37 protein-coding genes and 1 pseudogene are annotated in these 42,734 nt (G+C 73.9%); 24 read left to right on the top strand and 14 right to left on the bottom strand.

The window, feature by feature from the left end; all coding sequences use genetic code 11:
- Nucleotides 1-92: 92 nt before the first annotated feature.
- Both ACFWXO_RS00190 and ACFWXO_RS00185 read right to left on the bottom strand, forming a co-directional pair.
- Complete coding sequence (locus ACFWXO_RS00190; RefSeq protein WP_375890767.1) at nucleotides 93-401, bottom strand: AzlD domain-containing protein; 309 nt, start codon at nucleotides 399-401, stop codon at nucleotides 93-95.
- On the bottom strand, nucleotides 401-1,165 hold the full coding sequence (locus tag ACFWXO_RS00185; RefSeq protein WP_380520906.1) for an AzlC family ABC transporter permease: 765 nt from the start codon (nucleotides 1,163-1,165) through the stop codon (nucleotides 401-403). The genes ACFWXO_RS00190 and ACFWXO_RS00185 overlap by 1 nt, the downstream gene beginning before the upstream one ends.
- Before the next feature lie 197 nt (nucleotides 1,166-1,362).
- Between ACFWXO_RS00185 and ACFWXO_RS00180 the strand changes: the two genes are divergently transcribed.
- Complete coding sequence (locus ACFWXO_RS00180) at nucleotides 1,363-1,953, top strand: helix-turn-helix domain-containing protein (protein ID WP_375890687.1); 591 nt, start codon at nucleotides 1,363-1,365, stop codon at nucleotides 1,951-1,953.
- 100 nt (nucleotides 1,954-2,053) lie between these two features.
- Here ACFWXO_RS00180 and ACFWXO_RS00175 read toward each other — a convergent pair whose 3' ends face one another.
- Nucleotides 2,054-3,922: a cholesterol oxidase substrate-binding domain-containing protein gene (locus ACFWXO_RS00175; RefSeq protein ID WP_380520903.1), complete on the bottom strand. Its 1,869-nt coding sequence runs from the start codon at nucleotides 3,920-3,922 to the stop codon at nucleotides 2,054-2,056.
- A gap of 295 nt (nucleotides 3,923-4,217) precedes the next feature.
- Here ACFWXO_RS00175 and ACFWXO_RS00170 point away from each other — a divergent pair, with 295 nt between their 5' ends.
- Together ACFWXO_RS00170 and ACFWXO_RS00165 are read left to right on the top strand one after the other, a co-directional pair.
- A complete protein-coding gene (locus tag ACFWXO_RS00170) occupies nucleotides 4,218-5,015 on the top strand; it encodes a carbon-nitrogen hydrolase family protein (protein ID WP_380520901.1) in 798 nt (265 codons plus the stop codon).
- Between the two features lie 53 nt (nucleotides 5,016-5,068).
- Nucleotides 5,069-6,475: a class II fumarate hydratase gene (locus ACFWXO_RS00165; protein WP_375890692.1), complete on the top strand. Its 1,407-nt coding sequence runs from the start codon at nucleotides 5,069-5,071 to the stop codon at nucleotides 6,473-6,475.
- Nucleotides 6,476-6,563: 88 nt separating this feature from the next.
- On the opposite strand, the gene ACFWXO_RS00160 is transcribed toward ACFWXO_RS00165, so the two are convergent.
- Complete coding sequence (locus tag ACFWXO_RS00160; protein ID WP_380395887.1) at nucleotides 6,564-7,034, bottom strand: SPW repeat protein; 471 nt, start codon at nucleotides 7,032-7,034, stop codon at nucleotides 6,564-6,566.
- 188 nt (nucleotides 7,035-7,222) lie between these two features.
- Between ACFWXO_RS00160 and ACFWXO_RS00155 the strand changes: the two genes are divergently transcribed.
- Complete coding sequence (locus tag ACFWXO_RS00155; protein WP_380395886.1) at nucleotides 7,223-7,789, top strand: PadR family transcriptional regulator; 567 nt, start codon at nucleotides 7,223-7,225, stop codon at nucleotides 7,787-7,789.
- 143 nt (nucleotides 7,790-7,932) lie between these two features.
- On the top strand, nucleotides 7,933-9,633 hold the full coding sequence (locus ACFWXO_RS00150) for an acyl-CoA dehydrogenase family protein (RefSeq protein ID WP_380520896.1): 1,701 nt from the start codon (nucleotides 7,933-7,935) through the stop codon (nucleotides 9,631-9,633).
- A gap of 198 nt (nucleotides 9,634-9,831) precedes the next feature.
- On the opposite strand, the gene ACFWXO_RS00145 is transcribed toward ACFWXO_RS00150, so the two are convergent.
- On the bottom strand, nucleotides 9,832-10,527 hold the full coding sequence (locus ACFWXO_RS00145) for a response regulator (protein ID WP_375890700.1): 696 nt from the start codon (nucleotides 10,525-10,527) through the stop codon (nucleotides 9,832-9,834).
- A gap of 229 nt (nucleotides 10,528-10,756) precedes the next feature.
- Here ACFWXO_RS00145 and ACFWXO_RS00140 point away from each other — a divergent pair, with 229 nt between their 5' ends.
- A complete protein-coding gene (locus ACFWXO_RS00140) occupies nucleotides 10,757-12,856 on the top strand; it encodes an ATP-binding protein (RefSeq protein WP_380520893.1) in 2,100 nt (699 codons plus the stop codon).
- 178 nt (nucleotides 12,857-13,034) lie between these two features.
- A complete protein-coding gene (locus ACFWXO_RS00135) occupies nucleotides 13,035-13,259 on the top strand; it encodes a hypothetical protein (RefSeq protein ID WP_380520891.1) in 225 nt (74 codons plus the stop codon).
- Nucleotides 13,260-13,285: 26 nt separating this feature from the next.
- Here ACFWXO_RS00135 and ACFWXO_RS00130 read toward each other — a convergent pair whose 3' ends face one another.
- From ACFWXO_RS00130 to ACFWXO_RS00120, 3 genes are read right to left on the bottom strand one after another with little or no spacing between them, the layout of a single operon-like run.
- Nucleotides 13,286-13,969 (bottom strand): hypothetical protein, encoded by a 684-nt coding sequence (locus ACFWXO_RS00130; protein ID WP_380520889.1) that lies wholly within the window; start codon nucleotides 13,967-13,969, stop codon nucleotides 13,286-13,288.
- A 26-nt stretch (nucleotides 13,970-13,995) separates the two neighbouring features.
- Complete coding sequence (locus ACFWXO_RS00125; protein ID WP_380520887.1) at nucleotides 13,996-14,406, bottom strand: hypothetical protein; 411 nt, start codon at nucleotides 14,404-14,406, stop codon at nucleotides 13,996-13,998.
- Nucleotides 14,403-14,843 (bottom strand): hypothetical protein, encoded by a 441-nt coding sequence (locus tag ACFWXO_RS00120; RefSeq protein ID WP_380520885.1) that lies wholly within the window; start codon nucleotides 14,841-14,843, stop codon nucleotides 14,403-14,405. Before ACFWXO_RS00120 ends, ACFWXO_RS00125 begins: the two co-directional genes overlap by 4 nt.
- 348 nt (nucleotides 14,844-15,191) lie before the next feature.
- On the opposite strand from ACFWXO_RS00120, the gene ACFWXO_RS00115 reads away from it, so the two are divergent.
- The 5 genes from ACFWXO_RS00115 to fahA all read left to right on the top strand — a co-directional run bounded on the left by ACFWXO_RS00115 (nucleotide 15,192) and on the right by fahA (nucleotide 21,440).
- Nucleotides 15,192-16,604, top strand: coding sequence for a phosphoribosyltransferase family protein (locus ACFWXO_RS00115; RefSeq protein ID WP_380520883.1), 1,413 nt, complete (start codon nucleotides 15,192-15,194; stop codon nucleotides 16,602-16,604).
- A 269-nt stretch (nucleotides 16,605-16,873) separates the two neighbouring features.
- A complete protein-coding gene (gene hppD, locus ACFWXO_RS00110; protein WP_375890714.1) occupies nucleotides 16,874-18,088 on the top strand; it encodes a 4-hydroxyphenylpyruvate dioxygenase in 1,215 nt (404 codons plus the stop codon).
- A gap of 66 nt (nucleotides 18,089-18,154) precedes the next feature.
- Entirely contained in the window at nucleotides 18,155-19,357 is a 1,203-nt protein-coding gene (locus tag ACFWXO_RS00105) for a homogentisate 1,2-dioxygenase (protein ID WP_380520880.1), read from the top strand.
- The gene (locus ACFWXO_RS00100; RefSeq protein WP_380520878.1) at nucleotides 19,354-20,223 is read left to right on the top strand and encodes a hypothetical protein; all 870 of its coding nucleotides are present in this window, start codon (nucleotides 19,354-19,356) and stop codon (nucleotides 20,221-20,223) included. Before ACFWXO_RS00105 ends, ACFWXO_RS00100 begins: the two co-directional genes overlap by 4 nt.
- Nucleotides 20,220-21,440 (top strand): fumarylacetoacetase, encoded by a 1,221-nt coding sequence (gene fahA / locus ACFWXO_RS00095; RefSeq protein ID WP_380520876.1) that lies wholly within the window; start codon nucleotides 20,220-20,222, stop codon nucleotides 21,438-21,440. Before ACFWXO_RS00100 ends, fahA begins: the two co-directional genes overlap by 4 nt.
- Before the next feature lie 167 nt (nucleotides 21,441-21,607).
- Here the strand turns inward: fahA and ACFWXO_RS00090 are convergent, their stop codons facing one another.
- Complete coding sequence (locus ACFWXO_RS00090; RefSeq protein ID WP_380520874.1) at nucleotides 21,608-22,381, bottom strand: SDR family oxidoreductase; 774 nt, start codon at nucleotides 22,379-22,381, stop codon at nucleotides 21,608-21,610.
- A 95-nt stretch (nucleotides 22,382-22,476) separates the two neighbouring features.
- Between ACFWXO_RS00090 and ACFWXO_RS00085 the strand changes: the two genes are divergently transcribed.
- From ACFWXO_RS00085 to ACFWXO_RS00065, 5 genes and pseudogenes are all read left to right on the top strand, one after another.
- Entirely contained in the window at nucleotides 22,477-23,121 is a 645-nt protein-coding gene (locus ACFWXO_RS00085; RefSeq protein ID WP_380520872.1) for a TetR/AcrR family transcriptional regulator, read from the top strand.
- A gap of 189 nt (nucleotides 23,122-23,310) precedes the next feature.
- On the top strand, nucleotides 23,311-24,444 hold the full coding sequence (locus ACFWXO_RS00080) for an enoyl-CoA hydratase/isomerase family protein (RefSeq protein WP_380520870.1): 1,134 nt from the start codon (nucleotides 23,311-23,313) through the stop codon (nucleotides 24,442-24,444).
- Nucleotides 24,445-24,547: 103 nt separating this feature from the next.
- Nucleotides 24,548-25,225: a GntR family transcriptional regulator gene (locus ACFWXO_RS00075; protein WP_380520867.1), complete on the top strand. Its 678-nt coding sequence runs from the start codon at nucleotides 24,548-24,550 to the stop codon at nucleotides 25,223-25,225.
- Between the two features lie 207 nt (nucleotides 25,226-25,432).
- Nucleotides 25,433-27,863, top strand: a pseudogene (locus ACFWXO_RS00070) (pyruvate dehydrogenase (acetyl-transferring), homodimeric type).
- A 142-nt stretch (nucleotides 27,864-28,005) separates the two neighbouring features.
- The gene (locus ACFWXO_RS00065) at nucleotides 28,006-28,797 is read left to right on the top strand and encodes an enoyl-CoA hydratase (protein WP_380520865.1); all 792 of its coding nucleotides are present in this window, start codon (nucleotides 28,006-28,008) and stop codon (nucleotides 28,795-28,797) included.
- A 149-nt stretch (nucleotides 28,798-28,946) separates the two neighbouring features.
- Here the strand turns inward: ACFWXO_RS00065 and ACFWXO_RS00060 are convergent, their stop codons facing one another.
- A complete protein-coding gene (locus ACFWXO_RS00060; RefSeq protein WP_380520862.1) occupies nucleotides 28,947-30,827 on the bottom strand; it encodes an NAD-binding protein in 1,881 nt (626 codons plus the stop codon).
- A gap of 72 nt (nucleotides 30,828-30,899) precedes the next feature.
- Here ACFWXO_RS00060 and ACFWXO_RS00055 point away from each other — a divergent pair, with 72 nt between their 5' ends.
- Nucleotides 30,900-31,580, top strand: coding sequence for an HdeD family acid-resistance protein (locus tag ACFWXO_RS00055; protein ID WP_380520860.1), 681 nt, complete (start codon nucleotides 30,900-30,902; stop codon nucleotides 31,578-31,580).
- Nucleotides 31,581-31,609: 29 nt separating this feature from the next.
- Here the strand turns inward: ACFWXO_RS00055 and ACFWXO_RS00050 are convergent, their stop codons facing one another.
- A complete protein-coding gene (locus ACFWXO_RS00050) occupies nucleotides 31,610-32,248 on the bottom strand; it encodes a DUF6461 domain-containing protein (RefSeq protein WP_380520858.1) in 639 nt (212 codons plus the stop codon).
- A 97-nt stretch (nucleotides 32,249-32,345) separates the two neighbouring features.
- Nucleotides 32,346-33,884 (bottom strand): CoA transferase, encoded by a 1,539-nt coding sequence (locus tag ACFWXO_RS00045; RefSeq protein ID WP_380520856.1) that lies wholly within the window; start codon nucleotides 33,882-33,884, stop codon nucleotides 32,346-32,348.
- 227 nt (nucleotides 33,885-34,111) lie between these two features.
- Between ACFWXO_RS00045 and ACFWXO_RS00040 the strand changes: the two genes are divergently transcribed.
- On the top strand, nucleotides 34,112-34,807 hold the full coding sequence (locus ACFWXO_RS00040; RefSeq protein ID WP_380520854.1) for an N-acyl homoserine lactonase family protein: 696 nt from the start codon (nucleotides 34,112-34,114) through the stop codon (nucleotides 34,805-34,807).
- A 62-nt stretch (nucleotides 34,808-34,869) separates the two neighbouring features.
- On the opposite strand, the gene ACFWXO_RS00035 is transcribed toward ACFWXO_RS00040, so the two are convergent.
- Nucleotides 34,870-36,129, bottom strand: a complete 1,260-nt coding sequence (locus ACFWXO_RS00035; RefSeq protein WP_380520852.1) for a cytochrome P450 — start codon at nucleotides 36,127-36,129, stop codon at nucleotides 34,870-34,872.
- A gap of 258 nt (nucleotides 36,130-36,387) precedes the next feature.
- On the opposite strand from ACFWXO_RS00035, the gene ACFWXO_RS00030 reads away from it, so the two are divergent.
- Nucleotides 36,388-37,308, top strand: a complete 921-nt coding sequence (locus tag ACFWXO_RS00030; protein ID WP_380520850.1) for a hypothetical protein — start codon at nucleotides 36,388-36,390, stop codon at nucleotides 37,306-37,308.
- A gap of 337 nt (nucleotides 37,309-37,645) precedes the next feature.
- Here the strand turns inward: ACFWXO_RS00030 and ACFWXO_RS00025 are convergent, their stop codons facing one another.
- Nucleotides 37,646-37,912, bottom strand: coding sequence for a zf-HC2 domain-containing protein (locus ACFWXO_RS00025; RefSeq protein WP_380520848.1), 267 nt, complete (start codon nucleotides 37,910-37,912; stop codon nucleotides 37,646-37,648).
- Between the two features lie 100 nt (nucleotides 37,913-38,012).
- On the opposite strand from ACFWXO_RS00025, the gene ACFWXO_RS00020 reads away from it, so the two are divergent.
- The 4 genes from ACFWXO_RS00020 (at nucleotide 38,013) to ACFWXO_RS00005 (ending at nucleotide 42,676) form a co-directional block, all read left to right on the top strand.
- Nucleotides 38,013-38,576, top strand: a complete 564-nt coding sequence (locus ACFWXO_RS00020) for a sigma-70 family RNA polymerase sigma factor (RefSeq protein WP_380520846.1) — start codon at nucleotides 38,013-38,015, stop codon at nucleotides 38,574-38,576.
- 347 nt (nucleotides 38,577-38,923) lie between these two features.
- Nucleotides 38,924-40,243 (top strand): MFS transporter, encoded by a 1,320-nt coding sequence (locus ACFWXO_RS00015; protein WP_380520844.1) that lies wholly within the window; start codon nucleotides 38,924-38,926, stop codon nucleotides 40,241-40,243.
- A 39-nt stretch (nucleotides 40,244-40,282) separates the two neighbouring features.
- Nucleotides 40,283-41,641 carry a cytochrome P450 gene (locus ACFWXO_RS00010; protein WP_380520842.1) on the top strand — a complete coding sequence of 453 codons (1,359 nt, stop codon included), beginning with the start codon at nucleotides 40,283-40,285 and terminating at the stop codon, nucleotides 41,639-41,641.
- A 63-nt stretch (nucleotides 41,642-41,704) separates the two neighbouring features.
- The gene (locus ACFWXO_RS00005) at nucleotides 41,705-42,676 is read left to right on the top strand and encodes an L-tyrosine/L-tryptophan isonitrile synthase family protein (RefSeq protein ID WP_380520840.1); all 972 of its coding nucleotides are present in this window, start codon (nucleotides 41,705-41,707) and stop codon (nucleotides 42,674-42,676) included.
- Nucleotides 42,677-42,734: the final 58 nt, after the last annotated feature.

Raw genomic sequence — 42,734 nt, 5'->3', positions numbered from 1 at the left:
CATTATATAGATTTTTTTTTCACTTATATATATATCTATCTTCACCTCTAACTCCCCCACCCCCCCAACACACCCCCCTCCGCCGTCCGCCGTCACCACACTCCGCACAGCCTCAGCAGCGCCGCCGTCGCCGCCCCGGCCACGACCACCACCGGGAAGGGTGCCCGGCGCCACGCGAGCACGCCCGCGACCAGCACCCCCGCCGGACGGGCCCACCCGGCGAAGCCGTGCCCCTGGGTCAGCGCGCCGGTCGCGACCAGTGCGACCAGCAGTACCGCCGCCGCGACCGCCAGCAGGTGCCGGACCCGCGCGGAGAGCGCGAGCCGGTGCCCGAGCAGTGGGCCGGCCACCCGGTAGGCGTACGTCCCGGCGGCCAGCAGCAGGATCGCGTACAGCGGCATCATCGGACCTCCTCCTTCACGGCCGCCGGGGCGACCGCCTGCTCTCCCGGTTCCCCCGGTTCCCCCAGCTCCCCCGGCTCCCCTGGTTCCGACCCCGCCCCGGGCCGCCCGGCGAACAGCAGCCCGACCAGGGCCAGGAGCACCGGCAGCCCGCCCGGCACGAAGGGCGTGGCCGCGACGGCCACCACCGCGCCCACCACCGCGGCCGTACGAGTCGCGCGGTCGGTGAGCGAGGGCAGCACCAGTGCGAGCAGCACGGCGGGGAAGGCCGCGTCCAGCCCGAGCGCGCCGGTGTCCCCGATCAGTCCGCCGGCGAGGCCGCCGAGCAGCACCGCCACGTTCCACACCACGAACAGCGAGACCCCGCAGACCCAGAACGCCGCCCGGCGGCGGCGCGGTTCGTGCTGCTGGAGCGCGAAGGCCGCACTCTCGTCGGTGAGCATCTGCGCCCCGAACAGCCTTTGCCACCAGGGGCCCTGGAGTACGTCGGCGACCGCGAACCCGAACGGGAGCAGCCGGGCGTTGAGCACCAGCCCGGTGGCGACGGCCGCGAGCACGCCGCCACCGGACAGCACCACGCCGACGGCCGCGAACTGCGAGCCGCCCGCGAAGACCAGGACGGAGAGGGCGGTCGGCACCCAGAGCGGCAGGCCGCCGGAGACGCTGATCGCGCCGAAGGAGGCGCCGACGAGTGCGTCGGCGAGGCAGACCAGGGCGATGTCGCGGAGGGTCGCATGTTCGAGTGTTCGGAGTAGCGAACGCATGTTCATCAGAATGAACCGGGAAGCCCATGTTCGTCAAGGCGAACGGGAGGACCGATATGACGAACGCCCTTGGGTCCCGCAACCCCATGCCCCATGGCCCCATGACCCCGACCCCCCGGGGGCCGGCGTGGCAGCATGAACGGCACCACCAGCGGGAAGCCGACCGAAGGAGCCTGGAGAAAGCGTGAGTGGCGAGCATGAGTGACCGGACCACCCGACCCGAGGGCGCCAACGGCTCCGGTGCGGAGCTGATCGGCCAGATCGCCGCGTCCATCCGGCGCGAACGCGAACGCAGCGGACTGTCGATGGCCGAGCTGGCCCGCCGCGCCGGCATCGCCAAGTCGACGCTCTCGCAGCTGGAGTCGGGCGCGGGCAACCCCAGCGTGGAGACGCTCTGGGCGCTGGGGGTCGCGCTGAACGTGCCGTTCAGCAGGCTGGTCGACCCGCCGCGCCCCACCGTCAAGGTGCTCCGGGCCGGCGAGGGCCCGGTGACCCACTCCGAGCAGGCCAACTACGCGGCCACGGTGCTCTCCTCCTGCCCGCCGAACGCCCGGCGCGACATCTACCGGATCGAGGCCCAGCCGGGCGACACCAGGGCTTCCGAGCCCCATATGCCCGGCACCGTCGAGCACGTGTTGATCGGCTCGGGCCGGGCCCTGGTCGGCCCGACCGAGACGCCGGTCGAACTCGGCCCTGGCGACTACATCAGCTATCCCGGGGACGCCCCCCACGTCTTCCGCGCACTGGCCCCGGACACCCTCGCGGTGATCGTGATGGAGCACATCTGACGGGTGACGGCCAACAGATGACAGCTGACAGATTTCGAAATCTGTCAGCTGTCATCTGTTGCCTGTTCTCTGTCAGCCGTTCGCCGTTCGCCGTTCGCCGTTACTTCAACAGCCCGTCCAGGAACGGGTTCCCGAACACCCGGTGCGGGTCGTACCGGTCGAGCGTGGCGACCGCCTCGTCCCAGCCGGGCCCGCCCCCGGCGCGCAGGCTGTCGGGAATGGCCCGGCCGATCACGTCCTGGTCGGACCAGGCGGCGTCCGCCGTGTACGCCCACCCCTTGGACCACTCGACCCTCGCCCCGGCCCGGGTGCCGTCGAAGGTGCGCAGCAGCCACTGCTCCAAGTCCCGGGCGAAGCGCTCCAGTCCGGGCGTGCCGGGGAAGGCGAGGACGTCGAGCCAGACCGCGGTGTCCCACTCCGGGCGGTCCGCCCGGGGGCGCAGCGCGGACAGCAGCGGCGGCCGGGCGCCGGGGACGCCGGAGTAGGACGGGTCGTCCAGGCCGGTGACCCGGATCTCCACCGCGCCGTTCACCGGGAACTCGCCCCTGGCCTGGTACTCGCCGAGCAACTGCCGGTAGTAGGCGGCGAATTCGCTGACCACCCACTGCAGGTCGGCGCGCTTGGTCAGGATCGCGTAGCCGTTGGCGGTGACCCGCAGCGTGGTGGGCCGGACGTACTGCAGCAGGGCGCGCGAGGGGCCCCAGAGGTCGGAGCGCAGGCCGCCGGCGAGCAGGTGGGTGATCAGGTCGCCGGTGAGCAGGTCACGCAGCAGTCCGCCGGAGAGCAGGACGTCGGTGAGGTCGCCGGTGAGCGCCACCTTGGCGATGAGGTACTGGAGTTGGCCGAACAGCGGGGCCGATCCCCAGGCGCCGGAGATGATTTGGCCGGCCAGTCGGGCGACCGGTTCCGGAATGCTGTCCGAGAAGGGGTAGTTGTAGGGCTGGTCGACGGCCCGGGAGGCGAGCGGCTTGCTCGGGGCGACGGTCCAGGTCTTGAGCCACGGGTAGTCGGTGTAGGCGAACCAGATCGCCTCGACCCGGCCGTCGCGCTCGACGAAGTCGGCGAGGGTGCGCGGGCCCCCGCCGCCGCCCAGCAGTCCGCCGAGCAGTCCGCCGCCGCCGGTGGGGGTGCCGGGGCGGGCGAACAGGTCGCTCGCCGGGATGTCCAGCCGGCTGACGCAGCGCAGCGGGCGGTCGGCTCCGACGCGCAGCACGACCTCGGTGAGGAAGGCGCGGCCGAGGTGCACCAGGAACGCGGCGCTGTCGGCCTCGGTGCGGTCGAAGGTGCGCAGCGCGTAGCGGCCGGTCGCCGGGTCGAGGACGACGGCGGTGAGCTTGACCACCTGGTTGCTGACCGAGCCGTAGCCGTGCCCGTCCGGCCGCAGTTCGCCGCCGGCGCCGGTGGCGGTGCCGTGGCCGCCGATGGCGAGCACTCCGCCGACGGTGAGGTCGCCCGGCGCCGGGCAGGCCGTCAGGCCGAGGCCCCGGTCGGACAGGTGGGTGAGCAGCGCGTCCATGCTCGCGCCGGTCTGCGCCCGCACGGTGGTGGGTGAGTCGGCGGTGATGGCCGTGAGGTACCGGTTGGTGTCCACGAGCAGGACGCGGGCGTCGGCCGGGGTGCCGTTGGCGACGGTGAGCGGGGCCCAGGTGTGCCGGTAGCCGGTGGCGCGCAGCCGCCAGCCGTTGGCGTGCGCCCAGTCGGCGAGGGCCGGGACCTCTTCGGGGGTGCGCGGTGCGCAGGTCCACAGCTGGTCGGTGCGGATCTCGCCGGACCAGTTCTGGAACACCCGCTGGTACAGCTCGGTGCCGGCGGGAAGGCCGGGCGGTACTGGCGTGGCCGCCTCGGCGCTGTCGGGGCCGATGGTGCCGCGCAGCAGCCAGGCGGCGCCGCCGAGCGCCGCGGAGGCGCCGAGCAGCTGCCGTCTGGTCAGGCCGCGGTGGGTGTCGTTGCCGTCGTGTTCTGTGGTCATCCGGTCCGCCCCCTGCGTCGGTTTCCCCGGGCCGGATCGCGGCGCTCCGGGGCGGTCGGAATCCGCCCGACCCGGTCAGGAGCGTACGAAGTGCCGTACGACCGTTTGAAGCGTTCCGGCCGGGATCTCACTCGTTCGAGTGATCATGGCGCGAACGGCCGAGGGCCGTCCACCTGGTGCGGTCGGCGGGGCGGGGCGGCGTGGTTTCGGCGGTCGCCGAACTGTTGCCCGGCCGTCCGAGGGACGCATAGGTTGATCTTGACCATCGACTCCCCCGCCCGCCGGAGGCTCCGCCGTGCCCTCGTCCGCGCCTGCGTCCGCGCCGCTCGCCGACGTCGGCACCGCGCCCGCCACCCCCGCCGCCGTCACGGTCACCGTCGCCCAGCCCGTCTGCGCCGCCCCCGGCCGTCCGGACACCCTGGCCGTCAACGCCGGACGGCACGCCGCGGCCGTCCGGGAGGCGGGGACCCGACTGGTGGTGTTCCCCGAGCTGTCCCTGACCGGCTACGACCTGACCGCCCCCGCCGTCGACCCGGCGGACGCCCGGCTCGCCCCGCTGGTCGAGGCCTGCGGCGCCACCGGCGCCCTGGCGCTGGTCGGCGCGCCGGTCGCGGAGGCCGACGGGCGCGAGTCCATCGCCACCCTGGCGGTCACCGGCGGGGGCGCCCGGGTCGTCTACCGCAAGATGCGGCTGCACGGGCCGGAGCTCGGCCGGTTCAGCCCCGGCGAGCGGCCCGTCGTGCTGGAGCTGGACGGCCTGCGGCTCGGCCTGGCGGTGTGCGCCGACGCCGCCGACCCGGCCCACGCCGAGGAGACCGCCGCCCTCGGCATCGACGCCTACGTCGCCTCCACCCTGTACGGTCCCGGCCCCGCGCAGGCCGAGCGGCTCGCCGGGCACCTGCGGGAGCGGACCGGCGCGCACGGGGTCTGGGGCGTACTGTCCACCAGTGCCGGGGCCAGCGGCGAGTTCGCGGAGACCTCGGGCCGCTCCGGCGTGTGGGCCCCGGACGGCACGGTCGTCGGGCAGCTCGGCGCCGAGCCGGGTGGGCTGCTGCGGGTGGAAATACCCGGGGCCCGCGAGCGGCTGTGGTGATCGGAAGTCCCGTGACCGGGCCGGACCGGCCCGTACAGGAGGTGCAGCGCGCGATGGGTGACGAGCGGGAGAGGCCGCAGGAGTACCGGGTCGAGCACGACTCGATGGGCGAGGTGCGGGTGCCGGCGGCCGCGAAGTGGCAGGCGCAGACGCAGCGGGCGGTGGAGAACTTCCCGGTGTCCGGCCAACGGCTGGAGCGCGCGCACATCGCCGCGCTGGCCCGGGTCAAGGCGGCCGCGGCGCGGGTGAACGCCCGCCTCGGGGTCCTGGACGAGGAGACGGCCGGGGCGATCGCGGCGGCCGCCGAGGAGGTCGCGGAGGGCCGCTGGGACGACGAGTTCCCGGTGGACGTGTTCCAGACCGGTTCGGGCACCTCGTCCAACATGAACGCCAACGAGGTGATCGCCACCCTGGCCGGCGAACGGCTGGGGCGGCCGGTCCACCCGAACGACCAGGTGAACGCCAGCCAGTCGTCCAACGACGTGTTCCCGTCCTCGATCCACATCGCCGCCACCGCCGCCGTCACCCACGACCTGATCCCGGCGCTGGAGCACCTGGCGGAGGCGCTGGAGCGCAAGTCGGTCGAGTTCGCGCAGGTGGTCAAGTCCGGCCGTACGCACCTGATGGACGCCACGCCCGTCACCCTCGGCCAGGAGTTCGGCGGCTACGCGGCCCAGGTGCGGCACGGGCGGGAGCGGCTGCTGGCGACCCTCCCCCGGGTCGCCGAACTGCCGCTCGGCGGAACGGCGGTGGGCACCGGCATCAACACCCCGCCCGGGTTCCCGGCGGCCGTCATCGAGGAGGTCGCCCGGGCCACCGGGCTGCCGCTGACCGAGGCCCGCGACCACTTCGAGGCGCAGGGCGCGCGGGACGCGCTGGTCGAGCTGAGCGGCCAACTGCGCACGGTGGCGGTGGGGTTCACGAAGATCGCGAACGACCTGCGGTGGATGGGCTCCGGTCCGCGCACCGGCCTGGGCGAGATCAACCTGCCGGACCTGCAGCCCGGTTCGTCCATCATGCCGGGCAAGGTGAACCCGGTGCTGCCCGAGGTGGTGCTGATGGTCGCCGCCCAGGTGGTGGGCAACGACGCGACGGTGACGCTGGCCGGCGCGAGCGGCAACTTCGAGCTGAACGTGATGCTCCCGGTGATCGCCCGCAACGTGCTGGAGTCGGTGCGGCTGCTGGCCAACAGCGCCCGGCTGCTGGCGGACCGGACGGTGGACGGCATCACCGCGAACGTCGAACGGGCCCGCGAGTACGCGGAGTCCTCGCCCTCGGTGGTGACGCCGCTGAACCGCTACATCGGGTACGAGGAGGCGGCGAAGGTCGCCAAGCAGGCGCTGGCCGAGCGGAAGACCATCCGCCAGGTGGTGCTGGAACGCGGGTACGTCGAGCGGGGCGCGCTCACCGAGGAGGAGCTGGACCGGGCGCTGGACGTGCTGCGGATGACGCACCCGTAGCCGGCCCGGCCCGGCCTCGTCGGCCGGTGCGCCGGGGCGCGGCGGGCACGAGTGCCCTCCGTGCCCCGGACGCGGGCTGCGGGGAAGGTCAGCCCTTGGCGCGGCCGGCCCGGCCGAGCCGCATCGCTGCTCCGTTCGACGTGATCGTGGCCATCGAGATCGCCGCGAGTCCGAGCAGGAACATCACGGCACCGACGATGACGCAGGTGACGATGTTCTTGCCGTGCGCGACGGACCCGGAGACGGCCCAGGGAGAGATGATCGTCCAGATACCGAGCGCGGCGGCGGCCCAGGCCCTCGCGTGGGTGCGCTCGTAGGCCGAGCCGTAGCCGGCCATCAGTGCCGTGTAGGCCAGCCCGACGATCAGGCAGGTCACGGTCAGGGTGCTGAACGCGGTGAAGCCGACGATCCACGGCGATGCCGCGAGGAACAGGCCGGCCAGAACGGCCAGGGCTTCGACGCCCTGGGCGCGGGGGGTCGAGGTGACCCGCTCGTAGTGTTCCCGGAGTTCGACGATGTCCGGGTGGTGCTCCATGCCTGTCGGCACATGGGTTGCCACCGATACCACCTCCTGTGGTTTCGGACCATGGGAAGGGGCAAGCCCCGTACCTATTCTGGCGCTTCTCCAAGGTTTTGCACCTGATAGTCCGGAATGACCGATAACCATCCGATCACGCCGGTGACCTGCGTCTCAACACTCCGAGGGCCCATTGCCTATGCAACTCGTTGCATAGCAGGATGCTGGGCATGGCACTGGAGCACGCGATCCTCGTCTCGCTGCTGGAGCAGCCCGGCTCCGGGTACGAACTGGCCCGGCGCTTCGACCGCTCCATCGGACGCTTCTGGACCGCCACCCACCAGCAGATCTACCGGGTGCTGCGGCGGATGGAGGCGGACGGCTGGGTCGCCGCCGAGGAGGTCGCGCAGGACGGCCGCCCGGACAAGAAGGTCTACTCGGCGGCCGGGCCCGGACGGGCCGCGCTGGCCGACTGGCTGCGCGAACCGGTCGAACCGGAGACCGTACGGCACGAGCTCGCGGTCAAGATCCGGGCCGCCGCCTTCGACGACCCGGCCGCGCTGATCTCCGAGGTCGAGCGGCACCGCGACAGCCACGCCGCCCTCCTCGCCCGCTACCTGCACGGCGAGCAGCGGGACTTCCCCGACCTCACCGCGCTGGACACCCGGCAGGAGCTCCAGCACGTCGTGCTGCGCGGCGGCATCGAGTTCGAGCGGATGACCCTCGCCTGGCTGGACGACGTGCTCGCCACCCTGCGCCGGCTCGCGGAGGACGGACGGGGAACAGATCACAGATGACAGATAACAGATGACAGAGTTTGAAATCTGAAATCTGTTCGCTGACATCTGTCTTCTGAACTCTGTTCGCCGCCGTCCGTCCACCCGCCCGCCGCACCCCGCCCCGCCGAGTCCTCACACCCTCGACCCCCTGGGAGCCCCCGATGCTCTTCAACCCGCGCACCTACGACCCCGCGCAGTTCGACGAGCCGACCCGCCGGCTGCTGCGCGCGACCGTCGACTGGTTCGAGTCCCGCGGCAAGAAGGCGCTCATCGACACCTACATCGACCGCGCCTGGTACGGCGACTTCCTCGAATTCGCCGCCCGGGAGGGCCTGTTCGCGGAGTTCCTGACCCCGTCCGCGGCCGACGCCGACAAGCGCTGGGACACCGCGCGGATCGCCGAGCTGAACGAGATCCTCGGCTTCTACGGCCTCGGCTACTGGTACACCTGGCAGGTCACCATCCTGGGCCTCGGCCCGGTCTGGCAGAGCGAGAACGAGGCCGTCCGGGCCCGCGCCGCCAAGCTCCTCGCCGAGGGCCACGTGATGGCCTTCGGCCTGTCCGAGCGCTCCCACGGCGCCGACATCTACTCCACCGACATGATCCTCACCCCGGACGGCGAGGGCGGCTTCACCGCGACCGGCCCCAAGTACTACATCGGCAACGGCAACGTGGCCGGCCTGGTCTCGGTGTTCGGCCGCCGCTCGGACGTCGAGGGCCCCGAGGGCTACGTCTTCTTCGCCGCCGACAGCCGCCACGACGCGTACCACCTGGTCAAGAACGTCGTGAACGCCCAGATGTACGTCAGCGAGTTCCGTCTGGAGGACTACCCGGTCCGGGCCGAGGACGTGCTGCACACCGGGCAGGCCGCCTTCGACGCCGCGCTGAACACCGTCAACGTCGGCAAGTTCAACCTCTGCACCGCCTCGGTCGGCATCTGCGAGCACGCGATGTACGAGGCCGTCACGCACGCCCACAACCGGGTGCTGTACGGCCGCAAGGTCACCGACTTCCCGCACGTGCGGCGGGAGTTGACCGACGCGTACGCCCGTCTGGTGGCGATGAAGCTGTTCAGCGCGCGGGCCGTCGACTACTTCCGCACGGCCTCCGCCGAGGACCGCCGCTACCTGCTCTTCAATCCGATGACCAAGATGAAGGTCACCACCGAGGGCGAGAAGGTCATCGACCTGATGTGGGACGTCATCGCGGCCAAGGGCTTCGAGGCGGACACCTACTTCGACAAGGCCGCCAAGGACATCCGCGGCCTGCCGAAGCTGGAGGGCACGGTCCACGTCAACCTGGCGCTGATCCTCAAGTTCATGGGCAACTACCTGTTCGCACCCGCCGAGTACCCGCCGGTGCCGACCCGGCTGGACGCCGCCGACGACGCCTTCCTGTTCCACCAGGGCCCGGCCCGCGGCCTCGGCGCGATCCGCTTCCACGACTGGCGCGCCGCCTACGACCGGCACGCCCAGCTGCCGAACGTCGCCCGTTTCCGCGAGCAGGCCGACGGCTTCTGCGAGTTGCTGCTCAAGCACGCGCCGAGCAAGGAGCAGCAGGCCGACCTGGACTTCCTGCTGGAGATCGGCCAGCTGTTCGCGCTGATCGTCTACGGCCAGCTGGTGCTGGAGCAGGCCGAGCTGACCGGCCTCGACGCCGATGTCCTGGACCAGGTGTTCGACGCGCTGGTCCGCGACTTCTCCGCGCACGCGACCGAGCTGCACGGCAAGGCCTCCGCCACCGAGGAGCAGGCCGCCTGGGCGCTGGCCAACGTGCGCCGCCCGGTGGCGGACGCCGAGCGCGCCGCGAAGGTGTGGGCGCGGGTCGAGGCGCTCTCGGGCGCGTACGAGATGCAGCCGTGACGCAATGGTGACGCAGTCGTAGGTCCGGTGGGACCAGGACGACTCCGGGGGGGGGGGGGGGGGGGGCCGCCGCCCCCCCCCCCCGCCCGGGGGCCCCCCCCGGGGGGGGGTGGGGCGGGGGCGCGCCGCCCCGCGGGGGGGGGCGCGGGCCCCCCCCCCCCCCCGCACGGCTGCGGCGCTCCCCCGTCGGGGGCGGTTTCAGCCGTCGCCGAGCCCCATGTCGCGGGCCCGGGCGACGGCCTCCGCGCGGGTCGCGACGTGCAGTTTCTCGAAGATGTGGGTGACGTGGTTGCGGACGGTCTTCTCCGCGACCACGAGCTCCCGGGCGATCCGCCGGTTGTCGTGGCCGCGCGCCACCAGGTCCAGCACCTCGGCCTCGCGGGCGGTGAGGTCGGGGAAGAGCTGCCCGGCCTCGCGCATCTTCGCCCCGGCCAGCAGCGCCGTGATCCGCCCGGCGACCTCGCCGCCGAACACCGCGCCGCCCGCGGCGACCGTCCGGACGGCGTGCAGCACCTCCTCGCGCCCCGCGCCCTTGACCAGGTAGCCGCGGGCGCCCGCCTGGAGCGCGGCGAGCAGGTTGCCGTCGTCGTCCGACATGGTCAGCATCAGCACCGGCGGGGACTGCTCCTGGCCGGAGAGCCGGCGGACGGCCTCAAGCCCGGAGCCGTCGGGCAGGGAGAGGTCCATGATCACCACGTTCGGGCTGTGTCGGGCGACCGCGTCCGGGACATCGGCGACCCGCTCGGCCTCGGCCACCACGGTGACGCCCTCGGCACTCTCCAGCGCCGCCTTGAGCCCCTCCCGAAAGAGGGGGTGATCGTCGACGATCAGTACCCGAACGGGTGCCGCCCCGCCCGCCGGGCCGGAGGGTGCGACCAGCTGGTGTTCATCCACCCGGCCGACACTAGCAGCGGCGATCACGTGACTCTCCGTGACATGCCCGGAGGTCGTCCGCACGGCGGGGGTGGCGCCCACCGCCGTCCCGCCCGGAATGCGTGACCGCTGCCTCAGGCGACCGGGACACCGGGCCGAGCAGACTGGGACCGGACACCCTGGGGACGAGGCGCCGGCGGACCACGACGCGGCCGGCGGAACACCCGCTGTCGAGAACCGAGGTGGTGCCATGATCACGGTCTCCTCTCCCCCGCGCCGCACCCGGGCCGAGCGGCAACTGACCGCCGCCGCGGTCGTCACCGCGCTCTGCTTCGTCTCGGCGACGGTGTGGATCTGCTACGTGCTCGTCCACCTCGGCGAACCGGGCGTCTCCCACCCCCGCGACGAACTCGCCATCCTGGTCTACGCCCTGCCGACCGCCGGGGCCGGCATGCTGCTCCACGCGCACCGCCCGGGCAGCCCGCTCGGCTGGGTGATGCTCGTCTACGCGCTCACCAACATCCTCCCCCGGGTGGCGGCCGCACCGCTCTGGGTCGAGGTCCGCGACCCGGGCATCGCCGGCGCCGTGCTGGCCTTCGACACGGTGCTCAGCGCGGTCAGGACGACGCTCATCTACGCGCTGCCGCTCTGGCTGCCGAGCGGACGGCTGACGACGCGGCGATGGTGGTGGTTCATCGGGGCCGTCGGCGTGTGGGTGAACGCCGAGGTGGCCCAGGGCCTCGCCGACCCGACGACCTACGGGCGGACCAATCCGCTGGCCGACAGCCCGCCGGCGCACCTCGCCGTGAGAGTGGTCGACGGACTGGGCGGCCACGACCTGCTGATCAGCGAGTGCGTGCTCGGGTTCGTCACGCTGGTCCTGCTGTCCCGGCTGCTGCGGCCGGCCGCCGTCCCGGGGCGCGACGCGGCCGAGACCCGTCGGCACCGGCTGCGGGTGGCGGGCATGCTCGGGGCGTACGTGCTCTGGGTCGCGCTGCAGGACTTCTACATGCGCAACCGGGCCGACCACTACTGGCTCAGCTACTGGCTGTTCACCGCGGCGGGGGCGGTCTGGGCCGTCGCGATCGGCTTCCTGGTGATCCGGGACCACGGCTGGCGGCTCGACCGGGCGGCCCGCAGCGTCCTGATCGGGCTGTTGCTGGGCACCGGCGTCACCGGACTGTTCGTGGTGGCCGCCGCCGCACTGTCCAACTCGCTGCTACCGGGGCGCGGTGGGCCCGCCCTGCTGCTGATCGCCCTGGTGTACGCGCTCGGCGCCACCCTGCCGAAGGCGGCGCGACGAGCCGTCGCCGTGGTGGACCGGCTGTACTACGGCGAACGCGCGCAGCCCTACCAGGTGCTGCGCACGCTCGCGGGGCGGGTGCGGCAGGTCGTCGACCCGGAGCAGCTGCCGGCGGCGCTGTGCGCGACGGTCGCCGAGGAACTCAAACTGCCCGGCGTCACCCTGGCCGTCACCACCCGGGCCGGACGGCGCACGCTGGCCACCGCCGGGCGGCTGAACGGCCGCAGCCAGGGCTTCGCGCTCGTCCACAACGGGCTGCCGATCGGCGAGTTGACCGTCGGGCTGCGGACGGGCGAGGAGCGGCTGGCGGCGACCGACGTCGACATCCTGCGCTCGCTCGCCGACCAGGCCTCGCCCGCCGTCGCCTCCCTGCAGCTCCAGGAGGACCTGCTGGCCAGCCGGGAGCAGATCATCGCCGCCCGGGAGGAGGAACGACGGTGGCTGCGGCGGGACATCCACGACGGGCTCGGACCGGCCCTGGCCGGCCTGCGACTGCGGGTGGACAACGCGGCCTCGACGGCGGAGGGCGGGCTCGCGGACCCGCTGCACACGGTCTCCGAGGGCCTGGGGATGGCGATCCAGGAGGTCCGCCGGATCACCGACCGGCTCGGGCCGGCGCCGCTGGGCGAACTCGGACTGGCCCGGGCGGTCCGGCAGCTGGCGGACAACTTCAGCGGGGCCGGGCTGACCGTGACGGTCGAGGTCTCGCCGGAGCCGCTGCCGGAGCTGGCGGCGGCGGTGGAGGTCGCGGCCTACCGCATCAGCGCGGAGGCGCTCAACAACGTGCTGCGGCACGCCCGGGCCCGGACCGTGCGGGTGGCGCTCCGGGTGGACGACGAGGCGCTGACGCTGACCGTGCAGGACGACGGGGTCGGGTACCGGGAGACCGAGACCGTCGACGAACCGCCCGGCGGCGGGGTCGGCCTGCGGTCGATGGCGGACCGGGCCGCGGAGATCGGCGGCCGCTGCACCGTCGGACCGCTGCCCCAGCAGCACGGCACGCAGGTACTGGCGGTGCTGCCGCGCTCGGCGGCGGCCAACCGGTAGCGGGCTCAGCACTAGCGGGCCCGGGGGTGGCGGTGCGAGCGGGCGGCGGGCAGCGGGCAGCCGGCAGCGGGCGAGAGCCGACGGATAACAGCTGACAGATGACAACGAACAGCTGACAGATGTTGAAATCTGTCAGCTGTTCGTTGTCATCTGTCAGTCGGAAGAGGGGGCGGCCGGGGTGAGCTACTGGCCGGGCCCGCATCCGAACGGGCAATCCTTCGGCGTGACCGTGCCGGACTTCGACCCGGAACGCCCGATCGACTCCGAGGCGGAGCCGGAACAGACCTTGCGCAGTGCCAGGGCTGCCGCGATCACGCCCGCCAGCACTCCAGCCGTACAGATCATCATGGTCGCAGTCGTCGAGGCAGTCGCGGTGTTCGTGGACATGAGGTGGTACTCCTGATTCTTCCGAGCGGCCGATCCGATCGATCAATCGCTCTGCCCACCACTGTGCGGACGGGCCTGCCCCGTTCGCATGGGTTCGAGGTCCTGTTCAGGTCCCAGAACCGCGCCGACCCGGCCACGCACGGCGGCCACCGGCTCACCCGCACCGGCCCGCAGGACGTACCGCTCACCGGCCCGGAGGTAGACCAAGTCACCTGGGAACAAGGGCACTTCACGGTCGCCGAGAGCGAGGCGGGCGTCGGCGCCGGAGAGCAGCACCAGGAACGTGTCCACCGCGGCCACGGCGTACGGCCCGTGCTGCCCGCCGGGGGCGAGCAGCACGGTGTCGACGGCGATCCGCCGGGCGGACCGGACGGGCCCGAGGGCTCGCGAACCGCCGCGCTGGACGGGGATGTCGGCTGCGGACAGGACCGGCCGGACGGTGAGCACGGCGGTCGGTGCGCCGCGCACGGCGGTGAGCCGGTGACTGCTGCCGGGCGGGTGGTGCAGCGCCTCGCCCGGGGACAGGATCCGGCCGCCCGCGGACAGCCGTCCGGCCAGCACCACGGTGACCGACTCGACCGGTTCGCAAGGAAGTTGCTCGACCAGGACGCCGGGCGGCAGGGTCTCGACGGTCAGCGCGGCACGGACGGCCGGACGGCGCCCGGGGTCGATCAGCCGCTGGAAGACGGGCGCGGTGCGCGGGACGGCAGCGGGGACGAGGATCACAAGTGGCTCCCGGAGAACGGTGAAGGTCAGGGCCGGTCGCGGCGTTCGGCGCGACGGTGGGCGAGGGAAGCCCGGGTGCCGGCGCGGTGGCGGGGCACGGCCAGGGTGAGGCAGAGCAGTTCCGCGCCGAGCGGGCCGGCCTCGATCCGCAGGGTGCGGCCCCTGCGGGCCAGCAGCAGGTCGCCGTCCGAGGCCAAATGGTCCGGCTGGTCGGCGAGTTGCCCGATGACGGCGGCGCCGCGCAGGACGTGCAGTACCGTCTCGGCGTCGGGCCGCCCGGGCAGGACGTGATGGGCGCCCGGGCTCAGCCGCAGGTGGTCGAAGGCCTCGCAGGCGCTGGCGAGCATGGCACGACGGGCCAGTGAGCGGATCCGGACCCGCTCCCCGTTCGGGCCGAGCAGGACCATGGCGGAGCCGGTGTCGGTGGTGACGATCACCTCTGGTCACCTTCTTCGGGTACTTCGGGTACTTCGGGTTCTTCGAGTCCTTCGGGTACTTCGGGGGAGGGTTCGGCGGCCGGCTCCGCGGACGGGGGGACGGCCAGGACGGCGTGGAAGTACTCCAGTCCGGCCGTTCCGGCGGTCAGGACGGTCCGCGCGCCGAGCGGGAGCACGACGGCGGTGCCCTCGACCAGCGGCAGGCCGGTGTCGGCGCGCTCGGGGTGGTCGGGGTGCACGACGTCCTCCGGCAAGGCGGCGAGGCCGGAGCCCGCGGTGACGTACAGCGCGTGCTCGACGCCCTCGGCGGTCACCTCGGCGCTCCGTCCCGGTTCGAGCCACTGCAGGCCGACGGCGCGCAGCGGTCCCGCGAGCAGGCCTCCGGGGTCGACGGCGCAGCCGCGGCGGCGCAGGTCGGTGATGACGGTGCCCGGCATCTCGGACGCTCCTTCGGTGCTCTGGGCGGGCTCTGCGGGCCGCCTCTGCGCACCACGTTCCGCCGCCCGCCGTCCCGGTCGCACGGGGGTGTCGTCCCGTCCCGTTCCCGGCCGCGCGGCCGGACCGTCCCGGGCCCGTACGCGCGAAGTCCCGGGCGGTGCCCGTCGCGGTCCCGGGCCCGTGGCCGCGCCGGTCCCACCCCGGTCCCGCCCCCTGTCCCACCGGGCCCCGCACGCCCCCCGTACGGCCCCCAGCAGGCGGCCGCCGGACAGCCCACCGAACCCCCCGCAGCGACGCCCGGGACCGGTGTACCGGACCGGCGTACGGTGGAACCCGGAGGCCGTGGAATGCACGTCACCGGAACCCCCTTCACCGACCGCGCAGAGGCCGGCCGCCGCCTGGCCGGCCGGCTCGGCCACCTCGCCGGCCCCGGCACCGTGGTGGTCGCCCTGCCCCGGGGCGGCGTACCGGTGGCGGCCGAGGTGGCGGCGGCGCTCGGTGCGCCGCTGGACATCTGCGTGATCCGCAAGCTGGGCGTGCCGTACCAGCCCGAGCTGGGCATGGGGGCGATCGGCGAGGACGGCGTCCGGGTGCTGAACGAGCAGGTCATCCGGCTCGCCGGGGTGGGTGACGGGCAGCTGGCGCAGGTGGAGCGGCGCGAGCGCGCCGAGTTGGAGCGCCGGGCGCTGCGCTACCGGGGCGACCGCCCGGCGGCGGACCTGCGCGGGCGCACGGTGGTCGTGGTGGACGACGGCGTCGCCACCGGCTCGACCGCCCGGGCCGCCTGCCGGATCGTCCGGGCGCGCGGGGCGGCGCGGGTGGTGCTGGCCGTCCCGGTGGCGCCGCGGGACTGGACGGATCGGCTGTCCGAGGTCGCCGACGAGCTGGTCTGCGTCGACACGCCGTCGCCGTTCTTCGCGATCGGCGAGTTCTACGCCGACTTCACGCAGACCGGCGACGAGGAGGTGCTGCGGCTGCTGGCCGAGGCCCGGCGCGGACCGCCCGACGGGGAGCCACCCAACGGCGAACCGCACGACCGCCAACCGCACGACGAGGAGCCGCCCGACGAGGAGCCACCCGACGGGAACGGCATCGACCGCGAGCTGCCGCTGGCCGTCGCCGGGGTCCGGCTGACCGGCCGGCTGACCGTGCCGGCCGGGGCCCGCGCGGCAGTGGTCTTCGCGCACGGCAGCGGCAGCGGCAGCGGCCGGCGCAGTCCGCGCAACCGGCACGTCGCCCGGCACCTGAACCGCCGCGGGCTGGGCACCCTGCTGTTCGACCTGCTCACCGAGGCCGAGGAGCCGGACCGGCGCAAGGTGTTCGACGTCGCCCTGCTCGGTTCGCGGCTGACCGCCGTGGCCGAGGAGCTGGGGCGCACCGAGGGGGCCCGCGGGCTGCCGCTGGGGCTGTTCGGCGCCAGCACCGGCGCGGCCGCCGCGCTGTACACGGCCGCCGAACTGGGCCCCGCGGTAGGTGCCGTGGTCTCCCGGGGCGGGCGGCCGGACCTCGCCGGGCCGGACGTGCTGGCCCGGGTGGACGCGCCGACGCTGCTCGTGGTCGGCGCGCTGGACACCGCCGTGCTGGACCTCAACCGGCGGGCCCTGGCCCGGCTGGGCGGCGTGGGCGAGCTGGTGGTGGTGCCGCGCGCGAGCCATCTGTTCGAGGAGCCCGGCACCCTCGACCAGGCCGCTGAGCTGGCCGGGGACTGGTTCCTGCGCCACCTCCCGCCCGCCGACGGGCCCGGCCCCGTGGACCGGTAGGTGCGGCTGCACAGAATTCGGGCGGCGACCGCCCGGAGGCAGCGCATTTTGCGCAGCCGAAGCCGGGATTTCCTGGCCAGCTTGTACACATTGAGCAGTGAAAAACCGACCTGTTGCCCAACCCCCACGACAGGAGCAAGCTCTCCGCAACCGCACCGCCCACCCGTCGCCGTGCGGCCGCGATCCACGCGATCCGACCCGGCGGGCCGCAAGGCCCCCGAACACCCCCGGAAGCCTCAACGCCGAGGCCCTGACTGGAGGAACGAGCGATGACCCCGCAGTCCCACGCCCTTGAGCTGACCCCCGAGGAGCGCGAGGCCGGCCTCGACGCCGACCAGCTGCGCCGCCTCGTCGGCCTCGTCGAGCACGACCAGGCCTCCGACCCGTTCCCGGTCACCGCCCAGGACGCGGTCGTCTTCGTGGTCGGCAACGCCACCCAGACGGCCCAGTTCTACCAGGTCGTGTTCGGCATGGAGCTGGTCGCCTACTCCGGCCCGGAGACCGGCCGCCGCGACCGCAAGGCCTACGTGCTGCGCTCCGGCTCCTGCCGCTTCGTGATCAAGGGCGGCGTCCAGCCGGACAGCGCGCTGCTGGACCACCACCGCCGGCACGGCGACGGCGTGGTCGACCTCGCCCTGGAGGTCCCGGACGTCGACAAGTGCATCGAGCACGCCCGGGCCAGCGGCGCCACCGTCCTGGAGGAGCCGAACGACGTCTCGGACGAGAACGGCACCGTGCGCCGCGCGGCCATCGCCACCTACGGCGAGACCCGCCACACCCTGATCGACCGCTCCCGCTACCAGGGCCCGTACCTGCCGGGCTACGTCGTGGCGAAGAGCAGCGTCACCCGCCCGGAGGGCACCCCCAAGCGCCTGTTCCAGGCCCTCGACCACGCCGTCGGCAACGTCGAGCTGGGCCGGATGGACGAGTGGGTCCAGTTCTACAACCGGGTCATGGGCTTCGTGAACATGGCCGAGTTCGTCGGCGACGACATCGCCACCGAGTACTCCGCCCTGATGTCCAAGGTCGTCGCCAGCGGCAACCACCGGGTGAAGTTCCCGCTCAACGAGCCGGCCATCGCCAAGAAGAAGTCCCAGATCGACGAGTACCTGGAGTTCTACACCGGCCCCGGCTGCCAGCACATGGCACTCGCCACCAACGACATCCTCACCACCGTCGACGTGCTGCGCTCGCGCGGCGTCGAGTTCCTCAACACCCCGGACGCCTACTACGACGACCCGGAGCTGCGGGAGCGCATCGGCAAGGTGCGGGTGCCGATCGAGGAGTTGAAGAAGCGCGGCATCCTGGTCGACCGCGACGAGGACGGCTACCTGCTGCAGATCTTCACCAAGCCGATCGGCGACCGTCCGACCGTCTTCTACGAGTTCATCGAGCGGCACGGTTCGCTGGGCTTCGGCAAGGGCAACTTCAAGGCGCTGTTCGAGTCCATCGAGCGCGAGCAGGACCGTCGCGGCAACCTGTGAGCGTCGGCCTACCCTGATTGACGGCGGCCCTGACGGACGTTCGAGGCGTCGAGGAGGAGCACGGAGATGGCGTACTACCGGCAGCTGGGCAGCATCCCGCCCAAGCGGCACACCCAGCACCGCACACCCGAAGGCGGGCTGTACTACGAGGAGTTGATGGGCGAGGAGGGCTTCTCCTCCGACTCCTCGCTGCTCTACCACCGGGGCATCCCCTCGGCGGTGGTCGACGCGGTGCCGTGGGAGCTGCCCGACCAGTCCACGGTGCCCAACCATCCCCTGCTCCCCCGCCACCTCAAGCTGCACGAGCTGTTCGCGGACCAGGAGTGGAAGTCCGCGGACGTCGTCGGAAGCCGCCGGCTCGTCCTCGGCAACGGCGACGTGCGGATCTCGTACGTCGCCGCCGGGGCCCCGAGCGAGCTGTACCGCAACGGGCTCGGCGACGAGTGCGTGTACGTGGAGTCCGGCGCGGGCACGGTCGAGACGGTCTTCGGCTCGATCGAGGTCGGCCAGGGCGACTACGTGATCATCCCGCGCGCCACCACCCACCGCTGGGTGCCGACCGGGGACGAACCGCTGCGCGCCTACTGCATCGAGGCCAACAGCCACATCACCCCGGTCAAGCGCTACCTCTCCAAGTACGGGCAGCTGCTGGAGCACGCGCCGTACTGCGAGCGGGACTTCCGCGGGCCGGTCGGGCCGCTGGTGGTCGACGCCGACGGCGACGTCGACGTGCTGGTCAAGCACCGCGGCCCGAACGGGGTCGCGGGCACCCGCTACACCGTGCCGCACCACCCCTTCGACGTGGTCGGCTGGGACGGCTGCCTGTACCCGTACGCCTTCAACATCCGGGACTTCGAGCCGATCACCGGGCGGATCCACCAGCCGCCGCCGGCCCACCAGGTGTTCGAGGGCAACAACTTCGTGATCTGCAACTTCGTTCCCCGCAAGGTGGACTACCACCCGCTGTCGATCCCGGTGCCCTACTACCACGCCAACGTGGACAGCGACGAGGTGATGTTCTACTGCGGCGGCGACTACGCGGCCCGCAAGGGCTCCGGCATCGCCCAGGGCTCGATCTCGCTGCACCCGGGCGGGCACACCCACGGGCCGCAGCCGGGCGCCTACGAACGCAGCATCGGCGCGGAGTTCTTCGACGAACTGGCCGTCATGGTGGACACCTTCCGCCCGCTGGAGCTCGGCGAGGGCGGGCGGGCGAGCGAGGACGCCAACTACGCCTGGACCTGGGCGGGTCGGGGGCCCGCGCGATGAGCGCCGACGGCTCGCCGGCACAGGCTTCGCCGGTCCCGGAGCTGTTCCGCGGCCTCTTCGACGACGCGGCGGTGTTCCCCCCGGGGAACCTGCCGGTCGTCGAGGCGGTGCCCGCGCACCGCGTCCACCGCACGGCCTGGTACGCCGACGCGGTCGGCCCGTTCCTGTGCGGGGCGGGCCGGTTGGGCGAACTGGCCGCGGCGGTGGCGGGCACCGGGCCGCTCAGGGTCGGGCTCGTGCTGCCGGGGGGCAGCGCCGAGCTCGGGCCGGCGCTCACCGCCGCCGCACCGTTCGAGCTCGCGGGCGTCGAACTCGCCACCCGGGACGTGCGGGAGGCCGTGGCCGAACTGGACCGGCTGCTGCCGCCGGACGTGCCGGCCGCCGTCGAGCTGCCGCGCGAACTCCTGCGCGGGGACGGCCTGGAGGAGACCCTGGACGCCCTGGTCGACAGCGCCTACCGGGCGAAGTTCCGCACCGGCGGGGTCGTCGCGGAGTCCTTCCCGGACGAGGACGAACTGGCCGCCTTCCTCACCGGCTGCGCGCAGCGCGGCCTGCCGTACAAGTGCACGGCCGGACTGCACAACGCCGTCCGGCACACCGACCCGGTGACCGGCTTCGAGCACCACGGCTTCCTCAACGTGCTGCTGGCCGCCCAGGAGACCGACCGCGCGGCAGCCGCCGCGGTCCTGGCCGAACGCGACGGCGAGGTACTGGCCAAGGCCGTCCACGCCCTCACCGGGCACCAGGTTACGGTGATCCGCAACTCGTTCACCGCGTTCGGCACCTGCAGCGTCGCCGAACCCCTGGACGACCTGGCCGCGCTCGGCCTGCTGTCGCCCAGTCCACTCCTCCAGGAGGACCGTTGAGCACCCCCCGCAGCTGGCTGGCCAGCGCCCAGGACTCGCCGTTCGGCGTGCACAACCTGCCGTACGGCGTCTTCACCGCGGCCGACCGGCCCGGGCGGCGCCGGATCGGCGTGCGCGTCGGGGACTTCGTGCTGGACGCCGGGGCCGCCGCCCGAGCGGCCGGGGCGCCGTCCGTCCTGCTGGACGCGGACTCGCTCAACCCGCTGATGGCGGGCGGTCGTTCGGTGTGGACGCAGGTGCGCGCCGACCTCACCACCTGGCTCACCGACGAGACGTTCCGGGAGGCGCTGTCGCCGGCGCTGCTGCCGGCCGACGAGGTCGAACTGCACCTGCCGTTCGAGGTCGCGGACTACGTCGACTTCTACGCCTCCGAGCACCACGCCACCAACCTGGGCCGGATCTTCCGCCCGGGCTCGGAGCCGCTCACGCCCAACTGGAAGCACCTGCCCATCGGTTACCACGGGCGAGCGGGCACGGTCGTGGTCTCCGGCACGCCGGTGGTGCGCCCGCACGGGCAGCGCAAGGCGCCCGCCGACACCGCGCCGAGCTTCGGGCCGACCCGGCGGCTGGACATCGAGGCCGAGGTCGGCTTCGTCGTCGGCACGCCGTCCGAGCTGGGCCGACCGGTCGTGCTGGACGACTTCCGCGAGCACGTCTTCGGCGTCTGCCTGCTCAACGACTGGTCGGCGCGCGACATCCAGGCCTGGGAGTACGTGCCGCTCGGCCCCTTCCTGGGCAAGTCCTTCGCGACCTCGATCTCGCCGTGGATCGTGCCGCTGGACGCCCTCCAGCACGCCCGGGTCACGCCGCCGGAGCGCGACGTCGAGCCGCCGGCGTACCTGGACGACCGCGGCGGCGAGCCGTGGGGCCTGGACCTGGCCATGGAGGTCCGGCTGAACGGGCACCTGGTGTCGCGGCCGCCGTTCGCCTCCATGTACTGGACGGCGCAGCAGCAGCTGACCCACATGACCGTCAACGGCGCCTCGCTGCGCACCGGCGACCTGTTCGCCTCGGGGACGGTCAGCGGGCCGGAGCGGGACACCCGCGGCGCGCTGATCGAGCTGACCTGGAACGGCGAGGAGCCGCTCAAGCTGCCGGACGGCACCACCCGGACCTTCCTGGAGGACGGCGACGAGGTCGTCATCACGGCGACGGCCCCGGGGCCGGACGGCGTGCCGGTCGGCTTCGGCGAGGTCTCTGGGCGGGTGCGGGGCTGACGGCTCGGCGGCTCGGCGGCTCGGCGGCTCGACGGCTCGACGGCTGACAGATGACAAGTAACAGATAACAGACGACGGACAACAGCTGACAGATTTCATCATCTGAAATCTGTCAGCTGTTCGTTGTTCGCCCGCCCCACCCCCGCCCCGCCTGTGCCCGCCCCCGCCTACAGCCCGGCGCCGCCCGTGGCGTCGACGACCCGCCCGGTGACCCAGCGCGCATCGTCCGAGGCCAGGAAGGCGACGATGTCCGCGATGTCCTCCGGCTGCCCGACCCGGCCGAGCGCGGTGAGCGAGGCCGCGTGCGCCTCCGCCTGCGGGTTGCCGCGCAGCCAACCCGCGTTGACGTCGGTGTCCACCACGCCGGGCGCGACCGAGTTCGCCGTGATCCCGCGCGGGCCCAGCTGCTTGGCCAGGTTGAGCGTGAAGGTGTCGAGCGCGCCCTTGGTCGCGCCGTAGGCGATGATCTCCGGCATCGCCAGCCGGGCGGCCCCGCTGGAGACGTTGATGATCCGGCCGCCGTCCCGCATCCGCTCCAGCCCGTGCCGCACCACGAAGAACGGCGCCCGGACGTTCACCGCGAACACCTCGTCGAAGCCCTCCTCGGTCAGTGTCGCGAGGTCCGAACTGCGTCCGATCCCGGCGTTGTTGACGATGATGTCGACCCCGCCGCCGGGCGCGTGCGCCCCGACCTCCGCGTCGAAGGCCGCCCAGAGCGCGGCCGCGTCCCCGTGCCGCCCCAGTTCGGCGCGCAGCGCGAAGGCCCGCCCGCCGTCGGCCCGGATCCCGTCGACCACCTCCCGTGCCGCCGCGTCGTCCCGGGCGTAGCCGACGGCGACGACGGCACCGTCCCGTCCGAGCCGGCGGGCGATCGCCCGGCCGATCCCCCTGCTGCCGCCGGTGACCAGCGCCACCTTGCCCTCGAGTCCGTACGCACCCATGACCGAGCCCTCCTGCTGCGTCCACATTTCTTGAGCGATCGCTCAAAAAGGAACCTAGCACACACTTCTTGAGCGACTGCTCTAAAATTCGATCCATGACCGAGGCAGCGACACCCGACAGCGCACCGGCGGCCGGCCCGGCCCCCCGCCCCCGACGCGGACGGCCACCCGCCTTCGACCGGGACGAGGCCCTGTCCGCCGCGACCCGGCTGTTCTGGGAACGCGGCTACGAGGCCACCTCCGTCACCGACCTGACCACCGCCATGGGCATCCGCCCCGGCAGCCTCTACGCCGCCTTCGGCGACAAGCGCTCGCTCTTCGAGGAGGTCGTCCGCCGGTACGGGCACTCCCCGGTCGGCGCGTTCGTCGGCGTCGCGCTGGCCGAGGAGACCGGCGCCCGGGCCGCCTTCGCCCGGATCCTGCGCGAGGCCGCCGCGATCTACCCGGACCCGTCCCACCCCGCCGGCTGCCTGGTGATCAGCGCCGCCACCAACGTCACCCCGCAGGACGCCGGAGTCCAGACCCTCCTGCGCGACCTGCGCAACCGGAACCGGCAGGTCTTCGAGGACCGGCTGCTCGCCGCCCGGCAGGACGGCGAACTGCCGCCCGGGACCGACCCGAAGGCGCTGGCCGGGTATCTCGCCACGGTCATCCAGGGGATGTCCCAGCAGGCCCGCGACGGCGCCACCGCCGAGGAGCTCGGCCGAGTCGCCGAACTCGCCCTGCGCGCCTGGCCGTAGCCACCACCTGCCGCGGCCGCCCGCCACGAGCGCCCGCTACGACCTCGGCCACAACCGTCACCCCGGCCGCCCCTGCTGCCCCACCCGGGGGGCCGCAGGCCCGGGCGGCCTCGTGATCACAACGGCCCCACCGCCCCGGTACGGTGGACCGCGGCAAGCCAGATCACCGAGGGGACGGGAGCGGTTCCGATGAGCGCAGGGGCGGCAGAGACGGCAGCGGTCCAGGAGGTCCAGGAGGTCCAGGCCGTCCTGGACGGCGACGGCGGCCTCGGGCGGATCGTGCTCAACCGTCCGCGGGCCCTCAACTCCCTGACCCACGGCATGATCACCGCCATCCGGGCGACGCTGGACGACTGGGCCGCCGACGACCGGGTGCGCGCCGTCGTCCTGACCGGCGCCGGCGAGCGCGGCCTGTGCGCGGGGGCGGACCTGCGCGCGATGCACGCCGACGTCACGGCCGGCGGGGCCGGCACCCGCGCCTTCTTCCGCGACGAGTACCGGGTGAACGCGCTGATCGCCCGCTACCCGAAGCCCTTCGTCGCGGTCATGGACGGCATCACCATGGGCGGCGGCATCGGCCTGTCCGCCCACGCCGCGGTGCGGATCGTCACCGAGCGCTCCGTGATCGCGATGCCCGAGACCCGGATCGGGCTCACCCCGGACGTCGGCGGCAGCCTCCTGCTCGCCCGTGCCCCGGGCGAGTTCGGCACCCACCTCGGGCTCACCTCGGCCTCGATCGGCCCCGCCGACGCGCTGCTGTGCGGTTTCGCGGACCACTTCGTCCCGTCCTCCCGCCTGCCCGAGCTGCTCGACGCCCTCGCCGGTGGCGCCGATCCGGCCGCGACCGTCGCCGCCCACGCCGAGCCCGCGCCGACCGCCGGAACCACCGGAGCCGGCGAAGCCACCGGGACCACTGGGACCACCGGCCCCGCCGGATTGGCCGCTCAGCAGGAGTGGATCGACGCCTGCTACGCGGCCGACACCGTTGAGGAGATCGTCCGGCGCCTGCTCGACTCCGGCGTGCCGGAGGCGAAGGAGGCCGCCGAACTGCTGCTCGGGAACTCCCCCACCGCCGTCAAGGTCACCCTGGCCGCACTGCGCCGCGCCCGTACGCTGCCCTCGCTGGAGGCCGCGCTCGACCAGGAGTACCGCATCTCCTGCGCCGCGCTCGACCGGCCGGACCTCGCCGAGGGCATCCGCGCCCAGGTGATCGACAAGGACCGCGATCCGCAGTGGTCGCCGCGCACGCTCGCCGAGGTGACGGAGGCCGAGGTCGCGAGCTTCCTCGCCCCGCGCGAGGGCGACGAGTTGGGCCTCGCCTGACCCGCCCGCCCCTCACCGGAACACCCACCCCGCCGGAAAGCCCACCCCGCCGGAACACCTTCCCCGCCGGAACTCCTGCTCCCCGGAACGCCTGGAGAACGCCATGACCCATCCGCTGCCGACGCGGGCGCCCACGCCGACGCCGGACGGGGGCGCCGACCCGCTGTCCCGGGTCCCGCTCGGCGAGCAGGTGCGCGGGCTGCTGCTGGAGGGCCTGCTCGGCGGTCGCTGGCAGCCCGGTGACCGGATCGTCGAACGGCGCCTGGCCGCCGAGTTGAACGTCAGCCAGGCGCCGGTGCGCGAGGCGCTGCGCTCGCTGCAGACCCTCGGGCTGCTCGACGCGGAGCCCAATCGGGGCGTCCGGGTGCGCGAGATCGGCCCGGCGGAACTGCGCGAGGTCTACCTGGTACGGGCGGCACTGGAACGCCCGGCCGCCGAGGCCGCGGTCGTCCGGCTGGCCGGTGACACCACCGCACTGGAGGGGCACGCCGAACGGATGGCGAGCGCCGCGGCGGCCGGTGACACCCTCGGGCAGGCCCGGCACGGGGTGGCCTTCCACCGCGAGATCGTCGCCGCCTCGGGCAACGGGACGCTGCTGCGGACCTGGGAGGGCCTGGGCGTGGAGGTCTGGACGGTGCTGTCGCTGCACCGGGTCCGGCCCGAGCTGCACGAGAACGCCGCCGACCACCTCCCGCTGATCGAGGCCTTCCGGCGGCAGGACCCGGAGGTCGGGCGGCTGCTCGCGGAGCACGTCCTGGAGTACGCCGACCGCTCCCACTGAGCACCGGCTTCGACGCCCCCGCTCGGCGTCTCCCCGCCCTCTCATTGTTCGCACAGGGATGATCGATCATCGAGCAGACTACTCGCCGGTAGCGGTTGACGCACCGCCCCGCCACTCCCTACCGTCCACAGTGAGTTCCATTAGGAGAAACACTATTCCGCATCACGGAATAAGTGCCCTGAGGCAACCGGTAAAGGGGAACCACCCGTGTCCCAGCTCGACCAGCTTCACGACCAGGACCCCGAGGAGCTCGCGGAGTGGCGCGACTCGCTCGACGCCGCCCGCGACTTCGGCGGGCCCCACCGCGCCGCCCACCTGCTGCGCCGCCTCGTCGAACACGCCCAACTGCGCCGCCTCGACGTCCCCCCGCTCCTGGACACTCCGTACGTCAACACCATCCCCACCGCCGCCGAACCCGAGTTCCCCGGCGACGAGGAGATGGAGCGGCGGATCACCGCCTGGAACCGCTGGAACGCTTCCGCCAGGAGACCGGCGGCGACGGACTGCCCTCCTACCCGCACCCGCGCCGACTGCCCTGGTTCTGGGAGTTCCCCACCGTCTCGATGGGGCTCGGCCCGCTCTCCGCGATCCACCAGGCCCGTTTCAACCGGTACTTGACCGCGCGCGGGATCAAGGACACCTCCGGCTCGCACGTGTGGGCCTTCCTCGGCGACGGCGAGATGGACGAGCCGGAGTCCACCGCCGCCCTCGCCCTGGCGGCACGCGAGGGCCTGGACAACCTCACCTTCGTGGTCAACTGCAACCTCCAACGCCTGGACGGCCCGGTCCGCGGCAACGGGAAGATCGTGCAGGAGCTGGAGCGCCAGTTCCGCGCGGCCGGGTGGAACGTGGTCAAGTCGCTGTGGGGCGAGGCCTGGGACGAGCTGCTGGCCCGCGACACCGGCGGCGCCCTGGTCCGCCGGCTGGGCGAGGTACCGGACGGGCAGTTCCAGACCTACGCCGCCTCCGACGCCCGCTACATCCGCGCGCACCTCTTCCACGCCGACCCACAACTGCGCTCCCTCGCCGACTCCTTGGACGACCGACGGCTCGCCGAGATCGTCGCCACCTCCCGCGGCGGCCACGAGCCCCGCAAGGTGTACGCCGCCTACCGGGCCGCCCTGGAGCACCGGGGCGCCCCCACCGTGGTGCTGGTGCAGACCGTCAAGGGCTGGACCCTCGGCCCCGGCTTCGAGGCCCGCAACGCCAACCACCAGATGAAGAAGCTCTCCGGGGCGCAGTTCCGCGCCATGCGCGACCTGCTCGAACTCCCCATCCCCGACAGCGCCCTGGACGCCGAGCTGGTCCCGTACGCGCACCCGGGCCCGGACTCGCCCGAGGTCCGCTACCTGCGTGAACGGCGCGCCGCGCTCGGGGGCCCCGCCCCGGCCCGCCGGGTGCGCTTCACCCCGCTGCCCGAACTGCCCGCCAAGCCCTTCGAGACACTGTTCAAGGGATCCGGCACGCAGGAGATCGCCACCACCATGGCCTTCGTCCGACTGGTCAAGGACCTCGTCCGGGACAGGGCCACCGGCCACCGCTGGGTGCCGATCGTCCCGGACGAGGCGCGCACCTTCGGCATGGAGTCGCTTTTCCCGACCGCCGGGATCTACTCCCCGCTCGGCCGGACCTACGACCCCGTCGACCGCGACCAACTCCTCCACTACAAGGAGTCGGTGAGCGGCCAGATCCTCAACGAGGGCATCACCGAGGCCGGTTCGATGGCCTCGCTGACCGCCGCCGCGACCTCGTACGCCACCCACGGCGAGCCGGTCGTCCCGTTCTAATCCTGATCGGCGCCACCGCCGGGCGCACCACCATGACCGGCGAAGGCCTGCAACACGCCGACGGCCAATCCCCGTTGATCGCCTCCACCAACCCGGCCGCACTATCCTACGACCCGGCCTTCGGCTACGAGGTCGCCGTGATCGTCCGCGAGGGACTGCGCCGGATGTACGGCCGCAGCGAGCAACACCCGGACGGCGAGGACGTGTTCTACTACCTGACCGTCTACAACGAGCCACTGCCCCAGCCCGCGCTCCCGGACGGCCCGGCGGCCGGGGAGGGAGTGGCCGGGGAGGGAGTGGTCGACGGCATCCTGCGCGGGCTCTACCGGTACCGCGCGGCCGACGCCGACCACCTGCCCACCGACGCACCGACGCTCCAACTCCTCGCCTCCGGCACCGCCGTGCACTGGGCACTCGCCGCACAGCGGCTGCTCGGCGAGGAGTGGGGCGTGGCGGCCGACGTCTGGTCCGCACCGTCCTGGACCGAGCTGCGCCGGGAGGCGCTCGACTGCGACGCCGCCAACCTGGCCCGGGCCGCGGCCGGCACCGGCGCGGCGGACCGCGTCCCGTACGTCACCCGGGCGCTGGCCGGGGCACCCGGCCCGGTGCTGGCGGTCAGCGACTGGATGCGCGCGGTGCCGGACCAGATCCGCCCCTGGGTCGAGCAGGACTGGACCTCCCTGGGCACCGACGGCTTCGGCCTCTCGGACAGCCGGGCGGCCACCCGGCGGCACTTCGGGGTGGACGCCGAGTCGGTCACGGTCGCCGCGCTGGCCGCACTGGCCCGCCGGGGCGGGGTCAAGGCCGAGACCGTACGGCAGGCCGCGGAACGGTACGGCGTCCGGTTCTGAACCCCCCGCCGCGCTGGTGACCGGCGTCTCGCATGCCGGGACTGGCGCGCGACGGGGCGCGTCGTAGATCGTTGGGTGGTCAGGGCGCGCCCCTAGGGCGGCGAGCAGTGGAATGGCCGAGCAGCGGATGGGAAGTGCGGCGATGACCGAGAGCGGGACCGAGACCTACGAGACGATCCTGGTCGAGCGCAAGGGCCGGGTCGGGCTGATCACGCTCAACCGGCCGAAGGCGCTGAACGCGCTGAACACCCAGCTGATGAACGAGGTCGTGGCGGCGGCCACCGCGTTCGACCGGGACCCGGAGATCGGCTGTCTGGTGATCACCGGCTCGGAGAAGGCCTTCGCGGCCGGCGCCGACATCAAGGAGATGCAGGGCAACCGGTTCCCGGACGTCTACCTCGACGACTGGCTGGGCCCGTGGGACCGCTTCGGCGCGCTGCGCAAGCCCGTCGTCGCGGCGGTCGCCGGGTTCGCGCTGGGCGGCGGCTGCGAGCTGGCGATGATGTGCGACATCCTGCTGGCCGCGGACACCGCGAAGTTCGGCCAGCCGGAGATCAAGCTCGGCGTCCTCCCGGGCATCGGCGGCTCGCAGCGCCTCACCCGCGCCATTGGCAAGGCCAAGGCGATGGACCTGTGCCTCACCGGCCGGATGATGGGCGCCGAGGAGGCCGAGCGGGCCGGCCTGGTCGCCCGGATCGTCCCGGCCGACCAGCTGCTCACCGAGGCGCTGGCCACCGCCGGGACCGTCGCGGCGATGTCCACCCCGGCCGCGGTCATGCTCAAGGAGAGCGTCAACCGCTCCTTCGAGACGACGCTCGCCGAGGGCGTCCGCTTCGAACGCCGCCTGTTCCACTCGGTGTTCGCCACGGCGGACCAGAAGGAGGGCATGGCTGCCTTCGCCGAGAAGCGGGCGCCGAAGTTCGAGCACCGCTGACGGCCGACAGGCGGTCGACGACCGGCCACGGGTGACCGGTGACGGGTGGCGGGTGGCGGCGAACAGATAACAGACAACAGATGACAGCGAACAGATTTCATCATCTGAAATCTGTTCGCTGTCATCTGTTTGTTGTCAGTTGTTCGCCGTCAACCCTCCTCCACCAGCACCGTGTTCAGCCGCGCCAGCCCACTGCGGGTGGCGGCGACCACGATGCGGTCGCCCGGGGTCAGTCGCCGGGTGCGGTCGGCGAAGCCCCAGTGCAGCTGGTTGCTGCGGGCGAAGCGGACCGCGATGACCCGGACGCCGCCCGGGTCCTCCAGGTCGTGCCGGTTCAGGCCGATCAGTCCGCTGCCGTCCTCCACCGTCAGCTCGGCGATCAGCAGCGCGTGCCGGAAGACCGAGAGCGTCCCGCGCACCTCACTGCCCATCAGCGCGGCGGCGAAGGCGGGCGCCGCCAGGTAGGAGACCGAACGGGAGGCCGCGTTGTCCAGCGTCTTGTAGAAGTGGCCGGCGAAGTTGTCGTCGAAGAGCCGGACCACCACCCGGACCTCGGGATTGCCGTGGCGCGCCTCCAACGCCGCCTCCAGGTTGGTGGCGTCGTCCCCGCTGACCGCGACCACCGCCCGGCTGTGCTTCAACCGGGCCCGGCGCAGCTGCTCCTCGAACGGCCCGTCGCCCAGGACGACCGGGATGCCGAGCGCCCGGGCGGCGGCGATGCCGCGGGCCTGCGGGTCGCGCTCCATGCAGACCACCGGCACCCCCATCTCGTGCAGCTGGGTCGCGACCCGGGTGCCGACGTTGCCGAGCCCGACGACGATCACGTGGTCCCGGGTGCCGGCGCTCGGGTTGCGCGGAAGTCCGCGCCGTCCGGAGCCGAGCACCTCGACGACGATGGCGGTGGCGACCGGTGCGAAGGTGATCCCGCAGAGGGTGATCACCACCTGGGCGACCCGCTGCCAGGCCCCGCCCGTACCCGTCCCGGCGGCGATGTCGGCCTGCTGGTCGGGCTGGGCGGCGCCGGCCAGGTCGAGCAGGGAGATGTAGACCGTCCAGCCGAAGTCCCGGCTGAGGTACCAGAGCACGCTGAACGCCAGCAGCACGGCAGCGAGCGCGGTGAGCAGCACCAGCCGCATCCGGGCGCTGGTGAAGAAGCGCATGGTGTCGAGCACCCGCCAGCGCAGCCGCCGCGCCCAGGTGATCGGCTCCCCGGGCTCCATCCGCAGCGCCTGGAGGGCGGCGATCCCACCCGGCGACTCCTCGGGCTCGGGCTCCGGCTCGGGCTCCGACTCAAGGCCAGGCCCCGGCACAGGCTCGGGCACCGGCTCGGGCTCAGGCCCCTGCGCCGCCTCGCGGCGGACCCCGCCGGGCCGGACCGGCCCGTCGCCGCCGAACTCGGAGGCGAGCCGGACGAACTCGGCCGAGTCGCCCTCCTGTTCCGGCAGCAGGCGGATCCTGCTGAGGTCCTGCCGGTCGATCTGGTCGGCGACCACGCAGATCCGGTCCGGGGTGATGGCGTCGTCGAACGCGATGTGCAGGTAACGGCCGCCGATCTCGACCGAGTTGGGCCGGCCGAGCGCCGCCGCGGCGAAGGCCGGGGCGGCGGTGGCGGAGCCGGAGAGCGCAGCGCCGTTCCTGAGCAGCCGTTCGATGTTCTCGCCGAGGCGCTGGTTGAACATCCGGAAGACGATCCGGATGTTCGGGTTGTGGCCCTGGGCGCTGAGCGCGGCGTGGATGTTCTCCTGGTCGCTCCCCTCGACCAGGGCCAGGCCGCGGGCGGTGTCGACGGAGACCGCGCGCAGTGCTTCCTCGGTGATGTTCGGGTATTCGACGACGGCGGCGACGCCGGTGATCTCTTCGATCCGCGGTGCGTGGTCCCGGGTGCGGTCGGTGACCAGGACGACGACCGGGACTTCGTAGTGCTCGACGAGTTCCAGGACCAGCCGGTGCGCCAGGGCATTGCCCCCGCACACGATGTAGTGCTGGCTGATCGGCTCGACCGGAGGGGTCCCCCACCCTTCAGAAGTCATACCGACGGATGGTATCGACGGCAGGTGACCGGAGGGTGTCAATCCGGAGACCGAGGGGGATCACTCGAACGGATGTACCTGACGGGCGGTCCGGTGACGGTGCGCGGAGGCTGGGGTTCGTTCTCCGCCCCCGACCACGAGGAGTACGCCGCCGTGGCCCCTCCCATCATCACCCCCGACGGAACCCCGGTCCAGGGCCCGCTCGGCCTGCTCGCCAAGGCCGCCTGGCAGGTGCTGCTGGCCGCGGGAGTGGCCTCGCTCGCGCTGGGGATCGTCGTCTTCGCCTGGCCACGGGAGACGCTGCTGGTGGTGGGCGTGCTGTTCGGCCTCTACCTGCTGGTCATCGGCGTCGTCCAGCTGGTCGCCGCGTTCGGCACCCACGCCACCACCGCCCTGCGGGTGCTGGCCTTCATCAGCGGCGCGATCTGCGTGCTGCTCGGGCTGCTCTGCTTCCGCAGCGCGGTCCAGTCGCTGCTGCTGCTCGCCCTCTGGATCGGGATCGGCTGGCTGTTCCGCGGCATCACCCAGCTCGCCGCCGCGATCTCCGACCCGTTGATGCCCGCCCGCGGCTGGCAGGCCTTCGCGGGCGCGGCCAACACCCTGGCCGGCGTGCTGCTGATGGTCTGGCCGGTCGGCTCGATCGCCGCGCTGACCGTGCTGGCCGGGTGCTGGCTGGTGATCCTGGGCCTGGTCGAGATCGCGACCGCCGTCCAGGTGCGCGGTCGGGCCAAGCGGATCCCCTCCGGGGTCTGACCCACCGCCACCGCGGGGAGGCCGCGGCCTTACGGTCGGCGCGCGTAGCCGAGGCGGAAGGTGGCGGCCTCCAGCCGTTCCGGGGTGAGCCGCACGTCGGTGAGCCGCTCGGCGAGCGCGAACGCGGCCTCGGTGTGCAGCGCGCCGCGCTCCCCGTCCAGCCGGAAGCCGCAGGCCGTGAGCAGTTCGGGGATGCCCGGGGCGTCGGCGTCGGCGCCGTGCCGCTGGTCCGCGAAGAGCGGCTCGAACTGCAGGCGGCAGGCGGCGCGTTCCCACCAGTTGAAGTGGTCCACCGCGTTGGCGTTGCGGAAGTGCGAGACCAGCCGGGTGCCCTCGGTGAGCCGGGAGATGACCTCGGGCAGGCTGCCGAGGTATCCGTACGGTTCGATCGCGAGGGCCCAGCCGTCGAGCTCGGTGACGGCGACGAGCAGCCGGTCCTCGTCCAGGTCGAAGAGTTCCTCGGCTTCCGCGTCCTCGCCGTCGTCGAAGGTCTCCCAGGCGGCGACGACCGCGTTCAGCCCGGTCACCTCCCGGCCGATCAGGGCGTCGAAGCGGGGCAGCAGTTCCTCACCGGTCACCGCCTGGACGTGGGTGAGGCAGTAGGCCTCGCCCAGGACGGGGTAGCGCTGGTCGAACCAGGTGAAGTCGGTGGCGTGCGGGGCGGTCATGCGGTGATGCTGTCAGACCTCACCGACACCGCCCACCCCGCCCCCACCCCGCCCCCGTCCACGCCCCGGCCCCGCCCATGCCCCGGCCCGACCCCGCTCAGCGCCAGACCGGCGCGTCCGTCCCCCAGCGCCCGGGCGGGCGGGCCCAGTCCGTGGGGGCGCCGGCGTAGCCGATCGGCGGCAGGGCGTACCGCAGCCGCCCGTACGCCGAGTCGGTCTCGGTGAGCCAGCGCGCCGGGTCGTACGGCTCGGTGCCCGGCAGCCCCGGTCCGGCCGGGCCGCCCTGGTCAACCGGTTCGGCCGGCCCGGCCGGGATGCCGTGCATCAGCCAGGAGGCCGAGCCGACGAAGGAGAAGCGCAGGTGGCGGCCGCCGGGGCGGTGGGTGCGCTGCTCGGTGAGGGCGCGCAGGACGGCGGCGGCGAGGAGGTAGCCGGTGCCGTGGTCGAGTGCCTGGGCGGGCAGCACCCCGGGCCGGCCGTCGGGCCCTGCCTCGTGGGCGGCGATCCCGACACCGGCCTGGACCAGGCTGTCGAAGCCGCGGCGTCCGGCCCACGGGCCGGTCCAGCCCCAGGCGCTGATCCGGGCGAGGACCAGGTCGGGCCGACGGGCGAACAGCGCCTCGGGGGCGAGGCCGTGGGCGTCGAGGGAGCCGGGCCGGTAGGCGTTGACGACGACGTCGGCGGTGTCGAGCAGGCCCTCGAAGGTGGCGCGGTCGGCCGGGTCGGCGAGGTCGAGGCGGGTGGAGCGCTTGCCGAAGCCGGTGTCGGTGTGGGCGTCCTCGGCCTCGGGCAGCCGGGGCGAGTCGATCCGCAGCACGTCGGCGCCGAGCAGGGCGAGGGTGCGGGTGGCGACCGGTCCGGAGATCACCCGGCTGAGGTCGAGGACGCGGATCCCGGCGGCGGGGCGGTCCACCGGGGCCGCGGCGAGCGGGCGCACGGGCGCGGCGCCGATCTCCCGGCACTCCACCAGGGGGTGCGCGGCCGTGCTCACCGGCGCGACCGCCACGGCGAGCGCCCCGGCCGCGTACGCGCGCTCCTGCACCTGCTCGCCGGGCAGTTTGCCGAGCGCCTCGGCGAGTTGCTCGGGCCCGGCGCCGGGGGCGAGTCCGAGGACGGCGAGCAGCCGGTCCCGGTGGTGCGGGTAGTTGGCGTGGGTGCGGATCCAGCCGTCGGCGGTGCGCCAGAAGCCGGAGAGCGGGGCGAAGCCGACCGGCTTGCGGCCGTCGATCTCCAGGTTGCGCTCACTGACGAAGGAGGTGGCGACCGCCCCCTCGTCCACCCGGACCGCGGGGACGGGCCCGCCGCTGCGGAGCGCGGCGAGTTCGGCGGCGGCCAGCGAGCAGGCGGCCACCGTGGCCCGGGCGAACCGGCTCACCGGCAGGCCCGAGGGCAGGCCGCCCTGCGGGCCGTGGAAGGCCACCCGGTCGAGGAGCCCGGCCGACCCGCCGAGGGCGGCCCAGACCTCCGCGGTGGGACGGTCGGCGGCGGGGCCGCCCGCGGACCGGGACTCAGGCCGGGACTCGGGCCGGGACTCGGGCCGGGACTCGGGCCGGGCCCCGGGTGCAGACGCAGACTCGGACGCGGACTCAAGCGCGGACTCGGGCGCGGACTCGGGCGGTGTCGGACGATCGGTCATGCCGCGCATTGTGCTCCGCATCCGGACCGCCCGCCGTGACGCACGCCACCGCGCCTGCCGACCGCCCGCTCCGCCCACGCCGCCCACTCCGCCCCGCATTCCTGCCCGCCGGAGCAGCCCTGACGGACGAGCAGCCGAAGTCCGGCCGGCGGCTTCCGGACGCCGGGTAGGGTGCGAACGGCGGCCGCCACGGCCGGCACACGGGGGCTGAGCGAAAAGGGGGACGCATGCACACGATCCGCCGTCTGGACCTGGGCCACATAGTCCGGCCGGCCGCCGAGGTGGGCGGCCCCGAACCGCGGGTGGAGCCGGTGCTCGCGTACCTCGTCCGCGGCCCGGGGTCGCTGCTGCTGTTCGACACCGGGATCGGCGCGGGCTCGCCGGAGACCGAGGCGCACTACCGCCCGTCCCGCCGTCCGCTGCCGGAGGCGCTCGCGGCCGCCGGCGTCGCGGTCTCGGACATCGACCTGGTGGTCAACTGCCACCTGCACTTCGACCACTGCGGCGGCAATCCGCTGTTCGCCGGGACACCGGTCCTCGTCCAGGCCGGGGAACTGGCCACCGCCCGGCGCGGCGGCTACACCATCGACGCCCTGGTCGACTTCCCCGGCGCCGTCCACCAGGAGCTCGACGGCGAGACCGAACTCTGGCCCGGCGTCCGGGTGCTGCCCACGCCCGGCCACACCGCGGGGCACCAGTCGCTGCTGGTCGAGCGCATGGACGGTTCCAGGGTGCTGCTGGCCGGGCAGGCGTACGACTTCGCCTCCGAGTACGGACAGGCGGTGCTGGCCCGGCAGGCCGCGCGCGACGGGGTGGCGGCGCCGCTGCCCGGCTACCGGGCCTGGCTGGACCGGGTCGCGGAGCACCGGCCGTGCCACGCGATGTTCGCGCACGACCACGCGGTGTGGGAGCTGTCGGTCTAGCCGACGCCGAGCCGTGCGGGTCCGGCCGAGCCGTGCTGGTCCGGAAGCCGAGCGGTGCGGGTTCAGAAGGTGAAGCCCAGTGAGCGGACCCGGTGGTCGAAGCTGGACGGGACGAGCACCGGTTCGCCGACCGACCGCGCCCCGGGCAGCCGGGTGAACAGCTCGCGGAACAGCGCCGTCATCTCCTGCCGGGCCAGGTGCGCGCCCAGGCAGTAGTGCGGCCCGCCGCCGCCGTACCCGAGGTGGGGGTTGGGGGTGCGGGTGATGTCGAAGGCCTCCGGATCGGGGAAGACCGCCTCGTCCCGGTTCGCCGAGCCGTAGTACAGCGTGACCTTCTCCCCCGCCCGCAGCAGCGGGCCGCCGGGGCCGCCGAGCTCGTGGTCGACGGCGACGGTCCGGCGGAACTGGACGATCGGGGTGGCGTGGCGGACCATCTCGTCCACCGCCCCGGGGAGCCGGCCGTCCAGGTCGGCGAGCAGCAGCGCGCGCTGTTCGGGGTGGACGGTCAGCAGGTGCAGCCCGTGGGCGAGCGCGTTGCGGGTGGTCTCGATCCCGGCGACCAGCAGCAGCGAGAAGAAGGCGCCCAGCTCGCGGCCGGTGAGCCGGCGGCCGTCCACGTCGGCGGCGACCAGCGCGGAGATCAGGTCCTCGGCGGGACGGCGTCGGCGCTCGCGGCCGACCGCGGCCACGATGCCCTGCATCCGGGCGAGCGCCGCCAGGCCTCGCCCGGGCACCCGGAGCCGTCGGCGCAGCGGCCGGGCCACGCCGACGTCCGCGGAGTTGCGGTCGACCAGGTCGAGGATGGTGCGCCGGGGCTGTTCGGGGATGCCCATCATGGTGCAGATCACCTGGAACGGGAGCTGGGCGGCCACCGGGCGGACGAAGTCCTCGGGCCGGTCGCGCTCGACCGCGTCGACCAGGGCGGTGCAGACGTGCCGGATGTCCTCCTCGACCCGGCCGAGCAGCCGCGGGGTGAAGGCCCGGGAGACGATCCGGCGCAGCTGGGCGTGCCGGGGGTCGTCGAGGTTGACCATCGAGTCGCCGAACAGCAGCCGGACCCAGCGGGCCGGTTCGGGGGTGGTCACCCCGGGGGCGGAGCGGAAGACGGCGGGGTTGCGGCTCGCCTCGACCACGTCGGCGTGCCGGACCAGGGCGTGGAAGCCCCGGCCGGTGGCGCGGTCGCCGAAGTAGACGGGGGCGGGGCGGCGGCGAAGCTCGGCGAAGGCGGCGGCGCGGGCGGGGGCGGGCAGCTGCCAGAAGCGGGGGTCGGTGAGGTCGGGGGTGCCTGCCGCCGGGGCGGAGACCTCCGTCGGGGTGTCCATGGCCGTGCCTCCTGCTTCCGGTCGGGTTCGCGCCGACTCGTGCCGGTTCGGTCAGGGTTCGTTCCGGCGCACACGTTCCGTGCCGGAGTGTGCACATTTAGTGAGTGGAGGGTGCGCGTGTCAAGCCGGTTGGACCGTGGTGCGGGGTGGTGTTAGAGGCCGGTGGCCGGTCGACCCGACGGGCCGGGCATGGTCTCACGGGCCGGAACCGGCCATCACCGGAGGGTGCGGCACGGGCGGGGCGTGGCGGGTGCGACGATGAGTGCCATCGTGATGACCGACCGGATCCGCCTGCTGCGCGCCGCGGTCTTCGCCGCGCTGTGCGTGGCGATGGCCGCCGCGGCGCACGTCGCCATGGCCGGGGCCGGGGTCTCGGCTCCGGTCCTGCTCGGCGCGTTCGGGGCGGTCCTCGGACTGACCTGGCTGCTGGCCGGGAAGCGGCGCGGGCTCGGGGTCATCAGCGCCTGGATGGTCTCGGCGCAGGCCGCCCTGCACCTGCTCTTCGAACACGCCGCGACGCTCGGCCGCGGGGGCGGGGGCCTGGGCCGGCTCGCCGCCACGGACTGGGCCGCCCTGCTGCTCTGCAACCCGGACCGGACGGCCGGCGGGCTCTCGCCCGCCGAGCTGGCCCGGATGGCGGGCATCGACCCGGACATCCCCCCGGCCGCGGGCAGCCTGCGGCCGATGGCGGGCATGCACCACGGGGCGACGGCGGGGACCGGGGTCGCTCCCGGGAGCGGGGGCGGGAGCGGGGGCGGGATGGCCGACGGGGCGTCCATGGACATGGGCATGTCCGGGATGCCGGACATGCCGGGGATGTCGCACGCACTGCCGACGGGCCCGGCCCACGGGATGAGTCACGGGATGGGCCACGACATGGCGCACGGCATGTCGCCCGGGATGGCACTCGCCCACGTCCTGGCGGCGCTGGCCTGCGCACTGCTGCTCTGGCGCGGTGACGCCGCGCTGGTCCGGGTCTTCGAGCTGCTCGCCGCCCTCGGGGCGGTCGTCGCCGGGGCGCTGCCGCTTCCGCTGCTGACGCTGTTCGCCCGCCCCTTCGGGTACCGGCCGCCGGTCGTCCCCCGGCCCGTCGAACGGCCGGACGGCCTGGCCCGGTCGGTACTGCTCACGCATGCCGTCGTCCGGCGCGGCCCACCGGCGTTCGCCCTCGCCTGCTGACGCGCCCGACGCGCTCCCCCATCCGGCCGATGACCGGTCGGTGACCGGCCCCGCTGCCGGAACTTCCGGGACCCCGCCGTCGGGCAGGTCGCCCTGCCGCTCCACCGCGCCCTTGCGCCGTCACGTCCCGTGTCGTCGCCTCCCGCGCCGTGGGTGCCATCGGGGCCCGGGCCCGGATCCGCGACCGCCGACACCTCCGCGGGAGGTGCGCAGCGCCGCGCGGCCGGCCCATGGACGCCTGCGGTGCCGCTGTGCGCGGCGCCGCTCCCTGCCTTCCCCTCGGGACCTTCCCATGCCTCACTTCGACGGCGCACCGGTTCGCACCGGCGCCACCGTCCTACCGTTCCGCGGCCTGCGGCGCCTCCGGCGCGGGGCCGACCGGGCCCTCCAGCCCCAGCCGGGCGGACAGCCCGGCCGCCCACTCGGGCGCCGGGCCGTCGTCGGCGGCCGCCCGCACCTGGGCGCGCAGTCGCTCGGCCCGGTCCAGCCAGTCGCGGCAGCCGGCGCAGCGCGCCAGGTGCTTGTCCAGCCGGGTGCCGGGCAGGCCGCTCGGTTCGCCGTCGAGCCGGGCGGACAGAGCGGTACGGAACTGCGCGCATCTCATATGACCATCGTCCCGCACGGCGGCCAGGGCGGTACCGGCCGGGGCAGCGCGGGCCAGGCCCACGCGGACCGGGGCAGCGCGGGCCGGATCGGGGGCCGCCGTGGATGACGACCAGCTCACCGCACTCGCGCTGACCGCCCGCTCGGGCCGGGCGGCGGACGTCGAGGCCTTCGTCCGGGCGACCCAGCGGGACGTCTGGCGCTTCGTCGCCCACCTGACCGACGTGCAGTCCGCCGACGACCTCGCCCAGGAGACCTTCCTACGGGCCCTGCGCGGCCTGCCCGCCTTCGCCGGTCGCTCCTCGGCCCGCACCTGGCTGCTGTCGATCGCCCGGCGCACGGTCATCGACCGGTACCGGATGGCCGCCGCCCGGCCGCGCTGCGCGGCGCTGCCGGACTGGCAGGAGGCGGCGGAACGGCAGGGCGGCACCCCGACGGCCGGGTTCGAGGACGGGATCGCCCTCGGGGACCTGCTCGAACGGGTACCCGCCCAGCGACGGGAGGCCTTCGTCCTGACCCAGGTGGTCGGCCTGAGCTACGCGGAGGCGGCCGAGGTCGCCGGCTGCCCGATCGGCACCGTCCGCTCCCGGGTCGCCCGGGCACGGGAGGAACTGGTCGCGCGCCTGCGGGCCGCCGAGGCCGGGGAACTCGCGGCGGCCTGCTGAGGGGCGGGCGCAGCCGACGGCTGACGGCTGACATCCAACAGTCGGCGGCCGACGACCGACGACCGACGGCGAACAGATGACAGCGAACAGATAACGGATAACAGATGACAGATTTCGAACTCTGTCATCTGTTATCCGTCTGCTGTCATCTGTTCGCCGCCGACGCCGCGACGGCCTCCGCCGAAAAATCCCCCAAGTGTTCGGAACTGGAGCCCGCCCGCCTCCGACTGCTGTACCGGACGCCGCCGCCGAGGCGGTGCCGGTACGGCAGCGGGGAACGGAGGACCTTCATGCGAGCGCAACGCCCCTCGGCCACAAATGACCTGACGGGCTATCAGATCGAACCGGTGGACCGGTGGAGCCTGGTCGTGGCCGCAGGGATGCTCTCGTTCGTCGCGATGCTCGACATGAACGTGGTCAACCTGGCGCTCACCGACCTGGCCTCCGGCCTGCACGTCTCCGCCGGGGTCGCGCAGTGGGCCGCGCTCGGCTACCAACTCCCCCTGGTGGCGCTGCTGTTGCCGGCCGGGCGGTGGCTGGACCAGGTGGGCACCCGGCCCGCGCTCCTGCTCGCCGTCAGCTGCTTCGCGGCCTGCAGCGTGCTGGCCGCCCTTGCCCCGTGGGCGAGTTGGCTGATAGCCGCACGGCTGCTGCAAGGTGCCTTCGGGGCCGTCCTGTTCGTGCTGATGCCGGTCCTGGCCGCGACCTCCGTCCGGCCCGAGCTGCGCGCGCGGGCGATGAGCGTGCCCGCGACGCTGGGGCCGCTCGGCGCCGTCACCGGCCCGGTGGTCGGCGGCCTGCTGCTGGACCACTTCGGCTGGCGGGCGGTCTTCCTGGTGAAGCTGCCGGTCTGCCTGGCCGCCGTACTGATCGTGCACCGCCACGCCCCGCGGCGCGGTGGGCTCCGCCTGCCCGACCGGGGCTCGCTCGGCGACGCCGCCCTGATCGGCGGAGCCGTGGCCGCCGTGCTGCTCGGGCTCACCCTGGCACCCACGGCCCCGGCGTGGCTGCTGCTCGCGCTGCCCGCCGTCCCCCTGGTGCTGCGGTGGCTGCGCCGCCCGGGCGGGCGGCCGGTCGCCGAGGTGCTGCGGGCCGCCCGAACGACCGGGGTGAACGCCTCGGTGCTCGCGCTCGCCGCCGGCTTCGCGGCCTGCCAGTACCTGCTGGTCCAGCAGCTGCGCGGCCCCCGGGGCGAGAGCGCCACCGCCACCGCGCTGACCATGCTGGCCTTCCCGCTCGGCATGGTGCTGGCCGGCCGGGTCGGCGGTCGGCTGGCCGACCGCTGGGGCGCCCGGCCTACGGCGCTCACCGGCGCCGTCGTCACCACCTGCGGCCTGGCCTCGCTCATTCCGGTGGGCGGTGACTGGTCGGCCCTCGACATCGCCGTCCGGCTGGCCGTCGCGGGCGCCGGCATGGGCCTCAACGGCGGCCCGACCCAGGCCCTGGTGATGACCGCCGCCCCGCCCGGGAAGCTCGCCACCGCCGGCTCCGCCGTCCAACTCTCCCGCAGCCTGGGCTTCGCCCTCGGCCCGGCCCTGGCCACCGCCGCCGCCCTGGCGGGCGACCGCGCCACCACCGGCACCCACGCGGGCATCGCCCTGGCCACCGTGGCCGCCGCCACCGCCGTACCGCTGCTCGCCCTGCACGGCCGCCGCCCGCGCGCGTAGGGCCCCCGACACATCCGCCCCCTCGGAGGAAGCACACCCATGACCGACACCGCACCCATGCCCACCACGTCCGGAACCGGGGCGCAGGCCCCGGCCGAGGCCGAACCCCCGCGCTGCCCGTACGGGCACGACCGGCTCCCCAGTCCCGTCCCGCTGTACGGCGAGGCCTACAAGAGCGACCCGTACCCGCTCTACGCCCGGATGCGCGAGGCCGGGCCGGTGCACCGGGTGGAGTTCCCGAGCGGCATCCACGCCTGGCTGGTCACCGGCCACCAGGCCGCCCACGCGACCCTCAACGACCCCCGGCTCGGCAAGAACCACAGCCTGGGCAACGAGAACTGGCGCCGGCTGGCCTCGATCATGCCGGAGCCGCAGCACTCCCAGCTCCAGGTCCACCTGCTGCACCAGGACCCGCCCAAGCACACCGTGATGCGCCGCCTGGTGCTGGACGCCTTCGCCCCGCGCCGGGTGGAGTCGCTGCGCCCGCGGCTGCGGGAGCTCGCCGACTCGCTGGTGGACGGCCTGCCCGCCACCGGCGGCGCCGACCTGGTGGCGGGCTTCGCGGCCCACTACCCCTTCCGGGTGCTGGCCGAAGTCATCGGCCTGCCCGCCGAGTTGGCCGAGCGCTTCGACCGCGACTGGGGCAAGGTGGTCCAGCCGGTCGGCCCGCAGGACCCTGGCCGACCGGCGTACGAGGCACGGCTGCGCGGGCTGCAGACGTACATCGCCGAGGTGGTCGCCCGCAAGCGCGCGGACTGCCGGGAGCCGGGCTGGACCGAGGCCGAGGACCTGCTGGGCCGGCTCGTCGCCGCCCACGACGCGGGCGAGTTGAGCCGCGAGGAGCTCGACTCGATCGTGTTCCAGCTGCTGGTCGCCGGCCAGGAGCCGGTCACCAACCAGATCACCACCATGCTGATCACCCTGCTACGCCACCCCGAGCAGCTGGCCGCGCTGCGCGCCGGCCTCGACGAACCCGGCCGACTGGCCCGGGCGGTGGAGGAACTGCTGCGCCACGACGCCGCGTTCGAGCTCACCACCTGGCGCTTCTTCGCCGAGGACAGCGACCTGTTCGGCACCACCGTGCCGGCCGGCGACTCGGTGATCGTCTCGCTCTGCGCCGCCAACCGGGACGACGCGCAGTTCCCGGACGCCGACCGCCTAGACCTCGACCGCACGCCGAACGCCCACCTCGCCTTCGGCCACGGCATCCACTACTGCCCGGGCGCCGCCCTGGCCCGGGCCGAGCTCCAGATCGCCGTCCGCGCCTTGGTCGGCCGACTGGACGGGCTGCGCCCGGCCGGTGCGCCCGGGGACGGCCTGGACGAACTCGCCTGGATCCCGGCCGTCCTGGCCCGCGGGGTGAACCGGCTGCCGGTCGCCTACGACCGGCGCCGCTGAGCCCCCCGCCCCTCGCCACACCCACCGACCAGCCCTACCCGCCGCCCCCGGAGGAGATCCATCATGCCGCCCGTCGGCACCGCCACCCTCGCCACCAGCGCCCCCGGTCAGCCGTCGACGGCGCAGCTCGCCGCCCGCGTCCTCGGCCTGCTGCTCCCGCACCGCCGCGCCTCCGACCCGGAGTTCGACGCCCGGCCCGAGCACTTCCCCTTCCAGCTGGCGCAGTTGGCGGACTTCATCGCGGCCGGTGAGCCGATCGTCCTCACCCTCCCGGGCTTCCCCTGCAAGTCGCCGAACCCGGCCAAGGTGCTCGGCCACCTGCCCGACGAGGGCGAGCGGCTGTCGCTGACCTTCCTGGACGGGCTCTGCCGGCGGATAGCCCGGATCCACCCGCCCGGCGCCCGGATCCTGATCTGCTCGGACGGCCACATCTTCGGCGACCTGATCGACGTCCCGGACCACCACATCGACGAGTACTCCGACGAGTTGACCGCGATGATCGAGCGCGAGAGCCTGCGCCACCTGGACACCTTCGACCTGCGGGCGGTGCTCGGCGACCTGCCGTACGACGAGAAGCGCGCCCGGGTGCACGCGCGGTACGCGCCGAGCGTCGAGGAGTTGCGCGAGCAGGTGCTGACCGAGCAGGAGACCCTGCGGCTCTACCGGGGCATCACCCGCTTCCTCACCGAGGACGCCGTGAACTTCCCCGGCACCAGGTCGGCCCTCCAGCGGGAGTGCCGCCGGCGCGCCTACGGGGTGATCCAACGCAGCCGCGCCTGGGGCGAGTTGATCGCCGAGCAGCATCCTCGGGCGGTGCGGCTGTCGATCCATCCGCAGCCGGCCGGGGCGCCCAAGTTCGGCATCCGGCTGCTCGCCGCCGCCGACGCCTGGATGACGCCCTGGCACTCCGCCGTGCTCCACCGGTCGGACGGCGGCTGGGAGTTGCTGCGCAACGAGGAGGCCGCGCGGCTCGGCCGGCCGGTGCTGCGCGACGGCCGCCCGAGCCACTACGAGGGCTACCCGGCCAGGCCCTGAGCCCCGGACCGCCGCGGCACGACGGACCCGGCGGGTGCTGACCCGGCCGACGCGGCAC

Source organism: Kitasatospora sp. NPDC059088, assembly GCF_042738155.1.
In the GTDB taxonomy this organism is placed as follows: Bacteria; Actinomycetota; Actinomycetes; order Streptomycetales; family Streptomycetaceae; genus Kitasatospora.
The sequence above is the reverse complement of the archived record's forward strand: the minus strand, read 5'-3'. Positions and strand labels throughout refer to the sequence as shown.

Excerpts from the sequence above, each read along its gene's own strand:
- hppD (WP_375890714.1), top strand. The coding sequence starts at position 16,874 with ATGACCCCGCAGTCCCACGCCCTTGAGCTGACCCCCGAGGAGCGCGAG.
- ACFWXO_RS00120 (WP_380520885.1), bottom strand. The coding sequence starts at position 14,843 with ATGCCGGGCACCGTCATCACCGACCTGCGCCGCCGCGGCTGCGCCGTC.
- ACFWXO_RS00155 (WP_380395886.1), top strand. The coding sequence starts at position 7,223 with ATGGCACTGGAGCACGCGATCCTCGTCTCGCTGCTGGAGCAGCCCGGC.
- ACFWXO_RS00190 (WP_375890767.1), bottom strand. The coding sequence starts at position 401 with ATGCCGCTGTACGCGATCCTGCTGCTGGCCGCCGGGACGTACGCCTAC.
- ACFWXO_RS00080 (WP_380520870.1), top strand. The coding sequence starts at position 23,311 with ATGAGCGCAGGGGCGGCAGAGACGGCAGCGGTCCAGGAGGTCCAGGAG.
- ACFWXO_RS00100 (WP_380520878.1), top strand. The coding sequence starts at position 19,354 with ATGAGCGCCGACGGCTCGCCGGCACAGGCTTCGCCGGTCCCGGAGCTG.
- ACFWXO_RS00065 (WP_380520865.1), top strand. The coding sequence starts at position 28,006 with ATGACCGAGAGCGGGACCGAGACCTACGAGACGATCCTGGTCGAGCGC.
- ACFWXO_RS00085 (WP_380520872.1), top strand. The coding sequence starts at position 22,477 with ATGACCGAGGCAGCGACACCCGACAGCGCACCGGCGGCCGGCCCGGCC.
- ACFWXO_RS00185 (WP_380520906.1), bottom strand. The coding sequence starts at position 1,165 with ATGCGTTCGCTACTCCGAACACTCGAACATGCGACCCTCCGCGACATC.
- ACFWXO_RS00165 (WP_375890692.1), top strand. The coding sequence starts at position 5,069 with ATGGGTGACGAGCGGGAGAGGCCGCAGGAGTACCGGGTCGAGCACGAC.
- ACFWXO_RS00005 (WP_380520840.1), top strand. The coding sequence starts at position 41,705 with ATGCCGCCCGTCGGCACCGCCACCCTCGCCACCAGCGCCCCCGGTCAG.
- ACFWXO_RS00045 (WP_380520856.1), bottom strand. The coding sequence starts at position 33,884 with ATGACCGATCGTCCGACACCGCCCGAGTCCGCGCCCGAGTCCGCGCTT.
- ACFWXO_RS00060 (WP_380520862.1), bottom strand. The coding sequence starts at position 30,827 with ATGACTTCTGAAGGGTGGGGGACCCCTCCGGTCGAGCCGATCAGCCAG.
- ACFWXO_RS00150 (WP_380520896.1), top strand. The coding sequence starts at position 7,933 with ATGCTCTTCAACCCGCGCACCTACGACCCCGCGCAGTTCGACGAGCCG.
- ACFWXO_RS00180 (WP_375890687.1), top strand. The coding sequence starts at position 1,363 with ATGAGTGACCGGACCACCCGACCCGAGGGCGCCAACGGCTCCGGTGCG.
- ACFWXO_RS00025 (WP_380520848.1), bottom strand. The coding sequence starts at position 37,912 with ATGAGATGCGCGCAGTTCCGTACCGCTCTGTCCGCCCGGCTCGACGGC.
- ACFWXO_RS00050 (WP_380520858.1), bottom strand. The coding sequence starts at position 32,248 with ATGACCGCCCCGCACGCCACCGACTTCACCTGGTTCGACCAGCGCTAC.
- ACFWXO_RS00040 (WP_380520854.1), top strand. The coding sequence starts at position 34,112 with ATGCACACGATCCGCCGTCTGGACCTGGGCCACATAGTCCGGCCGGCC.
- ACFWXO_RS00035 (WP_380520852.1), bottom strand. The coding sequence starts at position 36,129 with ATGGACACCCCGACGGAGGTCTCCGCCCCGGCGGCAGGCACCCCCGAC.
- ACFWXO_RS00075 (WP_380520867.1), top strand. The coding sequence starts at position 24,548 with ATGACCCATCCGCTGCCGACGCGGGCGCCCACGCCGACGCCGGACGGG.
- ACFWXO_RS00010 (WP_380520842.1), top strand. The coding sequence starts at position 40,283 with ATGACCGACACCGCACCCATGCCCACCACGTCCGGAACCGGGGCGCAG.
- ACFWXO_RS00115 (WP_380520883.1), top strand. The coding sequence starts at position 15,192 with ATGCACGTCACCGGAACCCCCTTCACCGACCGCGCAGAGGCCGGCCGC.
- ACFWXO_RS00090 (WP_380520874.1), bottom strand. The coding sequence starts at position 22,381 with ATGGGTGCGTACGGACTCGAGGGCAAGGTGGCGCTGGTCACCGGCGGC.
- ACFWXO_RS00105 (WP_380520880.1), top strand. The coding sequence starts at position 18,155 with ATGGCGTACTACCGGCAGCTGGGCAGCATCCCGCCCAAGCGGCACACC.
- ACFWXO_RS00140 (WP_380520893.1), top strand. The coding sequence starts at position 10,757 with ATGATCACGGTCTCCTCTCCCCCGCGCCGCACCCGGGCCGAGCGGCAA.
- ACFWXO_RS00055 (WP_380520860.1), top strand. The coding sequence starts at position 30,900 with ATGTACCTGACGGGCGGTCCGGTGACGGTGCGCGGAGGCTGGGGTTCG.
- ACFWXO_RS00175 (WP_380520903.1), bottom strand. The coding sequence starts at position 3,922 with ATGACCACAGAACACGACGGCAACGACACCCACCGCGGCCTGACCAGA.
- ACFWXO_RS00030 (WP_380520850.1), top strand. The coding sequence starts at position 36,388 with ATGAGTGCCATCGTGATGACCGACCGGATCCGCCTGCTGCGCGCCGCG.